The 47,664-nt window shown below is 51.3% G+C and carries 46 protein-coding genes and 2 tRNA genes (1 of these 48 running past the window's edge); 36 read left to right on the top strand and 12 right to left on the bottom strand.

Annotated elements, in window-relative coordinates; all coding sequences use genetic code 11:
- On the top strand, positions 1-1,163 hold a 1,163-nt coding region (locus WMW72_RS22185; protein WP_423227580.1), incomplete at its 5' end, for an ATP-binding protein.
- A 212-nt stretch (positions 1,164-1,375) separates the two neighbouring features.
- Here WMW72_RS22185 and WMW72_RS22180 read toward each other — a convergent pair.
- Positions 1,376-2,470, bottom strand: a complete 1,095-nt coding sequence (locus WMW72_RS22180) for an EamA family transporter (RefSeq protein WP_341417750.1) — start codon at positions 2,468-2,470, stop codon at positions 1,376-1,378.
- A 37-nt stretch (positions 2,471-2,507) separates the two neighbouring features.
- Positions 2,508-3,269 carry an SDR family NAD(P)-dependent oxidoreductase gene (locus tag WMW72_RS22175; RefSeq protein ID WP_341417749.1) on the bottom strand — a complete coding sequence of 254 codons (762 nt, stop codon included), beginning with the start codon at positions 3,267-3,269 and terminating at the stop codon, positions 2,508-2,510.
- Between the two features lie 97 nt (positions 3,270-3,366).
- Between WMW72_RS22175 and WMW72_RS22170 the strand changes: the two genes are divergently transcribed.
- Both WMW72_RS22170 and WMW72_RS22165 read left to right on the top strand, forming a co-directional pair.
- Positions 3,367-3,663 (top strand): hypothetical protein, encoded by a 297-nt coding sequence (locus tag WMW72_RS22170; protein WP_341417748.1) that lies wholly within the window; start codon positions 3,367-3,369, stop codon positions 3,661-3,663.
- Between the two features lie 28 nt (positions 3,664-3,691).
- Positions 3,692-4,144: a hypothetical protein gene (locus WMW72_RS22165; protein WP_341417747.1), complete on the top strand. Its 453-nt coding sequence runs from the start codon at positions 3,692-3,694 to the stop codon at positions 4,142-4,144.
- Here the strand turns inward: WMW72_RS22165 and WMW72_RS22160 are convergent.
- Positions 4,064-5,116 (bottom strand): YkvI family membrane protein, encoded by a 1,053-nt coding sequence (locus WMW72_RS22160; RefSeq protein ID WP_341417746.1) that lies wholly within the window; start codon positions 5,114-5,116, stop codon positions 4,064-4,066. The genes WMW72_RS22165 and WMW72_RS22160 overlap by 81 nt on opposite strands.
- A gap of 177 nt (positions 5,117-5,293) precedes the next feature.
- Between WMW72_RS22160 and WMW72_RS22155 the strand changes: the two genes are divergently transcribed.
- Positions 5,294-5,914 carry a DedA family protein gene (locus tag WMW72_RS22155; RefSeq protein ID WP_341417745.1) on the top strand — a complete coding sequence of 207 codons (621 nt, stop codon included), beginning with the start codon at positions 5,294-5,296 and terminating at the stop codon, positions 5,912-5,914.
- A gap of 323 nt (positions 5,915-6,237) precedes the next feature.
- Here the strand turns inward: WMW72_RS22155 and WMW72_RS22150 are convergent, their stop codons facing one another.
- On the bottom strand, positions 6,238-6,966 hold the full coding sequence (locus tag WMW72_RS22150) for a DUF4309 domain-containing protein (protein ID WP_341417744.1): 729 nt from the start codon (positions 6,964-6,966) through the stop codon (positions 6,238-6,240).
- A gap of 331 nt (positions 6,967-7,297) precedes the next feature.
- Here WMW72_RS22150 and WMW72_RS22145 point away from each other — a divergent pair, with 331 nt between their 5' ends.
- Together WMW72_RS22145 and WMW72_RS22140 are read left to right on the top strand one after the other, a co-directional pair.
- On the top strand, positions 7,298-7,867 hold the full coding sequence (locus tag WMW72_RS22145; protein ID WP_341417758.1) for a xanthine phosphoribosyltransferase: 570 nt from the start codon (positions 7,298-7,300) through the stop codon (positions 7,865-7,867).
- 137 nt (positions 7,868-8,004) lie between these two features.
- Positions 8,005-8,328, top strand: a complete 324-nt coding sequence (locus WMW72_RS22140; protein WP_341417743.1) for a hypothetical protein — start codon at positions 8,005-8,007, stop codon at positions 8,326-8,328.
- Positions 8,329-8,412: 84 nt separating this feature from the next.
- Here WMW72_RS22140 and WMW72_RS22135 read toward each other — a convergent pair whose 3' ends face one another.
- A complete protein-coding gene (locus WMW72_RS22135) occupies positions 8,413-8,733 on the bottom strand; it encodes a hypothetical protein (RefSeq protein WP_341417742.1) in 321 nt (106 codons plus the stop codon).
- A 124-nt stretch (positions 8,734-8,857) separates the two neighbouring features.
- Here WMW72_RS22135 and WMW72_RS22130 point away from each other — a divergent pair, with 124 nt between their 5' ends.
- From WMW72_RS22130 to WMW72_RS22120, 3 genes are all read left to right on the top strand, one after another.
- A complete protein-coding gene (locus WMW72_RS22130) occupies positions 8,858-9,091 on the top strand; it encodes a hypothetical protein (protein WP_341417741.1) in 234 nt (77 codons plus the stop codon).
- Positions 9,092-9,195: 104 nt separating this feature from the next.
- The gene (locus WMW72_RS22125) at positions 9,196-9,405 is read left to right on the top strand and encodes a hypothetical protein (protein WP_341417740.1); all 210 of its coding nucleotides are present in this window, start codon (positions 9,196-9,198) and stop codon (positions 9,403-9,405) included.
- 329 nt (positions 9,406-9,734) lie between these two features.
- Positions 9,735-9,818, top strand: a tRNA-Leu gene (locus WMW72_RS22120).
- Between the two features lie 558 nt (positions 9,819-10,376).
- On the opposite strand, the gene WMW72_RS22115 is transcribed toward WMW72_RS22120, so the two are convergent.
- Entirely contained in the window at positions 10,377-11,156 is a 780-nt protein-coding gene (locus WMW72_RS22115) for a nuclear transport factor 2 family protein (protein WP_341417739.1), read from the bottom strand.
- Positions 11,157-11,350: 194 nt separating this feature from the next.
- Here WMW72_RS22115 and WMW72_RS22110 point away from each other — a divergent pair, with 194 nt between their 5' ends.
- Complete coding sequence (locus WMW72_RS22110) at positions 11,351-11,947, top strand: TetR/AcrR family transcriptional regulator (RefSeq protein WP_341417738.1); 597 nt, start codon at positions 11,351-11,353, stop codon at positions 11,945-11,947.
- 88 nt (positions 11,948-12,035) lie between these two features.
- On the opposite strand, the gene WMW72_RS22105 is transcribed toward WMW72_RS22110, so the two are convergent.
- Together WMW72_RS22105 and WMW72_RS22100 are read right to left on the bottom strand one after the other, a co-directional pair.
- On the bottom strand, positions 12,036-13,451 hold the full coding sequence (locus tag WMW72_RS22105; RefSeq protein WP_341417737.1) for a sensor histidine kinase: 1,416 nt from the start codon (positions 13,449-13,451) through the stop codon (positions 12,036-12,038).
- A 1-nt stretch (position 13,452) separates the two neighbouring features.
- The gene (locus WMW72_RS22100; protein WP_341417736.1) at positions 13,453-14,166 is read right to left on the bottom strand and encodes a response regulator transcription factor; all 714 of its coding nucleotides are present in this window, start codon (positions 14,164-14,166) and stop codon (positions 13,453-13,455) included.
- Between the two features lie 175 nt (positions 14,167-14,341).
- On the opposite strand from WMW72_RS22100, the gene WMW72_RS22095 reads away from it, so the two are divergent.
- The 7 genes from WMW72_RS22095 to WMW72_RS22065 all read left to right on the top strand — a co-directional run bounded on the left by WMW72_RS22095 (position 14,342) and on the right by WMW72_RS22065 (position 21,807).
- Positions 14,342-15,208 carry a carbohydrate ABC transporter permease gene (locus WMW72_RS22095; RefSeq protein WP_341417735.1) on the top strand — a complete coding sequence of 289 codons (867 nt, stop codon included), beginning with the start codon at positions 14,342-14,344 and terminating at the stop codon, positions 15,206-15,208.
- A gap of 22 nt (positions 15,209-15,230) precedes the next feature.
- Entirely contained in the window at positions 15,231-16,088 is an 858-nt protein-coding gene (locus WMW72_RS22090; protein ID WP_341417734.1) for a carbohydrate ABC transporter permease, read from the top strand.
- A 19-nt stretch (positions 16,089-16,107) separates the two neighbouring features.
- On the top strand, positions 16,108-17,250 hold the full coding sequence (locus tag WMW72_RS22085) for an efflux RND transporter periplasmic adaptor subunit (protein ID WP_341417733.1): 1,143 nt from the start codon (positions 16,108-16,110) through the stop codon (positions 17,248-17,250).
- Positions 17,251-17,263: 13 nt separating this feature from the next.
- Positions 17,264-18,595, top strand: coding sequence for an ABC transporter substrate-binding protein (locus WMW72_RS22080; protein ID WP_341417732.1), 1,332 nt, complete (start codon positions 17,264-17,266; stop codon positions 18,593-18,595).
- Positions 18,596-18,729: 134 nt separating this feature from the next.
- Positions 18,730-19,026: a stalk domain-containing protein gene (locus tag WMW72_RS22075; RefSeq protein ID WP_341417731.1), complete on the top strand. Its 297-nt coding sequence runs from the start codon at positions 18,730-18,732 to the stop codon at positions 19,024-19,026.
- Positions 19,027-19,517: 491 nt separating this feature from the next.
- Entirely contained in the window at positions 19,518-20,528 is a 1,011-nt protein-coding gene (locus WMW72_RS22070) for an ROK family transcriptional regulator (RefSeq protein WP_341417730.1), read from the top strand.
- A gap of 25 nt (positions 20,529-20,553) precedes the next feature.
- Positions 20,554-21,807, top strand: coding sequence for an MFS transporter (locus WMW72_RS22065; protein ID WP_341417729.1), 1,254 nt, complete (start codon positions 20,554-20,556; stop codon positions 21,805-21,807).
- A gap of 422 nt (positions 21,808-22,229) precedes the next feature.
- Here the strand turns inward: WMW72_RS22065 and WMW72_RS22060 are convergent, their stop codons facing one another.
- Positions 22,230-23,615 carry an MATE family efflux transporter gene (locus WMW72_RS22060; protein WP_341417728.1) on the bottom strand — a complete coding sequence of 462 codons (1,386 nt, stop codon included), beginning with the start codon at positions 23,613-23,615 and terminating at the stop codon, positions 22,230-22,232.
- Positions 23,616-23,635: 20 nt separating this feature from the next.
- On the bottom strand, positions 23,636-24,229 hold the full coding sequence (locus WMW72_RS22055; protein WP_341417727.1) for a DapH/DapD/GlmU-related protein: 594 nt from the start codon (positions 24,227-24,229) through the stop codon (positions 23,636-23,638).
- 117 nt (positions 24,230-24,346) lie between these two features.
- Here WMW72_RS22055 and WMW72_RS22050 point away from each other — a divergent pair, with 117 nt between their 5' ends.
- Positions 24,347-25,231: a helix-turn-helix domain-containing protein gene (locus WMW72_RS22050; protein WP_341417726.1), complete on the top strand. Its 885-nt coding sequence runs from the start codon at positions 24,347-24,349 to the stop codon at positions 25,229-25,231.
- Between the two features lie 707 nt (positions 25,232-25,938).
- Entirely contained in the window at positions 25,939-27,654 is a 1,716-nt protein-coding gene (gene ilvB, locus WMW72_RS22045) for a biosynthetic-type acetolactate synthase large subunit (protein ID WP_341417725.1), read from the top strand.
- A gap of 96 nt (positions 27,655-27,750) precedes the next feature.
- Here ilvB and WMW72_RS22040 read toward each other — a convergent pair whose 3' ends face one another.
- Positions 27,751-28,272, bottom strand: coding sequence for a DinB family protein (locus WMW72_RS22040; RefSeq protein ID WP_341417724.1), 522 nt, complete (start codon positions 28,270-28,272; stop codon positions 27,751-27,753).
- Between the two features lie 199 nt (positions 28,273-28,471).
- Between WMW72_RS22040 and WMW72_RS22035 the strand changes: the two genes are divergently transcribed.
- The 17 genes from WMW72_RS22035 to WMW72_RS21955 all read left to right on the top strand — a co-directional run bounded on the left by WMW72_RS22035 (position 28,472) and on the right by WMW72_RS21955 (position 47,228).
- A tRNA-Leu gene (locus WMW72_RS22035) sits at positions 28,472-28,559 on the top strand.
- A gap of 231 nt (positions 28,560-28,790) precedes the next feature.
- Positions 28,791-29,072, top strand: a complete 282-nt coding sequence (locus WMW72_RS22030; RefSeq protein ID WP_341417723.1) for an ArsR/SmtB family transcription factor — start codon at positions 28,791-28,793, stop codon at positions 29,070-29,072.
- An 84-nt stretch (positions 29,073-29,156) separates the two neighbouring features.
- Positions 29,157-30,218 carry an LLM class flavin-dependent oxidoreductase gene (locus WMW72_RS22025; RefSeq protein ID WP_341417722.1) on the top strand — a complete coding sequence of 354 codons (1,062 nt, stop codon included), beginning with the start codon at positions 29,157-29,159 and terminating at the stop codon, positions 30,216-30,218.
- A 138-nt stretch (positions 30,219-30,356) separates the two neighbouring features.
- A complete protein-coding gene (locus WMW72_RS22020; RefSeq protein WP_341417721.1) occupies positions 30,357-31,547 on the top strand; it encodes an MFS transporter in 1,191 nt (396 codons plus the stop codon).
- Positions 31,548-31,620: 73 nt separating this feature from the next.
- Positions 31,621-31,767: a hypothetical protein gene (locus tag WMW72_RS22015; protein WP_341417720.1), complete on the top strand. Its 147-nt coding sequence runs from the start codon at positions 31,621-31,623 to the stop codon at positions 31,765-31,767.
- A 375-nt stretch (positions 31,768-32,142) separates the two neighbouring features.
- Entirely contained in the window at positions 32,143-33,936 is a 1,794-nt protein-coding gene (locus WMW72_RS22010; protein WP_341417719.1) for a helix-turn-helix domain-containing protein, read from the top strand.
- 245 nt (positions 33,937-34,181) lie between these two features.
- On the top strand, positions 34,182-35,273 hold the full coding sequence (locus WMW72_RS22005) for an iron-siderophore ABC transporter substrate-binding protein (RefSeq protein WP_341417718.1): 1,092 nt from the start codon (positions 34,182-34,184) through the stop codon (positions 35,271-35,273).
- Positions 35,270-36,307: a FecCD family ABC transporter permease gene (locus WMW72_RS22000; protein WP_341417717.1), complete on the top strand. Its 1,038-nt coding sequence runs from the start codon at positions 35,270-35,272 to the stop codon at positions 36,305-36,307. Before WMW72_RS22005 ends, WMW72_RS22000 begins: the two co-directional genes overlap by 4 nt.
- Complete coding sequence (locus WMW72_RS21995; RefSeq protein ID WP_341417716.1) at positions 36,304-37,335, top strand: FecCD family ABC transporter permease; 1,032 nt, start codon at positions 36,304-36,306, stop codon at positions 37,333-37,335. The genes WMW72_RS22000 and WMW72_RS21995 overlap by 4 nt, the downstream gene beginning before the upstream one ends.
- Positions 37,335-38,165 carry an ABC transporter ATP-binding protein gene (locus WMW72_RS21990; protein ID WP_341417757.1) on the top strand — a complete coding sequence of 277 codons (831 nt, stop codon included), beginning with the start codon at positions 37,335-37,337 and terminating at the stop codon, positions 38,163-38,165. Before WMW72_RS21995 ends, WMW72_RS21990 begins: the two co-directional genes overlap by 1 nt.
- Positions 38,166-38,379: 214 nt before the next feature.
- Positions 38,380-39,282: an oxygen-dependent tRNA uridine(34) hydroxylase TrhO gene (gene trhO / locus WMW72_RS21985; protein WP_341417715.1), complete on the top strand. Its 903-nt coding sequence runs from the start codon at positions 38,380-38,382 to the stop codon at positions 39,280-39,282.
- A 284-nt stretch (positions 39,283-39,566) separates the two neighbouring features.
- Complete coding sequence (locus tag WMW72_RS21980; protein ID WP_341417714.1) at positions 39,567-41,312, top strand: sensor histidine kinase; 1,746 nt, start codon at positions 39,567-39,569, stop codon at positions 41,310-41,312.
- A gap of 17 nt (positions 41,313-41,329) precedes the next feature.
- Positions 41,330-42,421 carry a response regulator transcription factor gene (locus tag WMW72_RS21975; RefSeq protein ID WP_341417713.1) on the top strand — a complete coding sequence of 364 codons (1,092 nt, stop codon included), beginning with the start codon at positions 41,330-41,332 and terminating at the stop codon, positions 42,419-42,421.
- Positions 42,422-42,537: 116 nt separating this feature from the next.
- Complete coding sequence (locus tag WMW72_RS21970) at positions 42,538-43,830, top strand: ABC transporter substrate-binding protein (protein ID WP_341417712.1); 1,293 nt, start codon at positions 42,538-42,540, stop codon at positions 43,828-43,830.
- A gap of 36 nt (positions 43,831-43,866) precedes the next feature.
- Positions 43,867-44,754 carry a carbohydrate ABC transporter permease gene (locus WMW72_RS21965; protein WP_341417711.1) on the top strand — a complete coding sequence of 296 codons (888 nt, stop codon included), beginning with the start codon at positions 43,867-43,869 and terminating at the stop codon, positions 44,752-44,754.
- Positions 44,751-45,599: a carbohydrate ABC transporter permease gene (locus tag WMW72_RS21960; protein WP_341417710.1), complete on the top strand. Its 849-nt coding sequence runs from the start codon at positions 44,751-44,753 to the stop codon at positions 45,597-45,599. The genes WMW72_RS21965 and WMW72_RS21960 overlap by 4 nt, the downstream gene beginning before the upstream one ends.
- A gap of 21 nt (positions 45,600-45,620) precedes the next feature.
- On the top strand, positions 45,621-47,228 hold the full coding sequence (locus tag WMW72_RS21955) for a cellulase family glycosylhydrolase (protein WP_341417709.1): 1,608 nt from the start codon (positions 45,621-45,623) through the stop codon (positions 47,226-47,228).
- 326 nt (positions 47,229-47,554) lie between these two features.
- Here WMW72_RS21955 and WMW72_RS21950 read toward each other — a convergent pair whose 3' ends face one another.
- Positions 47,555-47,664 carry the 3' portion of a hypothetical protein gene (locus tag WMW72_RS21950; RefSeq protein ID WP_341417708.1) on the bottom strand. Its footprint extends 94 nt past the window's final position, so the window shows 110 of its 204 coding nt (coding positions 95-204); its start codon lies beyond the right edge, outside the window; it ends in the stop codon at positions 47,555-47,557.

Here is a 47,664-nt window from a genome sequence, read left to right as displayed (position 1 = left end):
AGCTGCTGGGGCTGGCAGAAGCCGCGCTCGCCCACCTGCAGCGGCTGCGCCGCCTGGAAGCGCGCCTCGCCGCGCTGGATGCCGAGGCTGCGCGATTCGCTGCGGCGGTGCTGGAGCTGCTCGGCCCGGAAGCGGCCGCGGCCGGTCCTGCGGCGGCGCTCAAGGCCCGCCAGGCTGAGCTGAGCCGCGCGCTGGAGCGTGAGCGTGCCGCGGTGCAGCGGCGCGAGCGGCTGGAGGAGCTGCGCAGCCAGCTTGCGCTGCTCGAGCAGCAGCGCGAGCGCGTGGCCGTGCGCTCGGCAGAGCTGTACCGCGCCGCAGGCGCCTCAGACGGCGAAGCGCTGCGGCGTCTGCACCGCCTGGCGCAGCGGCGCCGGGAGCTGGCAGCCGCCAGCCGCCAGGAAGCTGTCGCTCTGCGCACGCTGCTGGGAGAAGAGTGGGAGTTCCTGCTCGCGCAGCTTCACGAGAACGGCCAGGGCGGACTGGAACAGGCCTTGGCCGAAGCCGATGCGGCGCGGGATGAGCGGCTTCGCCGCCTCGAGGAGCTGAGGGAGAGCCGGAGCCGGCTCCGCTATGAGCTGGAGCTGCTGGTGGAAGGCAGCCAGCATGCGCAGGCGATGCAGCTTGTCGAGGAAAGCCGGGCCGAGGTGCTGCGTCTAGCTGGCAGGTGGGCGGTACAGGCGCTATGCCAGCAGCTGATCATGCGGACCAAGAATATGTTCGAGCAGGACAAGCAGCCCTCTGTCATGAGAAGGGCGTCGGAGGATTTCTCCCTCTTGACAGGGGGGCGGTATGAACGGATACTGTCCCCTATCGGGGAGCAGCAAGTGCTGGCAGAGCTGGCGGACGGCGCCCTGGTTGAGACCGGCAAGCTGAGCCGGGGGACCGCGGAGCAGATGTATGTGTGCATTCGCTTCGCACTTGCCGACGAATATGGAGCATCCGGCATCCGGCTGCCGATGCTGATCGACGACCTGTTCGTCAACTTTGACGACGAGCGTCTGGAGCGCGGGCTGGCACTGCTGGAGTCCGTGGGAGAGCGGGGACAACTGCTGCTGTTTACCTGCCACCAGCATGTGCTCCAGGCGTATCTGGAGCGATTCCCTGCTGAGTCTGCGATCAGGCTTGCTGCGCCAAGCAGCTCGGAGGCGTCGTTAGAAGCGTAGACGGACAAGGCTGAACCCAGGAGGGTGAAGCCTGATTTCCGTGCTCTGAAACTCGTCAGACGATGATTCAGGCGTCCAACCCATGATGCAAACGCACAGAACGCCCTTCCCGGGCCGGCTGAAGCCGGTTATGAGGAAGGGCGTTCTGAATGTTCGAAGCTTTATCCGACTTGACTCTATGGCTCTCAACGTGACGGCAGCAAGATGTCTGCTCAGGACAGCAGCTTGAGCAGGACGATACCGGCGAAGCCGATCATCATGCCAATCGCTTCCAGCCGCTTGAAGCTCTCGCGCAGCACGAATCTTGCATACAGCATGACCAGCACGACATTGGCAGCGACTACGGCTGAGACGAGTCCGGTAACCCCCAGCTTGAAGGCTGGCATGGCGAGCATCATGCCGGAAGCATTGGTGATGCCGACGGTCATTCCCCATAGTACGGTACGACGGTTGGTCCATGGCCGCGGTAGCTTCACAGCCAGCGCTTCTTCCAGAACTCCGGACTCTTTGTCTGCTCCGGCTGTTCTGGAGTGTTCCGGTTGAGGGGAAGTCACCGCCCCTGAGACGCTCTGGCGATCTTCTTGCCCAGTCGGATTTCCGGCATCGCTGGTAGAACTGAAGGAGACAGCAGCCGCACTCTCAGGCCTTACAGGCTGGGACTCTACGGCAGCAGCGCTCTCCTGTCTGGCAAGCCGGAGATTATTCTTGGCCGCCTCGGCCTTGCGCAGATCGAGCAGCCAGGTTGCTCCGAAGAACAGGCCGCCTGTCCCGTACATCAGCACCAGCGTTGGGAAGATAGGGGCATGGAGCAGGGTGGCCTGCTTCGTGAAGAAATCTGTCAGGCCGAAGAAGAGCATGGTTAACACCCCCCACTGAGCTCCCTGCAAGTTGCGCAGCGACAGGTCGCCGGAGTATCTGACCAGCATCAGTCCGGTCATGATGACCACGAAGGCCAGCAGCTGACCGTAGCTGAGGCGTTCGCCCCAGACGGTGAAGGCGAGCAGGACGACCACCACAGGAGGAAGTCCCGTGAACATGGCGATCAGGGAGGCCTTGCCGATGGCGTAGCCCTTGTACATGGCGGCGTTGGAGATGAATGAGAACAAGCCCATCAACGCTCCGATCCAGACGCCGTCTGACCAGGCTTCGCGCTGGAGCAGCGCCCCGATCAGGGTAATGATCGTACCGGAGGCATATACACCTAGCAGCATTAGATTCCGGTTGAGCGGCTGCTTAGAGGACCACTGGTACAAAATGCCCCGCAGGCCGAAGCTGAAGGCGGAGGCGCAAGCAAGCATAAACCACATGATGTGTCGATCTCCTTAGGATAAGTGAAGTCGTTAGTTATTCCTCATAGATCATCTTGATGGTCATCCCGCCGTCGATGATCAGGTTTTGACCGGTGATGAAGCCGCTTTGCTCCCCGGTCAGGTACAGGCAGGCGGCGGCGATATCCTGCGGTGTGCCGACACGTCCGGCCGGATGCTGCAGCCGGTCCCGCTCGGTATGGACAGGCTGGGTACGGGCCGACGACTTCTGCCAGTCGCCCGTCTCGATCCAGCCAGGGCTGACCGCATTGACGCGGATCCCCAGCGGTCCCAGGCTGACGGCCATCGCATGGGTCAGGGCGAGCAGTCCGCCCTTGGACGCGGCATAGGCTTCCGTATGGGCTTCGGACATCAGTCCGCGCGTGGAGGCGATATGGACGATCGCACCTGCACCCCGCGCCTTCATCAGGCGTGCCGCCTGCTGGGAGCAGACAAAGGCCCCGCGCAGGTTGACCCCGATCACCTCGTCGAAGGAGGCGAGAGGCAGTTCCAGCATCGGGGCGTTGCGCGCAATTCCCGCATTATTGATCAGCACATCCAGCCGTCCGAGATCTGTCCGGATCAGCTTGAACCACCGCTCGACCTGCTGCTCGTCCGAGACGTCCACAGGCAGGAAGAAGCCCTTGGCTCCCCGCTGGCCGAGCTCCTGCATCAGCTCGCTTCCGGCCTCCCGGTCCGTGTCCGCAATACAAATTTCATACCCGGCCTCGGCGTAGGCCAGCGATACCGCCTTGCCGATCCCCTGGGCTCCTCCGGTTACCGCAGCAACCTTACTCACAGGCGTTCTTCCTTTCCTATTGGCAAAGCCGTTGATTTTTCAGAAGTATATCACTACTATAAAGAATAGCACAAAAATGAGCCGGAGGTGCCGTAACTTGGAGCCGGAACAAAAGAAAAACCGTGAGATCACTTATCAGGTCGGCTGGAAGAGAGGCAAGATTACGCTGGCTAAGCCGGATCATGCCTCTATCCCTGACTTGCCGCAGACCTCGGATTCCTCAGAGAGGGCGATCCAGGAAAGCCCGCTGCAAGCGTGGAACCGCATGGTCTTATGGCGCAAGGCTCCCGTACCGGGAAATGCCGTCGTGCTGACGGTGTGCCTGTTTGCGCTGCCTGCGGTTTTGTTTACCTTATTCGTATGGGCCGTCTACGAGCTATCCCGGCTTTCGTAACAACAGGACAAAGGGAGTGAATGGAACCATGATGACGTCATTAGCCATCATCGGAGCGGTGGTCGGCCTGCTGGTTACCGGCTCGGCTATTTTTCTGGCAGTAACCGTGGCGATGCGTCCGCCCGCCGTACTGTCTGCAGATTCGCAGGAGCAGGAGGGCGGCAAGCCCCGAGTGCTCGACAGGATTAAGAGCGCAGCTCCTCAATTGCTGCAGTGGACTTTTTTTGATTATGCGCTGCTTGTATTGTTTCTGATAGGAAGTTTGTTCTTATTCACGGACTTGGTTGCCGTGTTGCGGGATGCGGAGTCTTTCCCGCCGTATCATGCGCCTTATCTGCTGTGCGGATTTATTTTTACCTTTGCGGCAGCCTTGATGATGCTGGTAAGGCTGGCTCTCGTGCTAACGGTCACGCGGCAGGAGAGCGTCGGTTCGCCGGAAAACCAGGAGCACCAGCCAGGCCATGCTCATCATGCCGAATAACGGATAGAGCGAGCTGACCAGCGGCTTGAAGCCGATCTGACTGCCGGCATAGCTGGTCAGCAGCACAGCCGGCATCACGACGGCATAGCGGATGCCGAGCCGCTGCTCAAGCTGCACGCACAGCCCGTACACATTGGCGAGCAAGGTAGTGAAAATTTCCCCGTAGATGACCAGCAGGAACATCCACTGGACCCATCCCCCCAATTGTCCGATCAGATGCCCCATCGGAATGTCGAATTGCTGGATGCCCGGCATCTGCGAAGATAATGCAATATGAGCGGCCAGCAGCATCGCTCCGATCGCGGCTCCTCCCGTCAAGCCTCCCCAAAGCAGTACCTTTCTGTCCTTGATTTGAGCCCCGAGAGGGACTAGCACAGCCTGAGCCATCGCCAGATTAAACGCCGAGTACAGGAAGGGGGCCAGCCAAATCCGCAGAGGCGAGAAGTCTGTGGTCAGTGTCAGCCAATTGCCCGCGCTGGGAGAGATGGACGCCTGCCAGACATTAATCAGACTGAACAAGGCCATCATCGGCACCACGACCGTATTCACGGTAATAATCGCGTCCATGCCGCGGATCAGCAGGAAGTAGGCGGATGCCAGGGTCAGCACCAGACCGATCTGATAAGGGATGTGCAGCTGCTCGGCAAATACGGAGCCTCCCCCGGCGAGCATGACCATGCTGACACCGAGCAGGGAGATCAGCGTGAGCAGACTGATGTATTTCCCTACCTGAGGGCCGAACAGCAGGTTATTCACGTCCTCGTAGGACTTGGAGTTCAATTGCCCAGCCAGCAGCATCAGCTTGATGCCCAGCCAGGTAAAGAGAAGGGTCGTGATGCCTATGGTAGCCGTAGCCATCCAGCCGTAACGGGTAAAAAATTGCAAAATTTCTTGTCCGGTCGCGAATCCGGCCCCGACGACCGTTCCAACATAGGTGAAGCTGACCTGTATGACGCTTCGCCATTTTTTCATACGGGATGCAATCCCTCCTTGCACGGCTTGTATACCTTAACGTATGAAATTCGGCCAAGCCTGATGACTTGTTTGTGTATATTGGGAAATGTCGTAATTTCTGATACAATAGGGACAGGCATGACTCTTCACCCGAAAGAGGTGCCAGGGAAATTCAGGCGGTTGGAGCGTGTCATCTTGGAACACTTACTGGCTTTGATTGATCAATATGGATATATTGCGCTTTACGGTTTACTGGCGCTTGGGATTGTCGGTATTCCGGTGCCTGATGAAATTCTGATGACAACGGTAGGGACGCTTACGATTGGGAACGATCCGCTGTTGAATTACGGGGCTTCGCTGGCCGTCAGCTTCGGCGGTTCCATGACGGGAATGATCGTCAGCTATTGTCTGGGACGAGCGGTAGGCAAGCCGTTTCTGTACAAGTACGGCCGGTGGATCAAGCTGACGCCTGAACGGCTTGAACTCGCGGAACGGTGGTTCAGCAAGTACGGGCTATGGGCGGTTGCTTTCGGGTACTACGTGCCTGGATTGCGGCATTTCACTTGTTACTTATCGGGTGTAAGCAATGTCAACTTCTTTCGCTATCTGCTGTTCGCTGGCTCGGGAGCGTTGGTCTGGTGCACGACCTTCCTGACACTGGGGCATTTGATAGGACGTAACGCGCCTGTTCTGCTTCATGCGCTTAAACCGTATCTGGGCATCTGTGCGGTTGTTGCCATTCTGTTGGCTGCAGCGGGGTATATGCTCTACCGCTATCGTCAGCGCAAACGTGCGTCGTCAGCCGGATCGAAGTGAAACGCAGGCGTACTTAGTTTGGCTAACGCCACCAGAACAAGCCGGGACTTCGCGGCAGAAGTCCTTCATACCACGAAGAAACGGGAGCGCAGCGCAAACTCGCTCCCGTTTCTTTATGTTTAGCTGATAACCTTCAATTGATCTTCTCCGTTAGAAGCGCTTTGCCAGCTCTGTGGCTTGCTGCAAAGCCCGTTCTCTAATCTCCTGAGCTTGATCCTTGTGCTGATCTATGCCTTCCACATAGCCCCACGTATGCCAAACAAGCTGGCACCGTTCTTACACGGTACCAGCTTGCACAAACAAATCCTATAAATATGGCTATGCTACTCGGCAAATAGCTTGATGGAGTTTACTTTTTGCGTTTTTGGATCGATATCCAGCTTCAGAATCGCTCCGCTCGTCTTGTAGGTATACACGTAGTTGGTGTTGGTTGTCGGCTTGCCGAGCGCCTTACTGATGCCGGTCGACGGATCGCCCAGCTTTAGCCCGTTAAGTCCGGGATCTATGTCCGAGCTGCGTACATCGATGAAGTGAACTTCCTTCTTGCTGTTGAATCCGATCTGGAAGTCGCTGTAATCATAGACGTTCATGGGGTCGGCGTCATCGTCCATCACGAATTCATCCTTGGGCTTGCCGAACTTGTTGAGAATTTCCGTTGCACTGGTTTTTAAAGTCAGACCGAGCAGGGTAGGCTTGGCTTGCGTATACGGATTCTCGATTTCGAATTTAGGTTTGGCGTTGCTTCCTGTGCCTTTTCCTTTATTGGCTGGAGGCTCGGTTTCGGTCTTGGTTTCCTTGTCTGCGCCGGCTAATGACACCTTCTCGTTGCTGGAGAGCGTATTGGCCGGGGCCGGGATGGTATTGGCTGCTCCCTGTGTGTCCTTGTCCGGCACTTTGATCGGCTCGGAGATCACGGCGCTCTTCTCCTGCTGGGCAGGCGGATCGGCAAGAGGGGCTTCAGCAGGCGGCTTGGATTGACAGCCGGCCGACAAGACCGTGAGACATATGGCAACGGACAAGAAACCGATGAAGGATCTCTTTCGTTTCATCATGTACTTCCTTTCCGTATTAACTATAGGGTTGAATGATCTTACTTATCATACTCTGTCACGGCACGCTTCACAAAGACGAAAAACGACCAAAAACCATCGAAAAAATTATGAAAATAAGCGTTTTTCATTTTCAAAGTTACTGTATCGTGCCGGGAGGCATTCTTTTCCGGCTTCTTACTTTAATTAGACGGATTTGCGGGCAGAAGGTTGCATTTTTTTTTGAAATTCTGGAAATCGTCTTATATTTTTAATGAAAAGCTACTTGAAACGGGGTTTGCCGTTGTGATAAGTTTACGAAAAAGATTGTTCTTTATCGAAAGGCGTGGAACTTATGGAAATGTTGAAGCAGAGAATAAGGGAGCTTGGCGTCGTTCTGTCAGACGAAGTGCTGAAGCTGGACGCGATATTGAATCATGCCGTAGACCCGGTGCTGACGACGGAGATGGGGCGTGAGTTTGCGCGTTTATTCCGCGAGGAGAAGGTTACGAAGATCATGACCATCGAATCATCGGGCATTCCGATCGCTTTCGCAGCCGCACAGGAGCTGGGGGTTCCGCTCGTATTCGCCAGACGCAAGAAGCCGCTCAACACGGATGCGGAGACCTACTCTGAGCGCGTGCCTTCCTTCACCAAGGGATTCGTCACGGATATTATGGTCTCCAAGGAGTTTCTGAGCGAGCATGACCGTGTGCTGCTGATCGACGATCTGATTGCCAATGGCGCTGCCGCGCGCGGTCTGATCCGCATCATCCGCCGGTCGGGGGCTGCGCTTGTCGGCGTCGGCATAGGCGTGGAGAAATCGTTCCAGGCCGGAGGCCGGACGATCCGCGAATCTGGTGTGCGTGTGGAGTCGCTGGTGCGCATTTCCTCATTGGCTGGCGGGCAGGTTCATTTCGAATAGCAACATTTGCACATGACGCAAATCAGCCGGAAGCCTTCCATATCTAAGCGTTTTCCTTTATAATAGTGGCAGTGACTTTTATCAGAATGATAAGGGGAAGTTGGTTTCGACTGACTACTTGGGGAGGTGCTTCTTGCATGGGGAAAGAAATTCCGGCGGATTTTTTCGTGACCAAATTGAATGAGGCCAAAGTGCATTTTGAACGTGCCCTTGATTGTAAACATACAGATTTTGACGATCTGTATCCTTATATGATTGAGCATCCTCAATTCTTTTGGTACAAAAGGTATGTAGCCTGGTCTGAACTGTTGACAGTCGTGAAGCTCTGCAAGGAACTGGACATCGCTTGGGAAGCCCAATTCACCGAGCAGCAGGCTGAGTATATTCATAAACGGGTCATGTCGAGCAAGGTGCTCGATTACTGGTTTGAAACAAATGATTCCAGAGAGCATGTAGGCTAATGCTGTCTAACGCTAAGAACCTGAATGCCGCTGGTGCGCATTCAGGTTCTTTTTTGATATATGCGAGGACCTGTTAGCCAAGTCTCACGAGGACGAGGGAAGAACGCCCATGGCTTCGATCTGCTTGCGGGTTTCCGGCGTTCCCAGTCGGTGAATCATCATATAGATCTCGGTTAGCGTCCAGTCGTAAGCGTCGTTCTCCTCGTCATCTGACAATTGCCTGTACGGGGTAAGTCCTGCCAGCATGGTAGACTGCTCGTCGTCCTCCTTATCCTCGAATAGCTCCTGAAGCTGATCGATTTCTTCCTGGTCGGCCTGAATCTCGAATTCGAAATTGTCCGTAACCGCGGCAGGCTCCAAAATCTCTCCGCTGCCAACTGCAATGTAGTAAGTTTTTCTGTCCATATACCGGATACTCCGCTCCTCGCGTGGGGGTATGACTCTCCTTTATTGTATCCCCTGATTGGTGTATATTTATAAGATCTAGGCAAATCTATAACCTCACAGAGCATGAAGGGAGAGAAAATCGATGATTACCGATGAGCAGTTGGATCAATATCGCGTGGAAGGCACCAAGGTGCGCGTGATTCGGGACGCTGACCGGGCCAATGATGTAAGAGGCATCGTTGTAGCTTGGGATGAGGAGACCGTCATGATCCGCAGGCCGAACCGGCGTGTCGTGAAGCTCGATCGTTCGTACACGTACCAGCCCTCGAAAGACCCCAGAGTGGAGCTTTTCGGAGAAGAGGACATGGAGTCTTGAAGCGATGGCTTGTGGGTAGGAAGTGAGCTTCGCCCGCGTATGATCCCGGTTTCTTCCGGGCATATTACCGAGTATTAGATCTTCCGAAGGGCGGCGAAGGCAGGATGACGAAGACGACATCCGTAGTCGGACTTGCAGGCGGCATGATGCTGAGGGTCAAGCAGCATGGGCAGGGAGTGGTCGGAGAGATCATCATGCCTGACGCGAATGGACAGGATAGCGGAACGCTTCTGTTCCACAGCCCTCCGCATAGCAGTGTAGAGGAACTGACACAATGGTCGAACCTTGCTGTTCGCGCTTATGTGGAGGGATAACTAGCGGGCTGTTTAGATGGGAATGACAGCCAGAGATGGTGATTTTTTTCTCAGGGGATAGTATCAACCGGTTCCGGCATGCATACTGTAGTACCTACGATATGATTCGTCAGGGAAAGGGTGGGCTTGGGATGAAACAAGGCTCTGCGATCCGCGGTACCATCTACGGTATTTTATTTACGATTCCGATCTGGGTGGTCATCATCTGGGGAGTCCGAAGCTGGTTATTGGACTGATAAAAAAATATTAAAAAAAGGTTTGACTTCTTATATAATCGATGTTATTATACTTCTTGTCCCCCTGAGAGGGACGAAAGAAATAAACAATATGCGTTCGTGGCGGAATTGGCAGACGCGCTAGATTCAGGTTCTAGTGGGGTAACAGCCGTGGAGGTTCGAGTCCTCTCGAGCGCATCAGAAAAAGCAAGGGCCTCAGCAATTATGCTGAGGCCCTTGCTTTTTCTTTTTTGGAGTAGCTTTATTTATTTAATTTGTTTGAAGAATAGGTCAATGACCAAAAGAAGAGAAAGGCAACCTATGATGATTATCTTTATATCCTAACTGCAGGTATAGCGGAAGTGTATAGACAAAGCTATGCGGGAACGATGGTTTCCTTATACATGTATGATTCATATAGCTGTTTTGGTGAGATCGAAATCTTTAATGAAAAAATGAAAACGCTCGGCGAAAAATATCTTGAACATTTTTTATCAAATTGATTTTGCGGGGGTAACAGCCGTGGAGGTTCGAGTCTCTCGAGCGGATCAAATCAAGCAAGGGCCCAAGCAATTATGCTGAGCCTTTGCTTTTTTTACTTGACTAGCCTGGTTTTCGAGAAGACGCTCTGAAAGCTTGAAACCTACTCGGCGGGCAAATCCCCCTTTGAGGTATGACTGTTTGCAATAGCCCGCAATGTGGTGAACGATCATTTCAGAGTTAAGAGGAGGCAACTGCCTATTACGTTCCACAACTTTAAAATCTGCTGTTCGAATTTTTTCGCTTTTCTGGCGGCAGTATGGCTTCGATGACATCCCAATGCTCGGCGATCTTTCCATTCTCCACGCGGAACAAGTCGTAGAAAGCGGTAGGCTCTCGATTAATGAGACCTTCGCTTACAGTAAGCACAAAATCGCCTTGACCAATCACCTGATGAATATGAGTGTATTGCATGTCAATATGCTGCTCCTCCAAGGCCCGTACTGCGGCACCGAGACCGGAAAGGCCGTCTGCAATATGTGGATCATGCTGAATATAATGATCTCCGTCAAAGTAAGTGGTAAGCAGGCCCCGATTCTTCCCAATCATGATATCCTCGACAAAGCATGTGACATATGCTTTATTCGCATCCGTCTTCTCTATATCCTTAATTGTGACCGGGCCGTCAATCATCGTATGATGGCTTGGTGTTTTCTCCACCAGATCCTGCAAGTTGTCCCAATGCTCGACGATGAGTCCTTTCTCAAAACGGAAGATATCAAAGCCGATTTTAGGGCCGTGAAAATCATATACAGAATGAAGAGCTACATAATCTCCATCGACTAAGGTGCGTTTAATGCTAACCTTGGTACCCCATTCCTTGAGATGATCAAGTGCAGCCAGCATGGCCGCACGACCATCGGGCAAAGCCTGATTGTGCTGAGTATAGTGATCCGGATGAATGTAATTCGTAATCGCTTCTGGTTGCCCGCTTTCTAAGCTTTCCAGTACTGCGATTGCCTTAAGGACAAGCTCATTTTGATTGTTTAATGTCATCAGAATAGCTCCTTTTATTTGAAATATAGTCATTAGATAAATAATGAACATGTTGTTGTTTATTTATCTTGTACTCATTATAATTGGGATGTATACCACGCTCAATATTCAATATTTTTGAATATGAAGGATAACATACAATTCCAATCACTTTGTCGCTTAACGACTCAAATTTTTTTCAAGGAGAGAAGATCATGAACAAGAAAGTCGATCTGAGAATACTGCGCACCAAGCAATCGATTCGAACGGCTTTTTTTGAGCTTATTCAAGAAAAAGGATATGAAGCGATAACGATCCAGGATATTGCCAATCGGGCTATGATCAATCGAAACACGTTTTATCTTCACTACGAAAATAAACCTGACTTATTGCATACATGTATGGATGGGTTGTTGAGCGAAGTGAAGGATGTCATCGTTCAATGTCCAATCAGCATGAAGCCTTACCGTATTTCTAAAGTCGAGACCGTTATGCAAGCCATATTGGAACATATTTCGCGCAACACATCTTTTTACTACGCGATGTTCATTGATGAGAACAGAATCTATCCGTTTCGAGAGAAAATGGAGACTATTATAAAGGATAAATTAAGTGAGGGGGTTAATCCTGCTGCAGGAAAATCGCCTTTAGCCATCTCCCAGGAATTGCTGCTCGAATATCTCGTGTCGTCTTTCATGGGAGTTATCATTTGGTGGATTAAAAACGATCAGCCTCTTTCTACGAGTGAAGTCTCCTCCCAGTTCAGTAAACTGGTTGCCTACGGGCATCTGAAAGTTGCTGGTATCGAATAATATGAACGTAGTAGAAGCATAAGAAAAAGGCATGACCTGGAGCATGTCCCTCAAGAGAACGCCCGCTGATCATGCCTCGATACGAATTTTAAAGTGTGCGTGCATTCGTTTGCAGGGCTGGAAACCGCAAAACAAACGCTGCGCCGCCGTCCGGCTCATTATGAGCCGAGATGCGGCCACGGCACCGCTCAACGATGACGCGGGAAATGGCAAGGCCGAGCCCCGTCTCTCCGTTTTTTCCTTTCGCAAACCGCTGGAAGAGCTGGGGTAATAACGGTTCAGGAATCCCTTCGCCGTCGTCGGTGATGCCGATGTCGATTCCATCAAGGTCAGCAGAAGCTTGGATGCGAATCGTTTCCTTGGCATATCGAGCCGCGTTGCCCATGATGTTGATGAGCGCCTGCAGTAGCTTCTCACGGTCCGCATAGATCAACAGCTCTTGGCCGTGGTCGAGTCCAGTTATCTCAATCTGCAAATCGTTCTTGACGAGCAACGGATTGATGCGCTCGAGCGTCTCCGTAATTAATTCCCGAACCGGAACACGGTCCATATGGAAGATGCCTTCTTCGCTCTCCAGCTTGGCGAGAAGAATCATTTCCGTCACGATTTTTTTCAAACGCTCGCATTCCTTGACGATGACATGCAGACCTTTGTCGGCATGCTCCCCTGTGAAAATGCCGTCCTTAATGCCCTCGGCGTATCCCTGGATGGACATCAGCGGAGTCTTCAGCTCGTGCGAGGCGTTTTGAAAAAATTGCTTCTGCGTGCGTTGATATTTCTCCAATTCGCCGGCCAGATCATATACGGCCTTCGCAACTTCTCCAATCTCGCCCCCCGTTTCAATTAATCGAACCTCAGAGAAACGGCGCATTTCCACCTTACTTAATTCCTTCCTCAGATCCCCGAGCGGTTTGACAAGTCTTCTCGTGATGACGATGCTCAGCAGAAAAGCGACGATCCCGCCAACGGATAAGATGATCATCAACCGTTTAAACAACGCGAGCTGCATCGCTTTCACTTGGCTTAGCGGGGTTGCCATCATCGCCGTAACCCCTTGCTTGTCCGGTTCGATATTTGGGCTCGCCTGTAACGTCTCGACGATATACTGATCGTCCTTGCCATGCCAGATTCCTCTTGAACCGGGAATATCCAGCTTGGAGAATTTCATCAGATCTGCCGTCGCTTCGCTGGACAGGGTACTGTAGACCACCTTCTCCCCTGGCGCAACCAGCACCGCGTTTGTGGTCGCAACAGCTGGCACCTGCATGGCGAAGGTCTGCGCATATGTTTTCTGCACCGGCATTATCGGCATGAGCGGCATGGCCGGCATGAGCGGCATGACGGGGCTTAATTCCATCAGGAGGCTAGCTTGATTCCGCAGCTCTTTGCGCTGGTTGTCCACCAAATTATTGAGCAGCAGCGGATAAATCAGAACAGCAGTAATCGCGATAATAAATAGCAGCAGCAAGGCAAATGAAAGATGAAGCCGATAAATCATTTTCATCTTAGTTTCCCGTCCTTTCCAAGCGCAGCCGATAGCCGTGTCCCCACACGGTATCGACCGGAAGCTCTTTGATTTTTCTACGCAGCCGCTTCACGAGATCATCGATCGCCCGGTCACTCCCGTAATAAGCATCTCCCCAAATCAACGTAAGCAGTTCATCCCGGGTAAACGCGCGATTCGGCTGCTCGGTAAGCGTCTGCAACAACTTAAATTCCTTCAGCGTTACTTCGATTTCTTCCCCATGCCAAAACACGCGCCGTTCTTCCAGGACGAGCCGCAGTTCGCCCACTTCGATCGTTGCAGGTCCAGGCTGCGAAGGGGCGGGATTCTCCAGAGCTTGGCGAATCGAGCTGACCCGATGGAACAGGCGGTTCACGCGCGCAACCAATTCCCGCGGGCTGAAAGGCTTGGTCAAGTAATCGTCGCCGCCGAGCTCGAGCCCGAGGATGCGATCGACTTCTTCATCACGCGCCGAGATCATGACGATCGGTACTTCCGCCTCTTTGCGGATTTGCCGGCATAACTCGAAGCCGTTCATCCCCGGAAGCATAATGTCGAGAATCCACATGTCGGGCGGATCGTCTTTCCACAGCTCCCACGCGTCTTCCGCCGTCGAAAAGGCGACTGTACGATATCCTTCTTTATGTAAATAAGCCTCGACGATTTCCCGGATCTGGGCGTCGTCGTCGACTACGGCGATTTGATAGGACTTCATGAGTAACCTCCCAGCGTTTATCGAGAACCATTTTATCATATTAGATTCCGCTGAGGCCGGATTCCACACTTTTTCCACATTGCTTTCATATTTACTCCCCGAATTTATTTGTACACTAATCGACGTAAAGCTGTTCCTCAAAATCGTTTGCCGGCTCCCGAATGGAGGTTTTCACTTGAAATTACATCGTCTGGTCCGCAGGGAGCTTCTGGCTGCCCTCGGTTTCCTGGCTCCGAGTCTGGCTGGATTTTCCGTTTTCTATCTCATTCCGTTCGGCCAGAGCATCCTGAACTCGTTCCAGGATCGGCTCGGAGGAGGATTCACGTTGTCCAACTATGAGGAGCTGCTCCTGAGTTCTTCGTTTCAGAAAGCGGCGTCCAATACGTTCTGGTTCACCGCGATCAGCGTACCGATTCTCGTCCTCATATCGCTCTTGCTGGCCCTGCTCTTGAACCAGCGGGTATTTTTCCGAAACTGGCTTCGCACCGCTTATGTACTGCCGCTCGTTGTACCGGTCGCTTCGATCGTGCTGGTCTGGCAAATCTTGTTCGATTGGAACGGCGCATTAAACGCGGTTTTGCAGCATTTCGGCTTTGGCCGCCAAGACTGGATGAAATCCGATTGGGCTGGCTTTGTGATCGTGCTGGTCTATGTATGGAAGAACATCGGATACAACGTCATCCTGTTCCTGGCCGGCTTACAGAACATTCCGGATCATTATTATGAAATCGCCGATCTGGAAGGGGCCGGTCCCGTTCGTAAGCTGTTCGGCATTACGCTTACGTATTTGACGCCGACGACATTTCTGGTCGTACTCATGTCCGTGCTGAATTCATTCAAGGTGTTTCGCGAGACGTATCTCGTCGCCGGCGCTTACCCGCATGACCGCATCTATATGATGCAGCACTATATGAACAATATGTTTCTGTCCCTGGATATCCAGAAAGTTTCGTCCGCAGCGGTGTTGATGGCGCTGTGTATCATGGCGCTCGTGTTCGTGCTGTTTCGTACGGAGCGGATTTTCCGCTCTTATATGGAGTAAGCACAAGAAAGAGGTGAATGACATGACCAAGAAATGGGTCATACCGCTGTTGCGCTCGTTGCTCTTGATCGCCGTCGCTGTCCTGCTGCTGATGCCCGTCGTCTTGACTGTCGTCAGTTCCTTCATGACGGAGCGCGAAATTCTGGCGAATTACAGCATGTTAGGCAAAACCGACACGAGCGTATTCGTCAATCTCAAGTGGATTCCCGACTGGGTGTCGTTCCAGCAATATGACAAAGTATTGATCGCCACCCCCATATTTTTGTATCTGTTCTGGAATTCGGTATCGATGGTGGCACCCATCATCATCGGACAAGCGTCGGTGGCAACGCTCGCCGCATTCGCGTTCGGAAAGCTGAATTTTCCAGGCAGAGAAGGATTGTTCTTCCTCTACTTGATGACGATGCTGATGCCGTTCCAGGTGACACTGGTACCCAACTACTTGATGGCTGACCGGCTGGGCCTCCTGAATCATCCCAGCTCCATCATATTGCCCGGCATTTTCGGCGCCTTCGGTGTCTTTCTGCTTCGGCAATTCATGCTCCATATCCATTCGGCTTATATCGAAGCGGCTAAAATGGACGGGGCGGGGTACTTGCGCATCTTCATATCGGTTGCGCTGCCGATGGTGAAGCCGGGCATCGCCGCACTCGTCGTGCTGCTGTTCGTCGACTATTGGAACATGGTCGAGCAGCCGCTTATTTTTCTGCAGGACGCCGAGATGCAGCCGCTTTCGGTCTTTCTCTCCCGCATCCAGAAGGATGCGCTGGGCGTCTCGTTTGCCGTGTCGGTTGTCTATATGATGCCTATGGTGCTCCTGTTCCTAAGCGCCGAACGGTATTTTATCGAAGGGATTCAGCTTTCCGGCGTGAAAGGCTGAGCGAAAGGAGATTGGCAACATGGTACTGCAGAAACAACGGGTTGCGGGCATTGCATTGGTCGCGTTCCTCCTCGTATTGGCGGGGTTGACGTTGTTCAGCCAAACCCTTCAAACGGCATTGCTGCCCAAAGTGACCACAGAGAAGCCCGCGAAAAAAACGTTGGCTCATCGCATCGAGGGCAGTGGTACGATCACACCGCGCCGGCAAGTCGAGTTAAACAGCGATAGCGGCTGGAAGGTGGTGAAGGTGCATGTCCAGGGGGATGAACAAGTAAAGAAAGGCCAGGTTCTCGTTACGTTCGACGGAACGGAGGCCCAGCAGCAGCTTCTCGATGCGGAAGACGAGCTGAAGAAACGGAATTTAAACGCGGAGCTGCTGCAAGAGCAGTTCGTGAACGCCCAGCGAATAGGGGACGAGGCCGTGGTTCGCAAAGCAAAGCGGGACTTGGAATTGGATCGGCTGGATCGGGAGATAGCCATGCGGAGAATCGAAACCATGCGCAATGATCTGGCACGAAAACGCACGTTGATAGCTCACGCGGACGGCAAAATAGTGAATCTTCAAGCCAAGGAAGGCTTGAACGTGCCTCAAGGCCAGCCGGTGTTAACGCTGATGGAATCCGGAGAAGGGTTTCAATTCACGTTCACGGTGGATAAAGATTCTGCCGATTTGTTGCGAAAGGACGAAAAAGTGCGTGTTACCGTGAATGGGGGTGAGCCGCAGCAGGTCGAAGGAACTGTCGCCGAAATCAAGGCCGCTTCCCCGGGGAGCGGCGGCGGAGGGGCCAACAAACCGGAGATGGATAGCGGCAATCCGGACGGAGGCGCCAAGGTTCAAAAAACGATCGTCGTCTACGTGTCGGACGACGGTCTGCAGGGAGGTGAGTCAGCCAGCGTTAGCCTGGAGAAGCCGCTTAAGGACCAGGGGCTTGTCATCAACAAAAAATGGCTCAAAAAAGACGGAACCGGCAGCTACGTGTTCGTCGTTCGCGAGAATCGAAGTTCACTCGGCAACACGTACACCGTCCAGAAGACTTACGTGAAGACGGGGAAGGCGAACGACGAGGAGATCGCCGTGCTCGGAGGCGTTTACCAGGGGGAAGACATTGTGACGGAATCGAGTGAGCCGCTGCAGGAAGGCAATCGGGTCCGATTAAATTGAGAGGATGATTCATTTGAAAAAAACAGGGTTAATCGTGACGCTGTCCAGCGTTCTGCTGTTATCCGCTTGTTCCGGCAACAGCGGAGGCGAATCCAAGGGTGAGACGAAGGACGGTAAGAAAACCGTCGTCGTATCTGTTATGATGAAAGATCGCTTCCTGGAAAGCGCAGTGCAGAAATTTGAAGAAAAGCATTCGGATATTCATATCGAATTGAAGGAATACAAGGCTGCGCCGAAAGCCGTAGAAGGCGGTATGGGCGTGGAAGCCATCTCGTTAGGAGACGTGGAAAAGTACGTTCAATCGGTAACGACGCAGGTTATTTCCGGCAAAGGGGCCGATCTGATGCTCATGAATGAATTGCCCCAGGACAAATTTGTCGGCAAAAAACTGTTGGTTAACTTGTACGACCTGATGGCCAAAGACAGCTCATTCGACCGGAACACCTTATACCCCAATATCTTGAAGGCATCTCAAGACGGGGATGGCCTGTATGTCATGCCCATTTCCTTTACGCTTGATCTTGTTCGGGGAAATACCGAGCTATTGAAGAAGGCGAATATTTCAGTGGATAAGAATAAACCTTGGAACTGGAATGAATACAAGGATGTCGGCAAGAAAATGAAGCAACAAGGATACCAAGGTTTCGACAACCTGAATTCCACGGAGCTGCTTTTCGATTATATCGAGGACAATTACGGCCAGCTCGTCGATAAGGGCAAGCCGAACTTTGACTCGGATCTGTTCCGCAATATGATGAAGGAAATCAAGTCCATGTATGACGATGGACTGGCGAATGAAGGGCTCTCAGGGCTTTCGTCCGAATTCAATAAAATGGCCTTTCAAATGGCAGGCATCTACGGCACAGAGGAAATACTGACGCTGCCCGAGTACCTGGAGTATTACCAGAAGCCAAGTGCGAGCGGAAAAAAGAATGGTGTGCCCTTCAAGTTCATCTACAGCTTGGCACTGAACAGTAAATCTAACGTTCAACCGGAAGCATGGGCTTTCATCAAGTTTTTGCTTTCCGATGAGATGCAAACTTCGCCGAATCTCACGGGATTGCCGATGAATAAAGGCGCTGCCGATCAGAACTTCAACGAAGTATTGCAGAAAATCAAGAGCGGCACCCTGGAGAAATATATGCTATCGGATGAAGCGAAGGCGAAAAAACGGATTGAAGAGGTAAAGAAGTTGATTTCGGAGGCGGATGTCCGAAAATCCAGCGATATGAAAGTGTTAATGATCGCATCGGAGGAGTTCAAAAGCTACATGAGCGGGCAGAAGTCCGCGGAAGAAGTCAGCAAGCTGATCCAGAACCGGGTGAAGACGTATTTGAATGAGTAACGTCGAATCAGAATGAATAATCTATCCCATTGTTTTTCCACATTTCGTCCAAAGTTTTGCCTAAGTTGAGCGCTACAATGAATCGTGTAGGGCAATTAAAAATTCTAGTATATGATTTTAAGGAGCTGGTATCATTGAAAAAAGTAATCTTTGCACTCTCACTCGGTCTGCTGATCGGATCCGCAACATCGGCCTTGGCCGCGACGAACGAGACGGTGCAGGCGACGGTTACGAAGTTTGTTATTAAGGTCAATGGAACAGAGAAGACGCTGCAGACCTCGCCTATCGTGGTGGACGGCTCTTCCTATCTACCAGTCCGCGAAGTCGCCGGACTGCTCGGTGCCGAAGTAGACTATGAGGATGCAACCCGTACGATTTCCTTTAAAACGCCTGTTGTGGGTGAGAGAATGGATATGGGAGGATTAAAATAACCTCCTGGAGGTTTAGGTCCTCTCGATCACACACCTTATCAACGAAAAGGCTCTCGATCTGCTTGTGAGGCAGACGGGAGCCTTTTTACTGTCTCCCGATACTCCAGGTTTGATCTGAGTTATTTGATCGTGAAACTTGACTAAAAGGGAGAAAACATGTAATGAACGGCTGGAATTGGCGGAATCGTGGTCGATCGAATTTCCTTATCGCAGATCACCTGGGTTGGGGCGACCAGTGTATTCATGGCTTTACTGGCCTTGTTCTTGTTGAAGGGGCAAATGAAAAAAATGCTTTCACATCTCGGAGTTAATAGCTGGTGAAAAGCGGTTCCTGCGATAGGGGAAGCCTTAGAGCTCTTGAATTTCTCATGTAGAAATTCAGGGGCTTTTTAGCTAAAAAACGCATTGCGCACCTCTATCCTGTGTGTTAGAATGACAACTAATTAAAGATATTTAATAAGTGGGTGAAGACAATAATTAAACAAACCTTTATGAATCCGAAAATGATGGGAGATCTAATTCGTCAACATATACGCGCGGCGCTATATGGTGTTAAAGAATCGACCAAGGTTGAGATTGCGCAGAGCACAGGCATCAGCTTTCCAACGATAAGTAAAACGATAGATGAAATGAAAGAGGCAGGCGAGGTGCTGCTGGTGGGCCTAGGCCTATCCAGCGGCGGTAGGCGGCCAAATACTTATAAGCTGAATCCCGCCTATATGACGGGACTCGCCGCATGTCTGGAGAGTGATTTTTCATCCTATTTGATCCTTAACTACGAGGGAGAGATCGTGGCCAGGGAAACGCTCCCCGCTGTGCTGCAAGCAGGTCCGGAGCTTCTTACCGAACAAATTGGTGCTTTATTGGCTCGGTATCCTTCCACGCGTGTTCTTACACTGGGGATTCCCGGCGCCGTGAATGATGGATGTGCATTCCATATTCCGGGTTATGACAGGTTTCAGAATTTTAATTTTAAAACCTTCTATGAGGAGCAATTCGCTCTTCAGGTTCAAGTTGAAAATGACATGAACACAACGGCTATCGGCTATTATGACCGCATCGGCAACGATGATTCGATTTCTTTGGTGTACCTGTATTTGGGCAAGAATGGGCCGGGTACCGGAATCATTGTAAATGGACATATCGTTAGAGGGAAAACCTTTTTCTCAGGCGAGGTTTCCTATGTACCGCTATCCGGTATGAGAAACTTTGCACAATTGCTGGATGACGCTTTAACCGCACCGGATATGAATAAAAGCCGTCCAATGCTTCTTGAGGCCATAAGCCGGCTTGTCGCTGCCTTCACAGCCACTATTAATCCGCATACTATCATTTTTTGTAATTCCGAGCTGAACAACCATGACCTTGTTCAGATTCAAACGATAAGCGCTTCGTTTGTACCGAAAGAGAATCTGCCGGATTTCGTTATTAGCGATTGGCAGCAGGATTATTTTCATGGGCTGCAGCAGTTGACTGTGAAGCGTATGCTGGCAGCAGACTGAATCAGCAAAACTTGGGGGAATGAAGATGAACCGTTCATTAAGCAATCGACAAATTCAATTATGGCGTCTCGCCATTTATTTTATTTTTGCACTGCCCGGCTTCGCCATTGCATCGTGGGTATCGCGTACACCTGCCATTCGGGACACGCTCGGGGCTACCACGTCACAAATGGGATGGATTATTTTCGGTCTGGCCGTAGGCTCCATTATAGGGTTATTATGCGCCAGTCATCTCATTGCCTATAAGGGCGGGCGTTTTGTGATGACAGCCAGCCTTGCTGTAAGCTCGGTGGGTCTTGTCGTTGTGGGCTTGGGGGGATCATGGCTAGCTAGCGGTGCATGGGTGTTTGTGGGCCTGGCCATTTTCGGATTCGGTAATGGCATATGCGACGTGGCGATGAATGTAGAGGGAACCGCCGTGGAGAGAGCTGCTCAAAAATCACTTCTGACCGGCTTCCACGCTTCGTTCAGTCTAGGTACGCTCATCGGAGCGATGGGTGGATCAGCTGCAATTAAATTAGGTCTTTCCGTCACGATCCATCTGGTCCTTGCCGTGGCCGTGATCATCCTGGCTATGATCCTTTTGTACCGTCTTGTACCAGCCGGTACCGGGAAGGAAACAGGCGGTGATTCGAATGATCCGCCGATGAGTGCCAGAGAACGCATGGCTGTGTGGAAGGAGCGCCGTACGATTTTGCTCGGTATCATTGTGCTTGGCATGTCTTTTGCTGAAGGCTCTGCAAGCGACTGGCTGCCGCTTATCGTTGTCGATGGTTTTCATACGACCCCAGCGATGGGTTCGTTGGCTTTCGGTCTATTTGTGGGTGCAATGACGATCAGCCGTGCAGCAGGCGGCATCTTGCTTGACCGTTTCGGTCGAGTATTCGTTCTCCGGGCGTCCGCGCTTTTTGCGATTGTCGGGCTGCTTATCGTGATATGGGGGCAGAATTTTGTGATGGCCTCTGTAGGCATTGTGCTTTGGGGATTTGGCGCTGCATTTGGCTTTCCCGTGGGACTTTCCGCTGCAGGAGACGACCCGCGTGGCGTAGCGGCAAGGGTAGGTGCGGTCTCTACGGCCGGTTACCTCGCATTTCTTGTAGGCCCGCCTTTTCTAGGCATTATTGGTGAATCGATCGGTCTGCTTCGCGCCTTGATTTTTGTTCTTATCGCAGTCACTGTAGCCGCCTTGTTGTCTCAAGCAGCGAAACCCATTGGACAGGATGGTGTATCCCCTAGGAGGAAGGATGCTCAAGCTCCCAACGAGATTTCAAATACTTGAATACGGGCTGTTTCAAAGTCCAGTAGAAAAACCGAGGTGTTTTTGCTATCATGAGTAAATTTCCAATTCTTATTCATATGAGTGATACATTGAATAGTCAACAAGCCATAAGACATGTCGCTCAGGATATCCTGTTGGATGGGAAGAACGTAACTCGCATTCATACCGCTTGGGAGCTGCAGAATGGTCATGTTATGGTTCATGAATACTCTTCCGTCAATGACCCTTCAAGCACGATATGCTTTTTCGACACCTTGCACGAGTATATCGAAGTGTGCGATGACTTGAGTTGGATGTGACTGTAGGTATCAGAAAGAAAAATATCCCTCTATATTCGAGCGGACCATCAGGATGGTCACTCGAAACATAGAGGGATATTTATGGAATCCTATCTCGGTTAAGCCGTACAGCACATGCATGAATTAAGGTTGATCCGCCATGACTTTGATCCATTTGTATCGATTTACTTTCACAAGAGCAACAAAACATTTCAGGATCTGATCGCTCTTGAGCAGGATGAAGATGATAACCGGCGAGTAATTAAATACGAACGCTGCTAGTAGTGACGCCGGTAAGATCAGCAGCCACATGAAAATAAAATCATTGTACATGACGAATTTTGTATCTCCGCCGCTCTGTAAAATCCCTGATAAAGCAGGCATTTCGTAAGATGTTCCTATAACGGTTATCGATAGGATCGTCATAAAGGTCAGAGCAAGCGTTTTGGCTTCATCGGAGATGGCATACATGAATAAGACATGATCCTTGGTAACAAATAATACGATGGCCGTAACCAGACCAATACCTAGATATAAGATCTGCAGGGTACGGCTATAGGCTTTTACTTTTGCTAAATGACCTTCTCCCACTGTTTTTCCCATGATGACCGCTGTTGAACTGGCAGAAGCATACGTGATGACCGTTACAAACTGAAATATCGTCGTGGCTACGCTGTTGGCTGCAATGGCAGATGTGCCCATATGACCTAGAATCCCGCTTTGTACAGCCATGGCTCCAGCCCAGGACAGGCTCGATATTAAGATAGGGAAAGCAATTTGTGTATATTGCTTCAGGATGGATGTATCCAGTTTCAAAAAGTTACGAATAGTTAGTCCTAAGCTCTGATTGTTTTTTAAGACGTACACGATGACGATGATACATTCTATGATGCGCGACGCTAACGTAGCGGTGGCTGACCCGCTTATGCCCATTGCCGGTAATCCGAACTGACCATACACCAATAGATAGTTCAATGAGACATTGATAACGAGCGTACAGAGGGAAACGAATAACCCAATCTTTACAATCTCCATACTGCGCAGGGAGGCCAACAAGACCGTGGTTATAGCAAAACATACAAACGAAAACGATACAATGCTTAGAAATTTGGCTCCTTCTTGAATAACAAGTTCATCCGTAGTTAGTAACGACAACAGCTCCGTTGAGAAACCAATAACGGTTACACAGGTAACCACACCAATAGCAAGTGAGAAGGCCATGCCAACTCCAATCACTTTTCTAATAATCGTGAGCTGTCGGGCCCCCCATAAGCGTGAAGCCAGAATAACAACGCTTTGTGAGCAGCCGATCATCAGAAATGTTGCGATAAATTGAATCTGATTAGCCAGCGATGCTGCAGATAAAGCGATCTCGCTGTATCCGCCAAGGATAAGGTTATCCGAAAGGTTAACTCCGATCGTAATGACGTTCTGCAACGCGATGATCAAAGTTAAACTAATGAAGCTCTTATAAAAGCTTTTTTCCCTAACTAAAAGTGCCATTGTCATCCATGCTCCTTTGCCGTTCATGTAAAAGATCTGAACGCTGGCTACACTTTGCGGTTCTTGTAATAATACATTTTATCTTCCTCCGTAATTTCACGAAGAATCCTGCATGGGTTTCCAACAGCGATCACATGAGGAGGAATGTCTTTCGTAACGATACTTCCGGCGCCAATTACGCTGTTTTTTCCTATCGTAACACCGGGGTTAATGATCACGCCGCTGCCGATCCAAACGCCATCTTCAATCACGACGGGGAAGGCATACATTTGCCCCGTAGCACGTAATTCAGGATCAACGGGATGTCCCACGGTACAAATCGTAACGTTCGGGCCAAGTAAGACCCGATTGCCAATCGTAACCGTTGTGTCATCAAGGATGGTCAAGTTGGTATTGGCGTAAAAATGATCCCCAATAAAGGTATTGGACCCGTAGCATAGGTGAAGAGGAGGTTCAATCCAGCACTTCTCCCCGTAGCTTCCGAACAGTTCTTTGGCCAATACCTGTCGTCGATCCTTCTCTGATGGCCTGGTCAGATTAAAGTCGTACACGAGCTCCTTTCCTTTAAGCCGTTCCTCCGGCAATCCTTCTCCCATATCTGTGAAAAGCTTGCCGTTCTTTATATGTTCACGTTGTGTCATGCCAGTATGCCCTCCTATTTACTCATGTTGCTATCTAATGATAGTACAATTGAATCGTTCTAAATATCGCATTTGAGCTTATTTATATAACAATCGTATCTCGGACGGTGATGTGTGATGCAATTGAACGTAGCGGAGAATCTATCGGAAATTGTAGAATACGATACGCCATATTTGCCTATTCGTACGAGACAATCCCGGATCTCTTACTTTTATAATCGCAGTGCGAGCTGCCATTGGCATCATGATTTGGAATTCATACTCATTTTGGAAGGTTCAATGGATTATTTTGTGGATGGAGAGTATTATCTTCTTCAACAAGGGGAAGGCATCTTCGTAAACTCGAATCGGCTGCATTATGGTTTTTCCAATCAAGATGAGGATTGCAGCTTTCTTGTATTATTGTTGAACCCAAGTCTGCTTGTCCGAAATACTCACATCGAAAATAAATATATCAAGCCGTTTCTGCAAGATTCCAATAGTGATGCGATTGTCTTCACTGAACAAGTAGCATGGCAGAGCGAGGCGCTGCGATTGATCCGAAGGTTATATGAAACCTGTCATCATCAAGAAGAAGGTTATGAAATGTTAGCCATTACTCAATTTGAGTTATTATTTTTACATTTGTATACCAATACGGTCGTGAAGCATGGATTCCAAGAGGCGTATTCGAAGGATATAGCCGCCATGAAAAAGATGATCGCCTACATTCAGATGCACTATGCAGAGAGTATCAGCTTGCAAGATATTTCAACAGCTGGAGCGGTTTGTCGGAGTAAGTGCTGCAGATTGTTCAAGCATTCATTAAAGAAATCACCGATAGCCTATCTTACCGATTACCGCTTACAGAAAAGTATAGAGCTTATGACGAACAATAGTCTTAACATCACCGATATCTCCGCTGCCTGTGGTTTTAATAGCTCTAACTATTTTGCAGAGCTGTTCAAAAAAATAATGGGTGTGTCGCCAACGGAATATAGAAAAACAATGGCATATCCTTGAGATTGATAAAGCCGTCGGACTGTGATAAAATACTGCTAATATCCATATGAAAAGCGAAGAAGAGAAAAAAGCGCAGGGCTCTTATGTCCAGAGAGCGAAGGAGAAGCTGGAACCTTTGCCGTAATCCACTGCCGCGATGTCGTCTCGGAGCTTTTGACTGAACATCGGTCCAAGTCGGACGCGATAAGTAGGCTCAAACGAAATGGCACACGTTACTGTGCCAGAGGTAAGTAAGTCTTACCTCATGAGGCTCGGAATCGCAAGATTCCGGCAAACCAGGGTGGTACCGCGAAAATCAACCCCTTTCGTCCCTATGCAGCTGGCAGATGATCTGTCGGCTCGGGATGAGAGGGGTTTTTGTATCTAAATGTAAATAAAAAGCGAAGAAGAGAAAAAAGCGCAGGGGCTCTTAGGTCCAGAGAGCGAAGGAGTAGCTGAAACCTTTGCCGTAATCCACTGCCGCGAAGTCGTCTCGGAGCTTTTGACTGAACATCGGTCCAAGTCGGATGCGATAAGTAGGCTCAAACGAAATGGCACACGTTACCGTGCCGGAGGTAAGTAAGTCTTACCTCATGAGGCTCGGGATCGAGAGATTCCGGCAAACCAGGGTGGTACCGCGAAAATCAACCCCTTTCGTCCCTATACAGCTAGCAGAGATCTGCCGGCTTGGGAGGAGAGGGGTTTATCATTTTCGAGGAGGATTTTCAATGAAGCCATCCATGGAACATCAAGAAAATGCCGAGTTGATTACAGGATCAGAGGGTCTGTTGCGCAGTTTATTGCTCGAAGGGGTCGATTGCGTATTCGGGTACCCTGGAGGGAGTGTTCTGTATATTTACGACGCCATGGTCGGAAATCCGGAATTTAAGCATTGCTTGACCAGACATGAGCAGGGAGCTATTCACGCGGCAGACGGTTACGCCCGCTCGACAGGCAAGGTAGGCGTATGTATAGCCACCTCAGGACCTGGAGCGACCAACCTGGTTACCGGTATCGCGACGGCTTATATGGACTCCGTTCCTCTTGTTGTGATTACGGGTAATGTTCCGACTACCGTTATGGGGACGGATGCCTTTCAAGAAGCGGACATCGTGAGTATAACGATGCCGATCACTAAACATAATTATTTGGTTCGTGATGCCGAGGATCTTCCGAGGATTATTCATGAGGCTTTTCATATTGCGAACACGGGAAGGAAAGGGCCGGTATTGATCGACATTCCTAAGGATGTGTCGAATCAGCAGTTTTGGTATAAGCCGTGTGATCACCTGGATATAAGGGGCTACAATCCGGAGCTCGAATTGGATCACTCCGAGATCGATAACCTGCTTCAGGCCATAGCCGAGTCACGGCAGCCTGTGATTATAGCCGGTGGCGGAGTCGTTTACTCGAATGCGGCTGAGGAGTTGGCCGAGTTCGTGAACCTAACGAAGATTCCCGTAGTCACCACACTGCTTGGTTTGGGAGGATTCCCAAGCGCCCATGAGCTTTGGATGGGGATGGCCGGACATCATGGCGCATATGCAGCCAATATGGCTATACAAAACGCCGATCTGATCATTTCCATCGGCTCGCGTTTTGATGACCGGCTCACGATGAAGGTGAGCGGCTTCGCTCCCAAGGCTAGACGGATAGCGCACATAGATATCGATCCGGCTGAAATTAGGAAAAACGTTCAAGTCGATATCGCCTGTGTCGGGGATATCAAAGCGGTGTTGTCTTATGCCCATACAAAGGCTCGGCCGGCTTTGTCCGAGATGTGGATCAAGCAGCTCAAGCAGGATAAAGCGGATTATCCGCTTAGGTATCAAGATTCGGAAACCGAGCTCAAGCCGCAATTTGTCATCGAAATGATCGATCAAACTACACAAGGGAATGCCATTATCACTACAGATGTGGGGCAGCATCAAATGTGGGCCGCGCATTATTATACATTCAATCATCCCCGATCCTTAATCACCTCGGGTGGTCTTGGAACGATGGGCTTCGGACTTCCATCCGCTATCGGCGCTCAATTGGGGAATCCTTCCCGCCTTGTGGTATCTGTTAATGGGGATGGCGGTATTCAGATGTGTGCGCAGGAATTGGCCGTGTGTGCCATTCACCAAATCCCTGTTAAAGTTGTTGTGTTAAACAATCAGGTGCTCGGCATGGTCAAACAACAGCAGGAAATTATCCATGAGAAAAGGTACAGTCAAATCGATCTTGCCGGCAGTCCTGACTTCGTCAAGCTTGCTGAAGCTTACGGCATTAAAGGACTTAGAGCCAGTACGAAGGAAGAAGCAGCAAAGGTCTGGCAGGAAGCGCTGGAAACTCAGGGACCTGTGCTCGTGGAGTTCGTGATCCCTAAGGATGAAAATGTATATCCGATGGTGCTTGCCGGAACGGCTTTGGATCAAATGATCATGGGGAACTTCTATTGATGGACGGGACGGGGGGAAGCGGGAGAATCCTCTGGATTTGCTAAGAAACTGGTTAGGGGTTCGGCTCTGGTTAGGAGTACGAACCCTTCTCAGGCTTCACTTTAAAATACCTAAATATTCTCGCCACGCTCCTACGTCCGTACCGTATCTCTTGGCCATGACTCGAAGGATTTGAGTCATATGCGTCAAATCATGCACGGCCCAGGTCGCGATTAGTTCCTTGACTTTGACAACGCCGAAGGCAGGGTGAAATCCCGTTTTTTCGAGGGTTGATTCGAATGGAATAAGCTCCTTGAGCCTGAGAATATTTTGCAAACGTATCGTTTTAAACTCGAGCAGCTTCTGGTTAATCGTCGTTTCAGCCTTTGGGTTCAAATGAGCGTAACGGTCAAAGGCAGGGAAGGGCTGGCTCTCACCTTCGGCCAGGATAAATTCGAGTCGAGGAATCCAGTTCTGCTTCTCGCCTTCAATCAGATGCTCAATCACTTCATGGACATTCCAGGTTCCTTCGCCCTCGTTATTCTTCAGCCAGTTCTCGGAAAGACCTGTTAAGAATACCTCCAGTGCTTGCGGTGTACGCTCCAGGATCTCCAAGCTTTCGGTGAGATTAAAGTTCACGCTGCTGCTCCTCTCCGATATTACTGCACTCCAGGAAAGTCTTCTCACATGCAACTGTGATTGTATTCGTTGTTGCATATAGATGAATATGAATCATAAAAAAATAACGATCAAGTCTTGACTTTATGGTGATAAATTCATATAATCAAAAAGTCGTCTAAAGTAACCGGTACATAATTGGTTTTAGATCGATACATACGCGGTCGTGGCGGAATTGGCAGACGCGCACGGTTCAGGTCCGTGTGGGCTAACCCCCCGTGGAGGTTCGAGTCCTCTCGACCGCACCACTTCATCAATGATAGGTTTCTGATCTGCTTTTCTGGCAGATCGGAAGCCTTTTTTATTGTTTCATATATGCAGGCCGCTGTTCCCGCTGAATTCGTTTCAGGACGCCGACAGACGTTGTTTTATGAGGTTGATAAATTCGGGGGAGTGGCTCTTTACTTTTGAACGGCATGGTGATATTATTGATTTCGATAGTTGTAGAACTGAGGAAGTAAGTTAGGGAGGTGATAATAATGGGCGAACATCAAGACGATATCAGGCAAGCAGTTAAAGTATATAAAGCTTTGGGAGAACCTACCCGGCTGAAAATCGCTTTGCTGCTCGCGGGTGAGAGTAATTTATGCTTCACCGCCATCGGTGAAAAGCTTGAATCGGTTGCTGGCTCGACGCTGTCGCATCATCTGAAGCAATTGACGGACTCCGGCTTGATTAATTCTCGCAAAAATGGATCGTTTATTCACTATAATGTCAATCGAGAAATAGCGGAAAAATTTGCGCCCTTTTTAATGGCGTAATTTTTTTAATCGATAATTCTATAGATTTAGAACTGTGGAATTCAAGGATTGTCCCTATTCCATATAAAAAAGGAGAATATGACTATGAGCGACCAAACGAATACGATGGAAATTGGAATTAGCACATTCCTCCATGTAAATCCCGGCCATGGTGGTGTCTCGCACGCCCAGAGGCTGCGCCAAGCGGTAGAAGAGATTCAATTGGCAGATCAAGTCGGCCTTGACGTCTATGCCATCGGCGAGCATCATCGAATCGACTACACAGCCTCGTCGCCAGCCGTCATTCTGGCCGCCGCTGCCGCTTCAACGAAGCGGATCCGGCTCTCGAGCGCAGTGACGGTGCTCTCTTCGGATGATCCGGTGCGGGTATATGAGGACTTCGCAACGCTGGACGGTCTGTCGAACGGGCGAGCGGAGATCATGGCCGGACGGGGTTCGTTCATCGAATCGTTTCCTTTATTCGGCTATGACCTGAAGGATTACGAGGCATTGTTCGAAGAAAAACTGGAGCTGCTGTTGAAGATTCGCGCTTCTGAGAAGGTGACCTGGCGCGGCGGTCATCGACCGGCGATTGACAACATGGGCATCTATCCTCGTGCAGAGCAGGAGCTTCTACCTGTATGGATCGGCACGGGTGGCAGTCCGGAATCGGCTGTTCGCGCCGGCTTGCTGGGACTTCCGATTGTCTTCTCTATCCTGGGCGGGATGCCGGAGAGATTCGCACCCCTGGTGGAGCTTTATAAGGAAGCCGCGGTGAAGGCAGGTCACGATCCGAATAAGCTGCAAATTGCGACGCATTCGCATGGTTTTATTTCGGATACGACCCAAGACGCATCAGAACGATATTACCCGGTCATGGCCGACCAAATGAACCGAATTGGACGAGAGCGAGGCTGGGCTACCTATACACGTGACTCGTACGATGCAGCCAGCAGCCTTCACGGAGCACTGTATGTCGGAGACCCTGAATATGTCGCAGAGAAGATCGTACTGCTGCACAAGAACCTGGGCTTGACTCGATTCATGATGTACGTCGACTTCAGCTCGTTGCCGCATCGCGACTTGCTGCGGACGATTGAGCTTCTCGGCACCCAAGTCGCACCGATTGTCCGTAAGGAGCTCGCCCGTCAGACGTCTGACCGGTAACGCTTAATGCAGTGGACGAACGTTGGAGTAAAGAGACCTGATGGGGCCAGAAATGGCGCCGGCGAACTTGAGAGTTCATTTTTTTTAATCATGATTTCTACAAATTTAGAACTATAGAAATGAAGAGGAGAGAATCGAATGAGAAACGCTTGGAAATTATATATATTGGCCATTATCAGCTTTTTAGTCGGAACTTCGGAATTCGTGATTGCCGGCATTTTGGACATGCTGGCAAGTGATGTTGGAGTGTCGTTAGCGGCGGCCGGACAACTGATTACGGTCTACTCGCTTGCTTATGCCATCGGCACACCGATTCTTATTGCAATCACGGCAAGGATGGATCGAAGAACGCTTATGCTATCAGCTTTGGCATTATTTTTCGTAGGGAACCTGATCACAGTCACAACCACAGGCTACGGCATGCTGATTGGAGCAAGAATTATTTTGGCGATAAGCACGGGGGTATTTATGGTCGTCGCCCTGACCGTTGCAGCCAAGATCTCTCAACCTGGAAGACAGGGCGGCGCTATTGCAACGGTTCTCTTGGGCTTTAACCTCGCGCTCATTCTCGGAGTTCCGCTTGGGAGGATCATTGCGGGCTCGTATGATTGGAAAATCATCTTCACGGGGATCGGAGCACTCAGCTTGATCGCGATGCTGGTTCTTCTACTGACGCTTCCGAAATCGGAAGGAGAGGCTCCCGTTCCTATTCGGGAACAGCTCGCCTTGTTAAAGAATCCCCGAATCTCTGTCGCGCTGTCCATCAGTTTTTTCTGGATATTGGGATATATGATTCTGTACACCTATATAACGCCGTTTCTGCTGACCGTTACGGGAATGGGCGAGAAGATGGTAAGCATCGGATTGTTTGCATTTGGACTGGCCAGCCTCATAGGTTCTCAAGTTGGCGGCTACGGTGTAGATAAATGGGGCATACCCCGCACGATGATTGGAGGCTTGCTCTTTCATTCCGGCATCTTATTTTTGCTGGCGGCGTTCTCCCATTCGTCGATGTTCGTGTTGCCTTTGCTTATGTTATGGTCCTTTTTCGCTTGGTCGATGGGGCCGGTTCAACAAGTATATTTATTCGGTATGGCTCCTCAGGCTTCGGGGATCATCCTGAGTTTGAACAATTCTATCGTGCAGCTCGGCATGGCCGTAGGGGCTGTAATCGGGGGCGTCATTGTTGAAAGAGTCTCGCTTACAGCCGTCGGCTGGCTTGGTGGAGTTGGCGTCGCAATTGCACTCATCCCGGCTATTTTTTCTTTATCCATGCGTCGCAGGTCTGCAATAGGTGAACAAAAATTGAGCGTAACCGATAAACCGTAAGTTTGAAAAGACGATCTATTCCACACTGTTTTTCTATGGAGACAGTTCTACTTGGGCAACTCCAAGGAAATGGATGAGGCTGTCAAGATCGACGGTGGCGTTCACCATGTATTACCGGATGATCCTGCCGCTCTCCATCCCGTCGCTGGAGACCGCAGCTATTATGAAATTTATGCTTAGGGTAATCGATCAGCCCCCTTTGCTGCACGTGATCCGGTGAACGGTATACGACGCATGCGGCAAGGGGGTCTTCATTTGTTTACATATCGATTTCCCTCGGATGATGTGTGAACGGTGAAAGGTAGGGAAGGGCTTGCTCGTGCCTTCGGCAAGGATAAATTTCCGCCGGGTAATCCAATTCTGTCTCTCCCTCCATCGAATGCTCAATCCCTTCATGAACGTGTTTCTTCTATATATAGTTGTGAACCTTATGATTCCATTGCTACCATTCAGACCGATGTCACGCTTACTTTACCAACAGAAATTCAATTCTCCTCACCTAACGAATAACCCCCGGTGACTTCTCAACCCGCTCATAGTTTGATACAATGACCATGTTGTTGATAATAATTCTCATATTAAAGGGTGCGGTTGTATGCCTTCGATGTTGAGCCTGGAGGAACATTTGCAATTATGGAATCAAGCTCATGTGCAGCTGATTGAAGTGCGGCTATGCACCGTCGAGGTTGCCATGGCTTTCTCCATGCCTGCGAGTGGATTCGTATATGTGGCGGATAACATCCAACATGTCGAATTCGGTGATGTCCGTTACACAGAGCCTGCCGATATCGTACTGCACGGGGGAGAGGGCACGCCTGTTCAGATCGTCCCCCGCTTTAATCGAGGGCGATTTTATCTGGTGACTTACCGAGTAGAATGGGGACAGCATACGGATACCCAGTGGCGTCAATTGGCTGAACAATCGCAGTTTGGCGAGAGGGTCAGCACGGTACATGCCGGAGTGGAAACTTCGCTGCGCACCCTGCTGCACACGATGGAGGCAGCTTGGCAGCAGCAACAGCCGGGTGCGCAGCTGCAAGCCAAAGCGTATTTTCTATCCTTCATATATGAATGGGTCCAATTGCAGCACCAGTCCTCCGAGACGGCCGATTCTAGCCCAATCACGCAAGTGATTCAATACATGCAGCATTTTTACGCACAGCCCATCACACTGAAGCAGTTAGCCGAGCACGCCAATTATAGCGTTCCTCATCTTTGTGCGCTGTTTAAAGACGCTACGGGGTACACGCCCATCGAATACTTGACTCGAATGCGCGTCGAGGTTGCCAAGACACTATTGACCGAGAGTACGCTCAGTCTGCCAGAAGTAGCTGAAAAAGCCGGCTACCGTGATCCTTCTTATTTCGGAAGGATATTCAAACGCATGGTCGGCTTGTCGCCCCTGCATTTCAAGCGTACGGGGCAGGACAAGTCAAGCTTGACGGCTGGCCCGGCAACAGAAGCATCGGAGTTCAACCCGCTGATGATTAAGCGTTCCATGCTTCGGCATATCGAGCACGCGCTAGGCGAAGCAGAGATTACGGCTATTCCACAGCGTATCGTTGCGCTCGACTGGACGATGGCCGAGTATTTGCTCGCGCTGGGAATCGTTCCGCTAGGTGTCTCGGAAGCGGACGAAATGCCTCGCTGGCTAAGTCTGCCGATTGCCATTCCTGACGGCATCGTAGATGTCGGCCCGCGCCTCCAGCCGAATCTGCAGAGGATTGCCGAGCTGTCCCCGGACTTAATCATCGGCACTCGCATGCTGACAGAACCCTATTATGATGCTTTACAGCAGATCGCGCCTACCGTTGCCTACGATCTTTTTCCATCAAGCCGGCAAACGTCTGAATATGAGTCGCTGGAATACTCTTTTGGGCATCTGGCCTCTGTTTTGGATAGAGGAGCGCTTGCGACCGGCATTCAGTGCCGATTGGAGGACTCATACAAGGTCATGCGTGAATATATCCATCCCCGAATCGCAACGAATAAAGCGATGGTTGCTATTGGTTACTCCAGCGAGCAGCATTACTTGCTGCGCTTGTCCAATGACGGCTCCTTGCCCGTCGGGGTTTTGGAACGCCTCGGTCTAACGAATGCCTTCAAGCCAGGGCATTATGAACCGCTCGGGTTCACTACCATCGAGATGGATAAGCTCGAAGTGGGTGACAATGCCCATATGATGTACCTCGTTCAGCGCGACGATAAGATCGCAATCTCGCGGTTGCAGAAGGAACGGACTTGGAGGATGCTGAACGTTTCCTCCCACAGAGGAAGTCGAATGAAACCCTCTGGTATGATCTGGCCCTACGGAGGCCCGCTTTCTGTCAACATGTTTGCTGTCGCTGCTACACGTTCGCTGACCCTGCAATCATCCCGCTATCGCTGACATGGCTCTGCCGTCAACCGGCCATGATTTATCAGCGATAGCTTTTTTGTGTGGGAAAGTGGCTTGAATCCGAATATCGTCCGGTTTTTCAGGCGAATATTGTCTATTGCTGCCATTTCCCCTACTTGCTATACTGTTATCGATCATAATTTGATAATGATTATCAACATCATTCAGTAGTTCGCAGATCGAAGGGATGGTCCGCAAGGGATGTTGGACATACGCAACAAGAAAGGGTTGGAGAAATGAGACATAAACCAAAAGCCACGGTTCTATTTATTCTGCTTGCCGTACTTGTGCTGATCATCGCGGGGTGCGCAAGCTCGCCATCTAATTCTGCACCTTCGTCTACAGGCTCCAGCGGTGCAGCTGAACCATCCAAGGTATCCCCAACACCTGCTGTCGGTTCCGAAAAAGCTGATGTGAAATATCCGATTGAGATCGAGCACGCTTTGGGAAAAACGGTCATTAAAAGCAAGCCTGAGCGAATCGTTACCGTTCAATGGGCAAATCATGACATCGTACTGGCTCTTGGCGTGAAACCGGTTGGTTTCTCGGCGGCTAACTTCGGCGTGCAAGACGGAAGCGGTATGCTGCCTTGGACACTCAAGGAAGTGAAGAAATTAGGTCTCGAGAAACCGAATATTTTTAAGGATACCGACGGACTTAATTTTGAAGCCATCTCGGATGCGAAGCCTGATGTGATTCTGGCCGCTTACTCGGGCATTACGAAAGAAGATTATGAATTGTTGTCCCAGATCGCACCGGTGGTTGCTTACCCGACATCGCCTTGGACCACGACATGGCGGGAGCAAGTCATCCTTAATGCAACGGGCATGGGGATGGCTGCCGAAGGGAAGCAATTAATTAAGGATACGGAAAAACTGGTTCAAGATAAATTGGGTCAATATCCGCAAATTAAAGGCAAGAAGGTAGTTTGGGTCAATTTTTCGGCCAAGGATTTGTCCAAGCTGCACATCTATACACCGATCGATTCACGCGTTGCGTTTTTGTATGAGCTTGGACTCATTTACCCTGATGCTGTGACCAAGCAGATTACGGATCCGAAGAGCTACTCCTTGAAATTGAGCAGTGAAAATGCTCAGGCCTTATATGAAGCGGATGTCATTGTCGGATATGGTAATAATGAATTGCTTCAAGCGCTTAAAGCAGATAGCTTGCTCGGCAAAATTCCGGCGATTCAGAAGGGAGCCGTAGCGTTTATCGACAGCGATACGCCGCTAGTAGCAGCCGGCACGCCAAACCCGCTGTCCATCGCTTACACGATTGATGAGTATCTGAAGCTGATTGGGGACGCTCTGGATCGAGGCAAATGAATCATTCAGCGCCATCTATACCCGAACCAAATTGGGGTGTGCCCAAGCACTTCAAGCTCATTCTGCTGTGCAGTATCGTCTTGCTCGTGGTATGCGCAGCCGCATCCCTGATGCTGGGCTCGCGAGGGATCGGGTTTACCGAAATGATGGACGGCTTGTTCCGTCCGGAGGTTGATTCCTATGAAGCCAATATCGTTCGGAAGCGCATCTCACGAACGGTGTTTAGTTTATGCTGCGGGGCAGCGCTTGGCGTATCCGGTGCGCTGATGCAATCCGTGACGCGCAATCCGATTGCCGATCCGAGTATATTGGGCGTCAATACCGGTGCTGCTTTGTTTGTCGTAACTGGAATGGCCTTTTTGAATGTCAGCTCTGCGGGATCTTCCATCTGGCTTGCTCTTGTGGGTGCCGGGGGGACAGCGGTATTTGTGTACGGAATCGGGTCGATGGGGCGGGGCGGAGCCACACCGATTAAGCTTGTGCTGGCCGGCGCGGCAACGAGTGCCGCGCTGTCTTCCATGGTTGCCGCTATCATGCTGCCACGTGCTTATGTGATGGATCAGTTTAGATTTTGGCAAGTAGGAAGTGTGGGGTCCGGCTCTTGGGGTGCGATCGCTACGATTGCCCCGTTTCTAATCCTGGGCCTTCTGATTGCGATCGTGACTGCCCCGGCGCTTAATGCCTTAGCGCTGGGAGATGAAGCTGCAGCGGGTTTGGGTGTGCGAACAGGGGTGCTGAGACTTATTGCCGCCTTTGCCGGCGTCATCTTATGCGGTGCAACGACAGCACTGGCGGGCCCGATCGGTTTTGTCGGTCTACTGGCGACTCATGTGATGCGTCTGATTCTTGGCCCTGATCTGCGGTATGTGATCCCCATGTCTGGAATTTCGGGGGCACTAATCTTGACGATATCCGATGTATGCGGCAGGGTAATCGGCAGACCTGGCGAGCTGGAAGTCGGTGTGGTCACAGCTTTTATAGGAGCTCCGATTCTTATCCTGCTGGCGATCAGATCGAAGGTTCGATCACTATGAACCATGAAACGATAGCTTTGATTCGCAGGGGCAGGTATTTGCGCCGCCGCCGCTGGGCGCTGGTTACCGCCTTGCTTGCCGTACTGGCATGCGCACTCTGCTGCGCTATGCTTCTGCTCGGCAACACTATATATTCCATTCAAGATGTCACCCGGGTGCTGCTTGGTGAGCAGATCAAGGGAGCGTCCTTTGCGGTCCATACGATACGGCTGCCGAGAATGCTGGCTGGGCTGTTTGCCGGATTCGCCTTTGGTATTGCCGGGTACACGTTCCAGACCATGCTGCGCAATCCGCTGGCCAATCCCAATGTGATCGGGATTACGTCCGGTTCTAGTGCAGCTGCCGTATTTTGCATCACGGTGCTGCATGCGAACGGAGCTGTTGTATCTGCCGCTTCCATCGTTGCCGGTCTGGCGACAGTAACGGTGATGTACATATTGTCCAGAGGCAGGGCCTTTTCGATTGGAAGACTCATTCTGGTCGGTATCGGGATACAGGCTATGCTGGACGCCGTCATCTCCTATCTGATTCTGATCAGCGCCCAGACGGATATCCCGGCAGCGATGAGATGGCTCGGAGGCAGTCTGAACGGCTCGCAGATGCGGGAACTGCCGCCGCTTATCATCGCTGTGCTGGTTCTCTCGCCCATCCTCATGGGGTTGGGCAAGCACCTGAGTCTACTGGAGCTTGGCGAGCATTCGGCATCTTCTCTGGGCATAAATACGGACAAAACGCGCATGATGCTGATCTTGATCTCCGTGTTCATCATTGCGATTGCCACGGCTACAACAGGGCCTATTGCCTTTGTCTCCTTTCTGGCCGGACCTATAGCCAATCGTTTGGTTGGCAAAGGTTTCTCGAATATCCTTCCTGCGGGACTTGTTGGCGTGAATTTGGTATTAGCGGCCGATCTGATCGGACAATTTGCTTTCGAGACCCGATTCCCCGTCGGCATCGTCACGGGGATGCTCGGAGCGCCGTATCTGATCTACTTGCTGATCCGAATGAACCAAAAGGGAGAGCTATGATGAAACCGACACATCTATTTCAAGCGCAGCAGCTGGTTACCGGCTATGACCATCAAGCGATTATTCATGGCATAGACCTCACCATCCCCAGTCATAAGATCAGCGTCATCATGGGGTCTAATGGCTGTGGAAAGTCGACGCTGCTCAAAACATTGGCCAGACTCATCAAGCCGATCTCCGGCACGATCACGATCGACCAGGAAGCAATTGGAGGCATGTCGCCGAGGAAGTTTGCCAAAGTGGTAGGCCTTCTGCCGCAATCTCCGATTGTACCGGAGGGGATTACAGTCGCAGACCTGGTGGGCCGAGGCAGATTTCCCCATCAGACTTGGCTTGGCGGCTGGACCAAAAAGGATTATGAAGCTGTAGCCGAAGCTATGCAGATGATGAATATTACTCCGTATGCCAATCAGCATATGGACGAACTGTCAGGCGGTCAGCGGCAGCGGGTATGGATTGCTATGGCGCTTGCCCAGCAAACGGATATTCTGTTTCTGGACGAGCCCACGACCTTTCTGGATATCACGTACCAGGTAGAAATTCTGGACCTGCTAACAGACCTGAACCGCAAGCAGGGGACGACCATCGTGATGGTGCTTCATGATATCAACCTGTCGGCGCGTTATGCCGATCATGTCTTCGCGCTGCGCGAGGGCAGGCTAGTGGCCGAAGGGACGCCGACGGAAGTCATCACCAGCGCACGGATCAACGAAATCTTCGGGTTGAACTGTACGGTCATTCAGGACCCGCTATCAGGATCGCCTTTAGTCGTGCCCTGGGGGCGTCATCATGTACAAGAATCTCCGTTTAGCAGACAGGTTAAAGAATAGAATAAGATGAAGCGGCCCTAGTTCTGAATGTCATCGGACTGAGGCCGTTTCTTTTTGCTTTAACCAAGAGGTTCAGTTCTGCCGAGACGGACATAGAATTGTACCTTTCACTCACGTACGATCCTCTTGCCAACCTGTTAGATTGTGATACAATACTTTTTATAGATAAATATATATTTAGTCATGAAAATATTTCTAATGAATAGGTGAGTTTATGAATTCCGAATCCAAATACTTTGTTCTGCTATTTTATAAATTCGTAAAGCTTCCCGATGCTGAGCAGTTTAGTCAGGAGCATCTAGCTTATTGCAAGGAGCTGGGAGTCAAGGGCCGTATCTTAATTGCAGATGAAGGCATTAATGGAACGCTATCCGGTACGGCTGAGCAAACCGAGCAGTACATGCATGATTTACGTCAGAATCCTTTATTTGCTGATATGGTGTTTAAAGTGGATGAGGCAGATGAACATGCGTTCAAGAAAATATTTGTTCGTTACAAAAAAGAATTGGTTACGTTTAGGGTTGAAGATGAACTCGATCCCAATGTCCTCAGTGGTGAGCGCCTGAGTCCCAAGCAGTTCTATGAACAGCTTCAGCGGGACGATGTCATCGTGCTAGATGGACGTTCCGGCTATGAATACGACCTCGGGCATTTCCGCAATTCCATTCGACCGGATGTCGATTCCTTCCGGGAATTTCCGGAGTGGATAGATGAACATATGAGCGAATTTAAAAACAAGCCCATTCTGACGTATTGCACAGGTGGGATTCGCTGTGAGAAATTGAGCGGCTATCTGCTGCAGCAAGGCTTCCAGGAAGTTTATCAGTTAGATGGCGGCATTGTCACCTACGGAAAAGATCCTGACGTGCAAGGCAGGCTTTTCGATGGCAAATGCTATGTGTTTGATGAACGGATATCCGTGCCGATCAATCACACGGATGAAGCCGTTGTCGTCGGACAATGCCATCATTGCGGCAGCCCCTCGGAGCGATATATCAATTGTGCAGAGGATACTTGTCACCTGCAGCATATTTGCTGTGAAGCGTGTGATGACGTTCATCATGGTTATTGCTCGGAGGCATGCGCGTCCCCTTCAGCTGCGGCAACGAAAGGATAAAAGCACCCCTTCATTTCGTGATTTAAGGCGGAGTTATTGTAAAAGTGTTCTGTATCTGTATAGCCCGTACATGGCTCTCGCGGCCATTTGCGGGCTTTTTGATTACTTGGCCGCACATGGCTCCACAACTCATCGAGATGGCGAAGTCAGAAGCTTCATGGAGTTCCCTATCAATATCTTTCAATGCTTAACATCAATATGATTCAAATTCGCGTAGGAGGAGGTATGGTTTTTGAAACCGAATACATAATAAAAAGACGGATCTGCATAGGGGGAGCCTGACAATGAAGCATATGAGCATCCGGTTCCGGCTCATGATCCTTATGATATTGCTGACGACGCTGCCCGTTGTCACGGTCACCTGGATAGCCACCAAGAATATGAGAGCTTCGGTGGAAAAAGAGATTTTCAGCGCGAATGAGTCCCGTATGAGGTGGGCGGACCAGTACTTAACCGAATTGATTGAGCAGGTGGATGTTCTTTTCTATACGCTGCAGATCAATCAGACGCTAATGACGGCTGCCCAGGAGCTGGAAAGTCCGGACATTGGCGTGCAGTTTCGCAGTCAGAATGTCGTTTGGCAAACACTGACCTCGGTCTTTTATGCCAACTCGCGCAAGTTTGATCAGGTCACGCTTTATCTGGAGCAGCTGAAGCGGGCCTATGATGTGAAATTCTCCAGTAACGAAAGCTTCCCGCTATCCGATCTGGAGGACGAAGCCTGGAGCCGTATCCGGCGGGCGCCGGTCAATATGTACTTCAAGCAAACCAGCAGCGGAATCTATGCTTTCCATAGCATCAATCGCTTCGAGGACCGCAAGCTGCTGGGCGGAATCTCGGCCCGTATCAACAAGGAGGTGTGGGAGGAGGTCGGCTCGATCCTGAGGTCGGAGGCCGATAGCTCAGTGTTTCTGCTTAATGATGAGGGCGAGCTGCTGTCCGGCTCGACAACGCTGGATGTCACCGATGAGCTGGCGAGTTATCTGAAGACTCTGCAGCTGCCTGATGCTGAGCTATTCGCTGAGCGGGGGCACAATTATTTGTATTTCGCCAAGAAGGTGTCGGATGGACCGCTTACGGTAATCAAGGCTATTCCGGTTTCCACTATCAATCAGAGCGCTAACGCTACGATCCGGGCGGGTTTGCTGACAGGAGCAGCCTTTGCTCTGGCGTCCCTGCTCTTATCGATTCTCGTGTCGCTGAGGATTAGCCGTCCGATCGTCAGTCTCGCGCGCGAGATGCGGTTAGCCCACGTCCATAGCTTCGAGATGAAGACGGTGCAGAACCGCGATGAAATCGGTCTTCTGGAAACCGGGTACAATTCCATGATGAGGCGGATCAAGGAATTGATCGAGGGGGAATACCAGCACCAGATCGAAGTAAAGAATGCGCAGCTTATGGCTTTACAAGCGCAGATCAACCCCCATTTTATGTATAATACGCTTCACTTGATCGGCGGGATGGCGCTGGGGAAGAATGCGCCGGAAATTTATAAAATCATTCACGTATTCGGCGATTTGATCCGGTATTCGATCGGCTCGGATGAGGACATGGTGTCTCTAGAGGAAGAATTGAAGCATACGCGCAACTATTTGTTCATTCAGGAGCACCGTTTTGTAGGGCGCTGCACCATTTCGCTGGCGGTCGATGAGCGGGCACTCGAGAGCAGGCTGCCCAAGTTTACGCTGCAGCCAATCGTGGAGAATGCCTTCGAGCATGGTCTGCAGAGGAGGGAAGGAGCCTGGAGGCTGGAGATTCGTGTGCGGCGGGTCGGAGGCCGGGTGCTGCTAATGGTCAAGGACGAAGGCATGGGCATGGAGCGCGAGGTGCTCCTGCGGCTGCGCCGTGAGCTCTCGGAGGAGCTGCTGAAGAAGACGGCTCCTGCTCAGAGAAGGGAAGGCAGGAGGAAAGGGATCGGCCTGCACAATGTAGATGCCAGGCTCAAGCTGAGCTTCGGACCCTCCTATGGAGTCCGGCTATTCAGCACGCCAGATAGCGGCACCTTGGTTGTTGCTGTGATTCCTTGTTAAGGAGGCAAGACGCTGCCATGTATAATGTACTGATTATTGACGATGAGCCGTGGTCCCGGCAAGTGGTGAAAACCCTTGTTCCCTGGGAGTCCCTGGGGCTGCAGCAAGCTGGAGAAGCGGAGGACGGCAGGGAAGGGCTGCGCCTGGCGGATGAGCTGTCTCCGCATATTATCATCACGGATATGCGCATGCCCGGGATCGACGGTGTGGAGCTGCTCCAGCAGTTGAACGATCAATATCCCGAGATTAAAATTATCGTGATGAGTGGTTATGATGATTGGCCGTATCTGAAGCAAGCGATCCGTTCGCGTGCCGTTGAGTATTTGCTGAAGCCGATCGATGCGGATGAATTGCTGGGTGCTTTATCCCGTTGTCTGGCCGAGCTGAGAGAGGCAGCCTCTCGTTATGACGGCGCTGATGATGCCGGGGAACCGTTCTTATTTGCCGACAGCGCTCTGCTGAACGGGTATTTGGCCACGAAGCGCCAAGTGTATGCCCTCATGAGAGAGTTCCAGGCGGGTGGAGTCGAGCAAGCCTTCCTTAAGCTGCAGCAGGAACTGACGGAGACGCTCACCCCGGAGAGGCAGAAGGGAATGATTCCCCAGCTCGCGTATGATTTTATCCTGATGCTGCAGGAGTTTCTCGCGGAGAACGGACTGAGCTCCGACTATGCGCGTGACCCGTCCGCCGTATCTGTCACCGAATGGTCCAGTATTACACAAGCGATGAACGAGCTGGGTTCCCTCTATGTGATTGCGATCAGGGAGGCGGAGCTGCTCCGCAGAAGCCGGGGAAGTCTATCTATCGCCGCGATCCAGGCCTATATCGACAAGCATTATGGCGAACCCATCTCGCTGGAAACGATCGCTCAGCAATTTTTCGTCAGCAAGGAGCATTTGAGCCGGTTGTTCAAAGCTTCGGCCGGCGAGAACTTGACCGATTACTTGCACCGCAGACGCATGGAGCGGGCGAGGGAGCTGATCGTGGAGCAAGGCTATTCGATCAAGCATGTGGCTGAGCTGACAGGCTACGCCGATCTGACGTATTTCTACCGGGTATTTAAGAAGCACTTCGGAATTACGCCCGGAGATCTGCGCAAGGAGGAGTAGGCTGACATCAATATGTTTCAAAACAGGATGCTAAACTTGTCAAATGAATGCGGTCCGCTATCCCCCTATACTTAGAGCTGTAACGAACTATACGACTGACAAAGGGGATTGACAAAATGAAGAAAGCGCTCGCTTTATTATTGACCTCAAGTCTGGCCCTGGCTGCCGCCGGCTGCGGAGCTTCCGGCACCACAGAGAAATCGGCGGCCCCCGCTTCTGGCGAACAGGCCGCGGCTGCCAAAAAAGTAGAGCTGAAGGTATTTATGAGCTTTCCGCGGTTCAAGGACCAGTTCGATAAGTATTTCGAGCAGTTCAAGCAGAAGCAGAAGGCTGAGAAGAACATCGATGTGACAATCAAGCTGGAAATGCCGAATCCCGATCAGGCCAAGCAAATTCTTCAGACGAGACTGGCTTCGGGGGATGCGCCGGATCTGTTCACGCTTCATGCGATCGCCGATATTCCGACTTACTCCAAGGCCGGTTATCTGGCCGATCTGTCCAATCAGCCGTTCGTGCCGAAGATTTATGAGAGCGTAAGGAAAACCGTGACGTATGACGGCAAGGTCGCCGCTCTTCCGCTGGAGAGCTTGTCTTGGGGCTATCTTTACAATAAGAAAATGTTCAAGGATCTCGGACTGACGCCTCCCCAAACGCTGGATGAAATGAAAGCGGTTGTAGAGAAGCTCAAGGCGAGCAAGGTTACTCCGTTCGAATTGTCCTTCCAGGAAGCTTGGATTCCGCAATTGATGATGGCGCTTTCGCTTGGCGGCATCGTGTCCTCGGAGCATCCGGACTGGGTGGACAAGATGAATAAGGGTCAGGCCTCCTATGGCGATGTGAAGGATGTCTTCAATATCATTGATTTGATTATGGCCAACGGAACGGATAAGCCGTTCGAGGTAGGCAGCGCAGCCGGTTCGAGCGATTTTGCGAACGGCAAAGCCGCGATGTGGGTACAAGGACCGTGGCAGGCGGAATCGATTCTGAAGGCGAACCCGAACGCCGAGTTCGGTGTGGCGCCGCTCCCGGTGAGCAACAATCCGGCTGGCACGATGATCAATCTGGCGACCTCGACCTCGCTGGCCGTTTCCTCGACGAGCAAGAATAAGGAGGTCGCGCTGGATCTGCTCAACTATGTGCTGGACGATAAAGCCTCCCCGCCGCTGTTCCAGGAGCTCAAGTTCAACCCGGTAGCCGACATTCATAAGTATGAGACGTTCCCTTGGGTGACCGAAGCGAGCAGCTATGTGTCCAAAGGCAAGGCTTACCTGGATCTGTCGCTGCCGAACGGGGTGACTGATGAAACGGCCAAGCTGCTTCAAAGCTATTATGCGAAAAACGTGACGAAGGATGACTTGATCAAGGCCCTGGATAAAACATGGGCGAATGCGATCAAAGCCAGCAAGTAAATAGGCAGGTAGCTACCGCTCTAGGGAGGTCATCGGATGGGATGGACTAGAAAGTGGAAATCCTCGATCATCCTGCTTGCCTTCGTCGCGCCGGCTCTGCTCTTCTATGCTGTATTCACCCTCGCCCCCGCTTTCGGGGGCGTCTGGTACAGCCTGACGGATTGGAACGGCTTGAATCCGCACTATAGCTGGGTCGGATTCGCTAATTACGTGGAGGCGCTGACGGATGATCCGGTTTTCCTGGATTCGCTAAAGTTTACGCTCAAATATGTGTTGTTCATGGTCGTGCTGCAGAATGTGATCGCTATTGCGCTGGCGGTGCTCGTCGAGACGAGGGGAAGAAGCAAAGCCTGGTTTCGGACGATCTTCTTCATGCCGAACATGATCAGCATGATCATCGGCGGGTTTATGTGGCTGTTTATTTTTACGAAGGTGCTTCCTTATGTAGCGATTCATTGGGGTATGCCGTTTCTGGACCGGTCCTGGATCGGCGATCCGAATACTTCCTTTTATTCTATTTTAATCTTATCCTTATGGGGCGGGGTCGGCTACTTGATGGTCATCTACATGGCCGCCTTGCAGGGGGTTCCCCAGTCGCTCAAGGAAGCGGCGATGATCGACGGAGCGAATGCGGGAGAGATTTTCCGCCATGTGACGCTGCCGCTGATCTACCCGGCGCTGACCATCGGTATTTTTCTCACGCTGAACAACTCCTTCAAGGTATTCGAGGCTGTCTTTGCCTTGACCGGCGGGGGACCGGGCAGATCTACCCAGGTCATCGCGCTGAACATTATGGAGGAAGCGTTCAAGCTGCACAGCCGGTACGGCTACGCTAGCGCCAAGGCGATGCTGTTATTCCTGATCGTCTTCCTGATTACGCTCATCCAGCTCCGCATCATGAAAAACCGGGAGGTGGAAGCATGAGCAAGGGAACGGCTGCTCTTCGCTACCGGATGGGCTCCACTATCATTTTCCTGGTTCTGCTTGTTGCTGCATGCTTCACCTTGTTTCCCGTCTATATGGGCATTCTGAATTCCTTGAAGACCGAGGGGGAGATGATGAACAACATTCTCTCCCTGCCTGCGAAGCTTCAGCTCGCCAATTATGCGGATGCTTTTCATAAAACGGAGTTCCTGCGCAGCTTGGGCAATACGGTCGTGGTCGCGGTCGTGGGGCTCGCGGGGATTATCGTGTTTGCCTCCATGGCAGGGTTTAAGCTTTCGCGTACGGCTGGACGCTTGAGCGGATTTATCTTCGGTTTGTTTGTGATGTCTATGCTCATCCCCTTCCACTCCATCATGATTACGCTGGTGAAGATCGCCAAGGAGTTATCCGTTCAGGGATCGACGGTCGGTCTGGGCTTCATCTATATCGGTCTGGGCGTTTCCATGGCAATTTTTCTGTATCACGGATTTGTGAAATCGATCCCGCGGGAGCTGGATGAGGCGGCTGTGATGGACGGCTGCGGGGAGTTTCGGTTATTCTTCACGGTGATTTTTCCGCTGCTGCTGCCGATTACGGCGACCGCTGCAATTCTGAATTTGCTCTGGATGTGGAATGATTTCCTCCTTCCGCTGCTTATGCTGACGGATTCGGATCAATACACGCTGCTGCTGTCGATTAATATGCTGTTCGGCCAGTATGGCAACCATGATTGGTCCGCGATTTTGGCGTCTCTGGTGCTGACACTGCTGCCGGTCATTCTGATTTATTCGGTGCTTCAATCATATATCCTGAACGGAATCGCGGAAGGTGCCGTTAAGGGATAGACAGGAGGAGAAGAGAACGATATGGGGAACGAACAGGTACAAGGCTTTCTAAGAGCGGATGGACGCAAGCTCCGTAATGAAGCCGGGGAGGACGTGCTGCTTCGCGGCGTAGGCTTCGGGAGCTGGCTGCTGCCGGAGGGGTATATGTGGAGGTTCCCCGAGCAGGGAGACCGTCCTCGCAGGATGGAGGCGATGATCCGTGACTTGATCGGGGAGGAGAAGGCTCGCCAGTTCTGGGAAACGTACTACGACCGTTATGTGGCGGAGGCGGATATCCGGAGAATTGCCGAGGAAGGCTTCAACTCCGTGCGTATTCCGATTAATGCGCGCTTTCTGCAGACGGAGGCTCCGGGTGTCTATCACGAAGGTCATCTGGCGCTCCTCGACCGGATGATCGCCTGGTGCAGGCAGTATCGCTTGTACGCGATCCTCGATCTGCATGGTGCGCCGGGCGGGCAGACCGGTACGAATATCGACGACTCGGAGAACAATCTGCCAGAGCTGTTCCTGAATGATGCCCATCGGGCTGAGGCGATCGCCATGTGGAGAATGCTCGCCGAACGCTACAAGGACGAGTGGATCGTAGCGGGCTACGACCTTCTCAATGAGCCGCTGCCCAATTGGTTTGCCGAGCATAATGACAAGATCATGCCGTTATACCGGGACATGATCCAAGCGATCCGTGAGGTCGACGACCGCCATATGATCATCCTGGAGGGTGCTCATTGGGCCACAGACTGGAGTATCTTTACCGACAAGCCGGATGATAACCTGCTGCTACAATTCCATAAGTATTGGAACAATCCGGACACGGCAAGCATCCAGACCTATCTGGACAAGCGTGAGGAATTGAATGCTCCGCTGTTCATGGGGGAAGGCGGGGAAAACAATATCAACTGGTATGTTGGGGCGTTCCAGCTTTTCGAGGATCATGACATCTCGTGGAATTTCTGGACGTGGAAGAAGATGGACACCGACAATTCCCCGTACTCGATCCGCAAGCCGCAGGGCTGGGAACAGCTGGTGGCTTACTTGAATGGCGGTGCCCGTCCGAGTGCGGAGGAGGCAGAGCGCATTCTCCAGGAATATCTGGACCATCTGCCGCTTGATCGATGCGACTACTATCCCGAAGTAGTGAACGCATTGCTGCGCAGGGCGCCGGTTAGGCTTCCGGCGATTTTCTACGGCTATCAGGGCGAAGGGCTCGGCTACCATGTCGGCGAGCCTGTTACCCATCAGTTGGGCTTCCGCCAAGACGACGGGACGGATATCCGGTTTGTGCATAGCGAGCGAACGCTGCCGAATTTCCAGCATGGCGGCGGAGAGGCTTGGACGGAGGATGAGAAGCTATGCGTTCATCTGAAAGCCGGTGACTGGTTGGCCTATGAGATCAACCTTCCGGCCAGCACGGACGTTCTGGAGGTTGCGCTCAAGGTGCAGCCGGAGGCAGCAGGCACTGCTTTAGACTTGTTCTTGGACGACCGTGAGCTTGTTGTCTTATACCTGTACGGAGAGGATTGGCGCTTGAGCGGGAGCCGGCTGGCAGGTACAGTTGCCGCAGGAAGACATACGTTGAAGGTACGGGTGCAGACAGGTCAGGCTGCATTAGAGTGGATAGAGCTGAAATAAGTTCATTCTGGAAGTTCTACGCGAAATCGGCTATACGAGTTGGGTCATGTGGGTCATGCGCGAAGCGGACGAGTCAGTAGATTTCCAGCCATTCACGGAAGTATTGACTGCGTGCAGCGGATGAGATGAGCCCGCTGCAATACCAGCGTGAGAAGGTTTGATGGATGCTGGCCGCGAAGAGGGCGGACCGCCTATCTGCGGCTAGATAGGAGTCGTAATGCCCAATAGACAAAGTAAAACGAGCGCTTAGATTAACTTCTAAGGCTCGTTTTTTTCATTACCATAGTATGGGTGGATAGATTGATTTGTATGGAGTTCGGCGAGGATTACGATCCTTTTCTGCTTTTCAATATCAAGTATAAAGTTCCTCCGATCAATGCCGGAATTCCAATCCACATACAGATTTGAAGGAAGGCCGCCATATAACTTTGGAAGG

This window comes from Paenibacillus filicis (assembly GCF_038070315.1).
GTDB classification, from domain to species: Bacteria; Bacillota; Bacilli; order Paenibacillales; family NBRC-103111; genus Paenibacillus_G; species Paenibacillus_G filicis.
Note: the sequence above shows the minus strand (reverse complement) of the source record. Positions and strands in the feature narration are given on the sequence as shown.

Coding starts and splice junctions, on each gene's coding strand:
- WMW72_RS22180 (WP_341417750.1), bottom strand. CDS start 2,470: ATGTGGTTTATGCTTGCTTGCGCCTCCGCCTTCAGCTTCGGCCTGCGG.
- WMW72_RS22165 (WP_341417747.1), top strand. CDS start 3,692: ATGATGACGTCATTAGCCATCATCGGAGCGGTGGTCGGCCTGCTGGTT.
- WMW72_RS22160 (WP_341417746.1), bottom strand. CDS start 5,116: ATGAAAAAATGGCGAAGCGTCATACAGGTCAGCTTCACCTATGTTGGA.
- WMW72_RS22150 (WP_341417744.1), bottom strand. CDS start 6,966: ATGATGAAACGAAAGAGATCCTTCATCGGTTTCTTGTCCGTTGCCATA.
- WMW72_RS22145 (WP_341417758.1), top strand. CDS start 7,298: ATGGAAATGTTGAAGCAGAGAATAAGGGAGCTTGGCGTCGTTCTGTCA.
- WMW72_RS22140 (WP_341417743.1), top strand. CDS start 8,005: ATGGGGAAAGAAATTCCGGCGGATTTTTTCGTGACCAAATTGAATGAG.
- WMW72_RS22135 (WP_341417742.1), bottom strand. CDS start 8,733: ATGGACAGAAAAACTTACTACATTGCAGTTGGCAGCGGAGAGATTTTG.
- WMW72_RS22130 (WP_341417741.1), top strand. CDS start 8,858: ATGATTACCGATGAGCAGTTGGATCAATATCGCGTGGAAGGCACCAAG.
- WMW72_RS22125 (WP_341417740.1), top strand. CDS start 9,196: ATGACGAAGACGACATCCGTAGTCGGACTTGCAGGCGGCATGATGCTG.
- WMW72_RS22115 (WP_341417739.1), bottom strand. CDS start 11,156: ATGACATTAAACAATCAAAATGAGCTTGTCCTTAAGGCAATCGCAGTA.
- WMW72_RS22110 (WP_341417738.1), top strand. CDS start 11,351: ATGAACAAGAAAGTCGATCTGAGAATACTGCGCACCAAGCAATCGATT.
- WMW72_RS22105 (WP_341417737.1), bottom strand. CDS start 13,451: ATGAAAATGATTTATCGGCTTCATCTTTCATTTGCCTTGCTGCTGCTA.
- WMW72_RS22100 (WP_341417736.1), bottom strand. CDS start 14,166: ATGAAGTCCTATCAAATCGCCGTAGTCGACGACGACGCCCAGATCCGG.
- WMW72_RS22090 (WP_341417734.1), top strand. CDS start 15,231: ATGACCAAGAAATGGGTCATACCGCTGTTGCGCTCGTTGCTCTTGATC.
- WMW72_RS22085 (WP_341417733.1), top strand. CDS start 16,108: ATGGTACTGCAGAAACAACGGGTTGCGGGCATTGCATTGGTCGCGTTC.
- WMW72_RS22070 (WP_341417730.1), top strand. CDS start 19,518: ATGAATCCGAAAATGATGGGAGATCTAATTCGTCAACATATACGCGCG.
- WMW72_RS22065 (WP_341417729.1), top strand. CDS start 20,554: ATGAACCGTTCATTAAGCAATCGACAAATTCAATTATGGCGTCTCGCC.
- WMW72_RS22060 (WP_341417728.1), bottom strand. CDS start 23,615: ATGAACGGCAAAGGAGCATGGATGACAATGGCACTTTTAGTTAGGGAA.
- WMW72_RS22055 (WP_341417727.1), bottom strand. CDS start 24,229: ATGACACAACGTGAACATATAAAGAACGGCAAGCTTTTCACAGATATG.
- WMW72_RS22050 (WP_341417726.1), top strand. CDS start 24,347: ATGCAATTGAACGTAGCGGAGAATCTATCGGAAATTGTAGAATACGAT.
- ilvB (WP_341417725.1), top strand. CDS start 25,939: ATGAAGCCATCCATGGAACATCAAGAAAATGCCGAGTTGATTACAGGA.
- WMW72_RS22030 (WP_341417723.1), top strand. CDS start 28,791: ATGGGCGAACATCAAGACGATATCAGGCAAGCAGTTAAAGTATATAAA.
- WMW72_RS22025 (WP_341417722.1), top strand. CDS start 29,157: ATGAGCGACCAAACGAATACGATGGAAATTGGAATTAGCACATTCCTC.
- WMW72_RS22020 (WP_341417721.1), top strand. CDS start 30,357: ATGAGAAACGCTTGGAAATTATATATATTGGCCATTATCAGCTTTTTA.
- WMW72_RS22015 (WP_341417720.1), top strand. CDS start 31,621: ATGAGGCTGTCAAGATCGACGGTGGCGTTCACCATGTATTACCGGATG.
- WMW72_RS22010 (WP_341417719.1), top strand. CDS start 32,143: ATGCCTTCGATGTTGAGCCTGGAGGAACATTTGCAATTATGGAATCAA.
- WMW72_RS22005 (WP_341417718.1), top strand. CDS start 34,182: ATGAGACATAAACCAAAAGCCACGGTTCTATTTATTCTGCTTGCCGTA.
- WMW72_RS22000 (WP_341417717.1), top strand. CDS start 35,270: ATGAATCATTCAGCGCCATCTATACCCGAACCAAATTGGGGTGTGCCC.
- WMW72_RS21995 (WP_341417716.1), top strand. CDS start 36,304: ATGAACCATGAAACGATAGCTTTGATTCGCAGGGGCAGGTATTTGCGC.
- WMW72_RS21990 (WP_341417757.1), top strand. CDS start 37,335: ATGAAACCGACACATCTATTTCAAGCGCAGCAGCTGGTTACCGGCTAT.
- trhO (WP_341417715.1), top strand. CDS start 38,380: ATGAATTCCGAATCCAAATACTTTGTTCTGCTATTTTATAAATTCGTA.
- WMW72_RS21980 (WP_341417714.1), top strand. CDS start 39,567: ATGAAGCATATGAGCATCCGGTTCCGGCTCATGATCCTTATGATATTG.
- WMW72_RS21975 (WP_341417713.1), top strand. CDS start 41,330: ATGTATAATGTACTGATTATTGACGATGAGCCGTGGTCCCGGCAAGTG.
- WMW72_RS21970 (WP_341417712.1), top strand. CDS start 42,538: ATGAAGAAAGCGCTCGCTTTATTATTGACCTCAAGTCTGGCCCTGGCT.
- WMW72_RS21965 (WP_341417711.1), top strand. CDS start 43,867: ATGGGATGGACTAGAAAGTGGAAATCCTCGATCATCCTGCTTGCCTTC.
- WMW72_RS21960 (WP_341417710.1), top strand. CDS start 44,751: ATGAGCAAGGGAACGGCTGCTCTTCGCTACCGGATGGGCTCCACTATC.
- WMW72_RS21955 (WP_341417709.1), top strand. CDS start 45,621: ATGGGGAACGAACAGGTACAAGGCTTTCTAAGAGCGGATGGACGCAAG.